Genomic DNA, 56,942 nt, shown 5'->3' on the forward strand with positions numbered 1-56,942 from the left:
GCCCGGCGCGGGGGGGGGGCGGGCGCCCGCCCCCCCCCCCCGCCCCCTGCGGGGCTGCCCCCCCCCCCCCGGGGCCGGCGCCCCCCCCCCCCCCCCCCCCGGGGCCCCCCGGCCCCCCGCCCCCCCCCCGGCACCTACGATCATCAGGGATCAGACCTCCGCCGCTCCCGGCGTGGCATACAGCCGGCTCGGGCTGTCCACGCCCGGCAGCTGGATCACTCCGCGCTCCTGCATGCCCAGGCCCAGCAGGATCTTCCCGGACACCACGTTGTCCAGATCGGTAATGCCATACAGATCCTGCAGGCCCAGCGCTCCGCGTGCATGCGCGAACACCGCACGCGCCGCCTCACCGGCATAGCCCTGCCCGGCAAATTCCGAGAGCACCGCATAGCCGATGTCCGGCCCCGGCAGGCCATCACGCCGCACCAGCCCGGCATTGCCCAGCCACGCGCCATCGGACAAGCGCTCGATGGCATACATGCCGAACCCGTTCAAGGCATAGCTGTGCAGCACGCGCAGCGCGATGTACTCCCGCGCCTGCTCCTCGCTGCGTACGTTGCGGTCACCAATGAAGCGCACGAAGCCCGGATCGTTCAACAGTGCCAACATCGGCACCGCATCGCGGTCGGGCTCGATCGCACGCAGCCGCAGGCGTTCGCTTTGGATGGGATGCATAGGTGGGCTCCGGAAGGAATACCTCGATTTTGCAACGCCAGCGCCCGCCGTGCAGCACGCTCAGGCCAAGTGGGCCACTACGATGCCCAGCCTAGCCACATGCCCCGTCACGCTGGCCGAACAGGATCGGCCAGTAGCGCACGCACAGGCGATGGACGCATGCGGCGATCAGGCAGAACCCCATGCTCATCAGCGCCAACAGCAGCGGTGCGCCCCAGCGCAATCCCGGGTGCTGGATACGAGCCTTGGAAGGCATGCCGCCGGGATATAGCACCTGTACCTGTTCGCCGACCACGTACAGTGGTGCCCCGGTAGCAAAGGACGCGGCGAACTGAATCATCTGCCCCTGTGCGGTCTGGAACCTCACCACCGGGCGATGCAGGGTGATGTCACGTGCGGGCATCCCCTCCATTTCCGACCGGGCATCCTCTGCCTGGACGGCCACCACCGTTCCGGTCACGGAAACGGCCTTGCGCGCGAAACGCTGGACGTCCACGAACAGCCAGGCGGCGGCCAGAAGGATCAGCAGGCCCACGGCAAAGAAAAACAGAAAAATACACCTGAGGAGGGTGGGCATGGTGCTGGCCGGGTTGATCGATCAGCGTGCAGGTGCCGGCGCTGATCGAATGAAGGAGATATCGACATGGTAGTAGCGCGGATTGCCCGGCATGACATGGACATCCAGTTCACGCCCACTCACCTGTGCACGGGGATCGGCCCAGAGATACGCACTGTGGAAGACATGCCATCGAGTGGTTTCAGGATCGCGCCAGGCGCAGACGATGACGAACGGATGCCTTCCCCCCGAAAATACTCCGCGATCGCGCTTGATCGCCCGGACCTTGGCTTGCACCCGTGTCCCGTGGCGAAGGAGCTGCCTGCGCCGCCATGCCCTCGCCGCCTGCGGCAGGTGCAGAATTCCCACCCCCAGCAAGAATAGGCCGCCGGTCACTCCCAGTATGACGCTCAGGCCCCAGGGTGATGAGAGCGAACGCACCAGGGCCTTGTCCGGGCGGTCCGGCAGGTACAGCACATCTACATGATCGCCCGTCATGTAGGCACGACGGCTGGTACGACCTGCGAAGAACCGCATCACTTGCCCGCTGCTGGTAGTGAAGTCCACCCAGTACAGGAACTTCACCCCTGAAGTGCGCGAACCACCGCGATCAACGCTGACGGCATCCACATGGGTGATCCTGCCATCGGCAATGACCGCCGCATCGAGGAAGCGCCTGGCCCCAACGTAGGCCAGAAGCGCTGAAACAAGCAGGACCAGGCCCAGCCCGAGGAAGGTACGGGTGAGAACAGGAGGGATGTCGTTGGACACGATGAAAGACACGGCGCGCACTTCGGGTGCGCTCACACTAGGCCTTAACCCGATGCAGGCTCAAGGCCAGAAGCGTCAATCGGACGGATTGGAATACCACTTTAGTGGCTTTTCGATCCTCAATCGAACAGCGCCTCGATCGCGGCCAACCCCGCCGTCGCGCGCTCCTTCTTCCGCGCCGCATCCGCCACCGGGTCCGCGCCATCGCGCTGGATCTCCTCGGCCGGAATCTCCTCGAAGAACCGGCTCGGCTTCAACCGCACATGCTCGCCGAACTTGCGCGTCAGCTTGCTGTAGCTCATCCACAGCTGGATCTTCGCTCGGGTGATGCCCACGTACAGCAGGCGCCGCTCTTCCTGCAGGTTGCCCTCGTCCAGGCTGACCTGGTGCGGCAACACGCCGTCCTCGCAGCCAACGATGAACACGTACGGGAATTCCAGGCCCTTGGAGGCATGCAGGGTCATCATCCGCACCTGGTTGCCGCCCTCATCCTTGTCGCTGCGCGACAACAGTGCCAGCTGGCCGGCCAGATCGGCAGCGGTGGCACCGCGCGGCCCGCCTTCAAACCACTGCGCAAGTTCCTCGATGTTGTTGGCGCGGCGCTGGTAGCTGGCCTCTTCCTTGGCCTGCTGGCGCAGCTCGCTGAGCAGGCCCGATTCCTTGGCGACCTTGCGGATCATGTCACCGGAGCTGACCTGCCGCATCTGTGCGCGCAGGTCGCGCAGGATGTCGGTGAAACGCGCCAGGCTGTTGGCAGCGCGCGGCGGCAGCTGTGACAGCGCGCCAATCGCCTCGGCCGCCTGGGCCATCGGCATGTCTTTTTCCGATGCCAGTTCGGCCAGCTTGGCCAGCGTTCCGGCACCCACGTCACGCTTGGGCGCCTGCACGGCACGCATGAATGCGGTGTCGTCGTCCGGGTTCACCAGCAGCCGCAGCCAGGCCAGCGTGTCCTTCACTTCCTGGCGCTCCAGGAACATGGTGCCGCCGGTCAGGTGATAGGGAATACGCAGCAGCTGCATCGCCTTCTCCAGCGGCCGCGACTGGAAGTTGCCGCGGAACAGGATGCAGAAGTCACTCCACGGCACGTTGCGCGACTGCGCCACGAAGGCGATCTCGGCGGCCACCTTCTCTGCCTCGTGCTCGCTGTTGCGGCATTCCCATACGCGGATGCGCTCACCGTCGGCCTGATCGCTCCACAGCTTCTTCAGGTGCTCGTGCGGGTTGTTGGCGATCAACGCATTGGCCGCGCGCAGCACGCGGTTGGAGCAGCGGTAGTTCTGCTCCAGCTTGATGATCTCCAGCGTGGGGTAGTCGCGCCCCATCTGCTGCAGGTTCTCGGGGTTGGCGCCACGCCAGGCGTAGATGGACTGGTCATCGTCACCCACGCAGGTGAAGTTGCCCTTGTCCCCGGCCAGCTGCTTGAGCAGGCGGTACTGCGCGTCGTTGGTGTCCTGGCATTCGTCCACCAGCAGGTAGCCGATGCGTTCGCGCCAGGCCAGGGCGATCTCCGGGTTCTCCTCCAGGATCTGCACCGGCAGGCGGATCAGGTCGTCGAAGTCGACCGCGTTGAACGCGGTCAGGCGCAGCTGGTAGCGCTCGTAGACGCTGGCTGCTTCCTTCTCGCGGTTGCTGCGCGCGGCAGCCATCGCCTGCTCGGGCGAGAGACCGGCATTCTTCGCCCGCGACACAAGGTTCTTCATGTCCTCGATATCGTCGGGCTTGGCGCCATGCATCAGGTCCTTGATCTGCGCGGCGGCGTCATCGGCATCGAAGATCGAGAAGCCGCGCTTCAGGCCCACCGCCGCATGCTCGATCTGCAGGAACTTCAGGCCCAGGGCGTGGAAGGTGCAGATGGTCACCTCGTCGGCGTCCTGCTCGCGCAGACGCTTGGCCACACGTTCGCGCATCTCCTTGGCCGACTTGTTGGTGAAGGTGATCGCGGCGATGCGGCGGGCCGGGTAGCGGCCGCAGCCGATCAGGTGGGCGATCTTCTCCACGATCACGCGCGTCTTGCCGCTGCCGGCACCGGCCAGCACCAGCAACGGGCCTTCGATGTGCAGGACGGCGGCGGCTTGGGGAGGATTGAGACCGTGCATGGGAGGGGGATTGTAGCGGGGCCGGGTGAGGACCACAGCCGGACAGCCGGTGGGGTTGCTGAACAGCTTCGGCCAAGCGGGGCTGCGGCGTACAATCCGTCGATGGCCAAGCTCTACTTCTACTACTCGGCGATGAACGCCGGCAAGACCACCACCCTGCTGCAGAGCGCGCACAATTACCGCGAGCGCGGCATGCGGGTGGCGATCCTGACCCCGCGCCTGGATGATCGCGCGGGCGCAGGCGTGGTGGCCTCGCGCATCGGGCTGCGCGCCGAAGGCATGGCGTTCGACCGCGACACCGACCTGCAGCGCTGGGCCGAACAGGACCTGGCATCGAACGGGCCGATGGGCTGCCTGCTGGTGGACGAAGCACAGTTCCTGACCCGCGCGCAGGTCTGGCAGCTCAGCGAAGTGGTCGACCAGCTGCGCATCCCGGTTCTGTGCTACGGGTTGCGCACCGATTTCCGCGGTGAACTGTTCGAAGGCAGTCAGTACCTGCTGGCATGGGCCGACGAGATGCAGGAGATCAAGACCATCTGCCACAGCGGCAAGAAGGCGATCATGACCGTCCGCGTGGATGAGCACGGGCATGCCGTGCAGGACGGCCCGCAGGTGGAGATCGGCGGCAACGACCGCTATGTGTCGGTGAGCCGGGCCGAGTTCAAGAAGATCACCCGCGGTGAAGGCCGCATCGAGCCGATGCAGGCGCCCCTGCCGCTGTGATCCGCCGGCTCATGCCGCTGCACGCGTGACCTCCGGCAGTTTACAGCTGCAGGCCAGTGGTCCTAGGCTGCGGCCACGTCTGCTGCCGAACAGGAAGTCCGCCATGCGTTCCACGCTTCTGCTGTTGCCGCTGCTTCTGCTGCCGCTGGGGCCGCCGGCCTTCGCCGCCGATCGTCCTCCGGTGGAGCAGGATCCCACGTTGCTGGGCGCAGGCTTCATGGACAACCACCCGGACATGATGTACCGGCAGTGGGGCGTAAACGCCCTGCACCGCAATGATGTCAAAGGCGCGATGGATAATTTCCGGCTGGCCGCACGCTACGCGGACAAGCCTGCGCAGGGATACCTGGGCGAACTGTACTGGTATGGAGTGAACCAGCCGCGCGATCCGCTCATGGCATTTGCCTGGATGGATGTGGCGGCCGAGCGCGGCTACCCCCTGTTCGTGGACCTGCGCAACGAGTACTGGGCCGCGCTGCCACTGGAGCAGCATGAGGCCGCGCGTGCGCAGGCCAACGCGCTGCGGGCCGAGTATGGCGACGAGGTTGCCCGCCCGCGCATGGCGGAAGTGCTGAGGAAGGGACGGCGCGAGATGACCGGCAGCCGTGTCGGCTCGATGTCCAACAATGTGGACATCGTATACATGGACGGCGGCATCTCCCGCACGATCAAGGCTGATCGCATGTACGATCCGAAGTACTGGGATCCCAAGCAGTACGAACGCTGGCAGGACGAAACCTGGATGAAGATCCGCCGTGGCACGGTGGAAGTGGGCGTGCCGACGCAGTCGCACGCCACCGACGCCAAGCCGTGAGTTACCGGTGCCGGCACGTGGCCGGCACCCGTCTGCTTCAGTACAGCGTCCGCTCCGGTGCACCGGCCGGCGGCGGCGTGTACTGGTACAGCCAGGTTTCGGTCAGCGGCTTGCCACCGCTGCGCAGGTACAGGCGGATGTCGATCTGTTCGGTGCTGCCCTCCGGCGGCACCAGGTCGAACATCGCGCGGTAACCGTCGATCTCGCGCAGCGGACGCGCCGATACGATCTCGACACGGCCCCGGCTGGTTTCCACCACTGCCTCGACCTCGGCCTTGTCGATCAGCTTTGCCAGTTCGCCGCCTTCGAAGTCCACGGCGAAGCGCCACGAGAAGTACTCGCGCTTCTTGCCGACCACACCGCCCAGCCCCGTGCGGCTGGCCACGCAATGCGCCAGCGGTGGCCGTGCCGGCGGCTCGGCGCCCCAGTACAGGCGGTAGCCGACCAGCAGCTCCTGTCCCGGCTGCGGCTTCTCCTTCGGATTCCAGAAGGCGACGATGTTGTCGAAGGTCTCATCGACCGTGGGGATCTCCACCAGCTGCACCGAGCCCTCGCCCCATTCGCCCTTCGGCTCGATCCACAGGCAGGGGCGCTTCTCATAGAAGACGCCGTCGTCCTGGTAGTGATCGAAGTTGCGGTCGCGCTGCAGAAGGCCGAAGCCACGCGGATTGCGGTCGACGAACATGTTGAAGCGCAGGTTGCGCGGGTTGCACAGCGGCCGCCAGATCCACTCACCGGCCCCGGTCCACATCGACAGGCCATCGGTATCGTGGATCTCCGGGCGCCAGTCCCAGTCCATGCGGCGGTCGTTCTCACCCACCTGGTACATGCTGGTGCACGGCGCGATGCCCAGGCGCTCGATCGCCTTGCGCGGATAGAGCGCACTGTCGATGTCCATCAGCAGCACATCGCCGTTGGTGATGGCGAAGCGGTAGGCGCCGGCTACGCTGGGCGAGTCCAGCAACGCATAGACGATGATGGTGTCCGAATCGGCGGCAGGCTGTTCGAGGTAATAGGCGATGAAGTCGGGAAACTCCTCCGGCCTGCCCATGCCGGTATCGATCGCCAGGCCGCGTGCGGACTGCCCGTACTGGCCTTCCTTGCCGACCGCGCGGAAATAGCTGGCGCCAAGGAACGCGGCGAAATCGCGGTCGGTATCCTTGCGGGTGTTCAGGCGGAACCCGGCGAAGCCCAGGTCCGCCGGCAGTTCGCCGTTGCGGATCCCGCTCTTGCCGTAGTTGAACGCTGCACCGTCATACGCCAGTTCCTGCGCCTGGCCGTCGACCACGTCGAACATGCGCACCGGCGAATGGAAGTACAGGCCCAGGTGGAAGAACTTGGCCTGGAACTTGCCCGGCTGGTCGGCCCACAGCGCGTGGTCCTGGCGATAGCTGATGGACTGGTACTGGTCCCAGTCCAGCGCTTCAAGCCGGCCCGGCAGCACCCGCTTGTGGCTCTGGTAGGGGGCCTGTGCCAGTGCGCGTGCCTGCCCCTTCAGGGTGGCGAAGCTGAACGGCTGCGGCTGGCCGAGGCGGCGCAGGCCGACCTGGCCGTTCCTGCTGGCGGCGCAGGCGGGCAGGGACGGCAGGCCGAAGGCTGCCAGGGCCAGGGAGGCGTTGCGGATGAAGTCGCGTCGTTGCATGCAGGCGCGTCAGGCACAGGGAAGGGTCGGCCATCATAGGCAGACAAACGTTAACGGGCAGCGGAGAGCGCAACCTCCCATTCAGCTGCCGCTGGCTGGACCGCCTCAGCGCTGGCAGTGGCTGCACCACACGCTGGCACGCTGGCCGATCATGGCGTGCTTGAGCAGGCGTCCGCAGGTCGGGCAGGGCAGCCCGTCGCGGCCATAGACCAGCAGTTCCTGCTCGAAGTAGCCGGGTGCGCCATCGGGGCTGATGAAATCACGCAGTGTGGTGCCACCGCGGGTGATCGCGTAGCCCAGCGTTTCCTTCACCGCGGTGGCCAGCCGCTGGTAGCGCTCGCGTGAGACCTTGCCGGCCTCGCGCAGCGGGCTGATGCCGGCCTTGAACAGGCTCTCGGCGGCATAGATGTTACCGACGCCCACGACCACCGCCTGGTCCATGAGGAAGGTCTTGACCGGGGCGCTGCGGCCGCGGCTGCGGGCGAACAGGTAATCGCCATGGAAGGCCTCGTCCAGCGGTTCAGGCCCCAGCCCCTGCAGCAGCGGATGGACCTGCCCGGCCGGTTGCCAGAGCAGGCTGCCGAAGCGGCGCGGATCGTTGAAGCGCAGCAGGCGCCCGTTGTCCAGGCTGATATCCACGTGGTCATGTGGCCGCAGTGGGGTATCTCCGGGCAGCACACGCAGGCTGCCGGACATGCCCAGATGCAGTACGGCGCTGCCGATGGCCGTGTCCAGCAGCAGGTACTTCGCGCGCCGGCGGATGCCTTCGATGCGCTGTCCCGGCAGCAGCTGCGCAATCTCCGGCGGAATCGGCCAGCGCAGGTCGGCGCGGCGCAGGATCACGCCGTGGACGCGGCGGTCCTGCAGATGCGGGGCCAGGCCGCGGCGGGTGGTTTCGACTTCGGGCAGTTCAGGCATGCCCCGATTCTACGCCCGCTCAACGCGGGGGCGCGGACAGCTCACGGGCGTCGAGAAACCCGTCACCGTTGGCATCCTGCTTGTGGAAGCGCTGCACGATGACCTGCCGCTGCTGCTCGCGGGTGATCGCTCTGCCCTTGCCACCGGGCAGTTCATCGGTAGTCAGCACGCCATCGCCATTGCGGTCCATGCGGTCGAAGGCATACAGCATCCACTGCCCGTACTCGGTCTCGCTGACCCGGCCGTCGCCGTCGCTGTCCATCTTCTGCAGGTAGCTGCGGGTGTCGCTGACCTGGGCCGGGCCGGCGGCCGGCAGCAGCGCGGCCAGCAGCAGCGCCCCTGCCCTCATGCGCCCACCAGCGTGTAGCCCTTCAGCCGTTCGGCATAGGCCTGCAGCGCCGCGATTCCGCTCCCCTCGGCCTCGCGGCACCACGCCTGCAGGTGTCGCAGGCGCTCGGCGGCATCGTGCCCGCGCGCCTCCAGCAGCGCAGCCAGCCGCGCGCGGTATTCGACCAGCACACGGATGCGCGGGCGTTGCGCCACCCACTCGCTGAGCTGGGCACGGTTGTCCGGCTTCAGCCAGCGCCCATCGTTGACCAGGCCGCGGCGCAGCCGCCGCGGCAGCAGCCGGCGCAGCTTGGCGCCCGCCTGGGCGGCTTCCTCGCGCAGGGCCGGCATGAAGACGTTGCGCTGGTAATCGGTCATCGCCTGGAAGCGATGCGACAGCAGTGCCTTCAGGGTCTCGGCGTCGGGCACGGCGATGTTCGGGCGCACATCCATCGCCGGTGCGACGCGCAGCACCCTGGCCAGGCGCAGGGCCTGCAGCAGGCGGATCGCGCACCAGCCGATGTCGACTTCCCAGCGCCGCATGGCAAAGCGTGCCGAACTGGGGAAGGCATGGTGGTTGTTGTGCAGTTCCTCGCCACCGATCCAGACGCCCCACGGTGTCAGGTTGGTGGAGGTGTCGGCCGATTCGTAGTTGCGGTAACCCCACCAGTGCCCCAGGCCATTGACCACGCCGGCCGCCCAGAACGGAATCCACGCCATCTGGATTGCCCACAGTGCTACGCCCGGCAGGCCGAACAGTACGCTGTTGATGGCCAGCAGCAGCACCGGGCCGAGGGTCGCATGCGGGGTATACAGGTGGCGCTCGATGGCATCGTCGGGCGTGCCGCGTCCGTACTGCTCGATATCCGCGCGCATGCCGCGTGCTTCCCGATACAGCTCCACTCCCCGCCAGAACACCGTGCCGATGCCGCGCGTGACCGGGCTGTGCGGGTCGTCCTCGGTCTCCACCTTGGCGTGGTGCTTGCGATGGATGGCCACCCACTCGCGGGTGATCATCGAGGTGGTCAGCCACAGCCAGAAGCGGAACACGTGGGCCAGTGCCGGATGGAAATCGACGCCGCGATGGGCCTGGCTGCGATGCAGGTAGAGCGTCACCGAGAAGATGGTGATCTGGGTGAAGACCAGCAGCACCGCCAGCATGGCCCACCCTCCCAGGCCGAGCACGCCACCGGTCAACAGGGATATCAGGGCATCGGACATGGAGGCTCTCCGGATCGCACGGGGATGGCAGACATCATGGCCGCTTGCGTTGCAAACTGCACCTCTGACTGCGGTGTGCCAGCACCGCTTCCGTGGCACCGTTCACAGTTGGGGACCTGAGTTGTCGAGCCTGGATCCGCGCGCCCGCGCCGTTGTCGCCGTCCCGTCCGCCGGGGAGCGGCCGCCGTTGATCGAACTGGACCGCGCCAGCGTGATGCGCGGCCAGGTGAAGGTCCTGCATGGGCTGAGCCTGCGCATCGCGCAGGGCCAGCACACCGCCCTGCTCGGCCCGAATGGCTGCGGCAAATCGACCTTCATCAAGCTGATCACCCGCGAGCTCTACCCGCTGGCGCAGGGCGACGGCGCGGTCGCGGTGAAGGTGCTGGGCCAGAACCGCTGGCAGGTGGACCGGCTGCGCTCGCAGCTGGGCATCGTCACCGGTGACCTCAGCAGCACGCTGTCCGAGATGCCGGGGCTGACCGTCGAGCAGGCCGTGCTGTCCGGTTTCTTCGCCAGCTGCGTGGTGCCGGCTTTTCGCGAGGTGACCGCCGAGATGCGTGCCCGCGCCGGCGAGACACTGGCGATGACCGGTGCGCTGGCCCTGCGCGAGCGCGCCTATGCAGAGCTCTCTGCCGGCGAGACGCGCCGGGTGCTGATCGCGCGCGCGTTGGTGAACCGGCCGCAGGCGCTGCTGCTGGACGAACCCTCCACCGGCCTGGATCTCGTCGCCCGCCAGCAGCTGATCGCAACCATGCGGGCACTGGCGCAGCAGGACATCACCCTGGTGCTGGTGACCCATCACATTGAAGAGGTCATTCCCGAGATCGAGCGGGTGGTGCTGCTGCGCGACGGCCGCGTGCTGGCCGACGGCAGTCGGGCCGCGCTGCTGTGCGACGGGCCTCTGTCGGCGGTGTTCGGCGGGCCGATCCGGGTGGTCGAACAGGACGGCCGGCTGACGGCGTACGCGGGGTGAGCAGTACGCCTGCGCAGTGCCGGCGTCGGCTTGGCGCCGCAGGCGGCGCAGGGTAGCGGGCCGGCATTCCGGCCCGCCACGTCACGCCTCAGAACCGCAACGCGACTGCGCGTGACTCGATCGGTGCCATCCGGCTCTGGTCATGCAACTGCAGCTCGCGCAGTTCGAAGGGGGCACCGAAGCCGGCCGGCAGCGCTGCCTGGTCGAACGGCAGCACCAGCTGGCCGCGACCGGGACCGTCGAACCACGCGGCGGCGTGCGCCTGCGCGACCGGACGCAGTTGGCCATCCGGGCCCGAGGCGTGCAGGGTGCCGCGCGCTTCGTAGCGCCCGGCGGCGGCGACCTGCAACGGCAGCGCCACGCGCCGGCTGGCCTGGTCCGGTGTGGCCTGCCCGACGAAGCGGGCGGTCGGCCGGGCTACGGCGAAGGCGACCTTGCCGTCGCGCAGTACGCCATCGGCCTGTGCGAACACCTGCAGTTCCCACAGCCCCTGCGTGTTGCTGGCCTCGGCGGGAATCCGTACCTGCGCGTGCAGGCTGCCGTCGGTCGTACGCAGCAACCGCTGCGGCCAGCTGCGGCCATCGGGTGCGACCAGCAAGGCTTCGCCGCCCAGTCCCCCGCGGCGCGCCTGCAGCTGGGCGGGACTGGCTCCGTCTTCAAGCAGGCGTGCCCGCAGCTGTACGCTGCCGCCGGCCAGGACCTGCGCCTGGCTGGCCTGCACCTCCAGCCGCAACGGGCTGTTGGGTTCAAGCACCTGTACGACGTAGCGGCCCTGCGCCTGCGCGCTCTGCAGGCGGTAATTTCCCGCAGCACTGCCCGTGCCGGTGCGCAGCATGCTGCTGCCTTCGCCCACGGGCATGCCGGCGTCCTGCAGCTGGCGCGCGTCGACGGCGCGGGCGACGCTGCTGCGGCCGGCCGGATCCCGGACCTGCAGTGACTGCGCCGGAACCGCGCGCGCACCGGCTGCCGGGCTCAGCTGGATCACCGCATCGGGGGCGGTCAGCGGCAGCTCCAGGCCACGTTGCAGCTGCGCGCCATCGACCTGCTGCCAGTAGCTGCGGCTGACCGAGGCGTAGGGCGTGGAGGCCTGCAGGGTCTGCGCCGGGTCCAGTGCCCAGGCAAACGCCAGGGGCGCGTGTTCGCTGTCGTCAGGCGGCAGCGGTGCGGCCACCAGCGCGGCTACCACCTGGTCGCCGGGGAGGGCGCGCAGCGGCTGCGCAGCGTGCACCGTGACGGAGGCTGTGGCCAGGGCTGCCAGCACGGCGGTGGTCAGCGGAAGGGAATTCATCGTCATCGTCGTCGTCCTCACTGGGCCAGGTCGTTGCGCAGGATGGCGCCCAGGCCGAAGCACTCGCGGCGGCTCTGGTTGTGGCTCAACGGCTCGGCGCCCTGGGTACGCGCCGTGTCGGTGAACCAGGTGCTGCCCGCTGCCTTCTGGCTGCTGCACTCCAGGAAACCGTCCGAGCACGAGGACAGCCAGTTCTGGGTGAACTCCAGGCCGACGTTGGCCGCGTAGCCGCCGCAGTAGCTGTTGCTGTCCCACACGGCCGATTCGACATCGCTGCCGACCACCGCGCGGAACGGCTTGGGCAGTGCCGGCCGACCGGCGGTGCCGTACAGGTTCTGCGCGTTGTAGGTGGCCATGCTGGCGACCTGCTGCATACGCACGGCATCGTTCTTGTAACCGAGCAGCCAGCCCAGGGAGGTTTCGAAGGTGTTGCCGTTGAGCACGGCATCGGCCAGCGGCGTACCCGCCGATGAGGGTGCCAGCGCGTTGACCTTGCGCACCGTGCGGATGATGTTCGGGTAGCGGCTGTCGTAGGTCGGGTTGGAGAGGATCCAGCGCATCACGTTGCCGCCGTTGGAATGGGTGATGACCACCAGCTGGGTGATGCCGCGGCTGTTGATGAAGCCGGTGAGCTGGTCGGCCAGGCAGCCGGCGGCTTCCGGCTTCCACATGTACTGCGTGAAATCGCAGTTGATGACCACATAGTTGCTGCTGTTCGGCAGCCCCTGGCGGACGGTGTCGATGATCGCCGGTTGCCAGTAGTCCTGGGTTGCGTTGGTCTGCGCGCCGGTGCCGTGCACGAAGGCCACGCCGACCACATCGGCGGCGGTGGCCGGCGTGACGGCCATGGTGGCGAGCAGGACCAGGACGGTACTTCCTGTTGCGGTGCTGCGCATCGCTTCTCTCCCTCTGTCAGCGGATCCCCCCGACCCGGCTGGAATGGAATGGCACGCATGCCATCGTTGCGCCGATGCTCAATGCCCCGGCGCGTGAAAGTCCGTGCGCTGCGCCCGGATTCGGGAGAATGGCGGAGCGCGATGACGCTTTTGCCCCGTTTTGATGACCATGCCGGGTCTGGCCGTATGACCGACGGCCACTGCGACGCCGGCTGCGGGCTGCGATCATGGCGTGGTGTTTCCTCTGCTGAGCCTGACCATGTCTGTGATCTTCCGCCCTGCCCGTCCCCTGCTTGGCCTGGCCATCGTGCTGGCGCTGGCCGGCTGTGCCGCGTCTGCTGCCCGGCCGACCGCCGTCGAAGCCAACGTCACCACCAAGGCCGTGGGCTATCTGGACGCGCGCGCCGTACCGGCCAGCCTGGCCTTGGTTCCGGCGCCACCCGCCGCGGGCTCGGCGGGCTTCGCCCTGGATGAACAGGTCAGCCGCGAAGCGCGTGCACTGCGCGGCAGCCCACGCTTCGCCCAGGCCACGCTGGATGCCGAACTGGGCTTTCCGGAAGGTGCCAACCAGTTTTCCTGCGCGGTCGACATCGATGTGGACGCGGTGAAGACGCCCGCGCTGTACCGCCTGCTGGAGCGCAGCCGGATCGACGCCAGCGCTGCCACCAAGGTCGCCAAGAACCACTACCAGCGCCCGCGCCCGTTCATGGTCAATGGCGAGCCGACCTGCACGCCGGATGATGAAGCGGGCCTGCGAAGCAACGGGTCCTATCCGTCCGGCCACACCTCGATCGGCTGGGCATGGGCCCTGATCCTGTCGGAGATCGCGCCGGACCGTGCCGATGCCATCCAGGCCCGCGGCCGCAACTACGGCGAGAGCCGCCTGGTGTGCAACGTGCACTGGCAGAGCGACATCCTCGAAGGCCGTTTCATGGGGGCTGCCGCCGTTGCCCGGCTGCATGACAATGCCGCGTTCCAGCGCGACCTGCTGGCGGCACGCAGCGAGATCGCCGCCGCGCGCAAGGCCGGCCTGCACTCCAGCCGCAACTGCACCGCCGAAGAGGCAGTGTTGAAGGTACGCCCGCAGAGCGCGCTGTAAGCGCTCGCGGCGCAGAGGTGGCGCCGGGCCATGCCCGGCGGACACCGAACGCAGAAGGGCCGGCATTGCGCCGGCCCTTCTGCATTGCCTCGGTACAGCGACCGCATCAGAACTTCGCGGTGAACTCCACGCCCCAGGTCCGCGGCTCGTTGAGGAAGCCGGTCAGGTTGTTGAAGTCGATCGCACCGACCACGCGGGTCTGGTTGGTGAGGTTGCGGCCGAACACCGCCACGTCGTACTGGCCGTACTCCCAGTTGTAGCCCAGGCGCAGGCCGCCTTCCAGCGAACTGCGGCTGCGGAACTCCGGCGACTCGTAGATGAAGAAGTTCACCGGGCTGCGGTAGGCCCAGTCGGTGTAGGCGTACAGCTCGCTGCCATCGGTGAGCGGGAAGCCCACGCGCAGGGTCATGTTGTGGATCCACTTCGGCGCCTGCGGCAGCGGATTGCCGTTGACCAGGGCGTAGGTGCCGCCGTTGATCACCGTGGTCGGATCGGTGATGGTGCAGCCACCGCCGCAGATCGCCACGGCCAGGTTTCCGTCCTTGATCTCGGTGTCGTTGTAGCTGCTGCCCAGGGTCAGCAGGACGTTGTCGGCCAGGTAGGCTTCCAGGTCCAGCTCCACACCCTGGCCGATGGTCTTGTCGGCGTTGAGCAGGGTGGCGGTATTGTTGCTGCCGCCGACCGCGATCAGCTGCTGGCCGTCGACGTCGTAGCGGAACACGCTGAAGCCCAGGCGGGCGCGGCGATCGAACAGGTCGGCCTTGATGCCGGCTTCGTACGAGATCACCTTCTCGGAATCGGCCTGCGACACGCCACCGAAGGCCAGACGGCCCTGGATCGACGGCGCGCGGAAGCCCTTGGCCACGCGCGCGTACGCATTGACGTTGTCGGTCAGCTTGTACACACCGCTGACATCCCAGCTGACGTCATCGACGTCGGTGTTGGCCAGGTACGGCCCGCTCACCGGGGTGCCACCCTGCACGGCCTGCAGCACGCGCGCGGTGAAGTCCTTCTTGTCCTGCGTGTAGCGCACGCCGGCGCGCAGCTTGAAGCGGTCGGTGACATCGAAGTCGCCCGATGCGAACACCGCCCACGCCTTGTTGCGCTGGCTCTGCACGGCATGGCCGGTCTGCGGATTGCCCGGCGTCAGCGAGTCGTAGTTGAAGCTGTCGATGGTGACGTCTTCATCGAAGTAGAAGACACCGGCCTGCCAGTCGAAGCGGCCCCACTCATTGGATTCCACGCGGAATTCCTGGGTCCACTGGCGGTGGTGCGGCAGGCCATCGGCCGATTCGGACGGGAACGGAATGAAGCCCGGGCCATAATTGCCGGCGCCGAGGAACGAAGCACCGTAGCCACCGTCGATATCGCCGCGGTTGAGCGATTCGGCAGTCTCGTAGCCGGTGATGGAGTGCAAGGTCACCGAGCCGAGGTTCCACTGCAGGCGCGCGCTGCCGCCCCAGGTTTCCAGGTCGGAGAAGTTCACGCCGTCGTTGGCCACCTTGTCGCGGTCGAAGTTCTCGACCAGCGCGTTGCTGCCCTTCTGGATGATGTTGGCGCGGAACAGGCGGGCGGTGCCGTTGAGCTTGCGCTTGTGCAGGTTGAACAGGGCCTCGAAATCGTCGCCCTCGTACAGGAACTGCACGCGGCCGGCGGCCTCGTCATAGCCTTCAAAACCACTGTTGGGCGCGCCGACGCGGGTGTTGTCGACCCAGTCGTCACGGCGCTGGTAGATCGCCGAAACGCGTGCCGACCAGCGGTCGGTCAGCGGGCCGCCGTAGGCGCCCTGCACGTTCCAGCTGTTGTAGCTGCCGTAGCCGACGCGGACGTAGCCATCGGCATCCTGCGACGGACGCGCCGAATCGAACTTGACCACGCCGGCCGGCGTGTTGCGGCCGAACAGGGTGCCCTGCGGCCCACGCAGCACTTCCACGTTGGCCAGGTCGAACAACGGGAAGCCCTTCAGCAGCGGGCTTTCCTGCACCACGTCGTCGTACACCAGCGAGACCGGCTGCGAGGCATTGAGGTCGAAGTCGGTGTTGCCGAGGCCGCGCATGTAGAAGCGCGGGAAGGCACGGCCATAGGACGATTCGATGTTGAGGCTGGGTACGCGCGCGGCCAGGAAGCGGATGTCGTCGCCGGCCGAGCCGAGCACATCAAGCTTCTCGCCCTGGATCGCGGTGATCGCGACCGGCACGTCCTTGGCGTTCTCGACGCGGCGCTGGGCCGTCACCTGCAGGGTATCGAGCGCGACCGGATCCTTGGCGGCGGGGGTTTCCTGGGCGGCTGCAACCAGCGGCAGCAGGGCGGAGAGAGCGGCAACGAGGGGGCGCGCGACCGGAATACGGCCGCGGGAAGTGCGGGTCGGGGACATGGCGGTAGGCTGTGTTTGGAGGGGTGGTAAAACGGCGCTACCAGATAATTGTTGCAATACAGCACCTGCGCCGCAAATGGCCGCTGTTCATGGCGCGGTCGCGGGCCACCGGGGAGGGTCGCTAGACTCGGGCTTTCCCACCCCGACCCGGCGCACCGCCATGACCCAGTGGTACTTCCATTCCTCCGCCCAGGCCGACCGCATCGGGCCGCTCGATGACGAAGCCGCGCGCCGCTACGCGCAGGCCAACCCCCGCGCGCTGGCCTGGTGCCAGGGCATGAGCGGCTGGACCGCCATCGCCGAGGTGCCCGAGCTGCAGGCGCCCGCCCCGGGCATGCCCAACACGCCGCCACCCGTGCCGGGCGGGCCTGCGCGGGGCCGGGCCGACGACATCGACTTCCGCATCGTCGGCCATGAGATGCAGTTCGTGGAGATCGAGCTGGATCCCGGCGAGAGCGCCATCGCCGAAGCCGGCGCGCTGATGTTCAAGGACGCCTCGGTGCAGATGGATACGGTGTTCGGCGACGGCACGCACAGCGGCCAGGGCGGCGGCATCATGGACAAGCTGATGTCGGCCGGCAAACGCGTGCTGACCGGCGAGAGCCTGTTCGCCACGCTCTATACGCATACCGGGCAGGGCAAGGCCAAGGTCGCTTTCGCCGCGCCCTACCCCGGCACCGTGCTGGCCATGAAACTGGACCAGCACGGCGGCCGCCTGGTCTGCCAGAAGGACAGCTTCCTGGCCGGGGCGCGCGGCGTGCAGATCGGCGTGCAGTTCCAGCGCAAGATCATGACCGGCCTGTTCGGCGGCGAAGGCTTCATCATGCAGAAGCTGGAAGGCGATGGCTGGGTGTTCATCCACGCCGGAGGCTGTGTGGTCGAGCGCGAACTGGCCGCCGGCGAGCGCCTGGACGTCGATACCGGCTGCGTGGTCGCCTACCACCCGACGGTGGACATGGACGTGCGCCGGGTCAGTGGCATCAAGAGCATGGTGTTCGGTGGCGAGGGCGTGTTCCTGGCAACCCTGACCGGACCGGGCAAGGTCTGGCTGCAATCGCTGCCGTTCTCGCGCCTGGCCGGCCGGATGTGGATGGCCGCGCCGCAGGGAGGTGGGCAGAACCGCGGCGAAGGCTCGGTGCTGGGCGGCATCGGCCGCATCCTCGACGGCGACAACCGGTTCTGATCGCCCACGGGTAGCGCCGGGCCATGCCCGGCGAGCGCAGCGGCCCCGAACTGCCCGCCAGGCCATGCCCGGCGCTACCCATGGCGGTCCATGAATAGGGCGTCGTCCTGCCCTGCCCGGCCCGCCGTGGCTTCGGTATGCTGGCGCCCTTCCCTGAATCCGGCGCCGCGAGCGCATTGCCGATGAGCCTGTTCCGTCCCCGCGTGCTGCTGTCCGTTGCCCTGCTTGGCCTGCTGGCCGGTTGCGGTGGCGATCCGGTGCGTCCGGCGCCGCCGCCGGCGCCGACCGTGGTGCCGCAGGCCAAGCCGGTGAAGATCGGCATCGCGCTGGGCGGCGGCGCGGCCAAGGGCTTTGCCCACATCGGCGTGATCAAGATGCTCGAGGCTAATGGCTTCGAGCCGGTGGTGGTGTCCGGCACCAGCGCCGGCAGTGTGGTCGGCGCGTTGTACGCCAGCGGCATGGATGCGTTCCAGATGCAGAGCCGGGCCGTCGCGCTGGATGAAGCCAGCATCCGCGACGTGCGCCTGTTCTCCGGCGGGCTGGTGCAGGGCCAGAAGCTGCAGGACTACGTCAACGAGCAGGTCGCCAACCGTCCGGCAGAGCGCCTGAAGAAGCCGTTCGCCGCCGTCGCCACCCAGCTCGAAACCGGCGAACGCGCGATCTTCGTGCGCGGCAACGTGGGCCAGGCCGTCCGTGCGTCCAGCAGCATCCCCGGCGTGTTCGAGCCGGTGAAGATCGGCGGACGCAACTACGTCGATGGCGGCGTGGTGAGCCCGGTGCCGGTCGATGCCGCGCGCCAGCTCGGTGCCGACTTCGTGATCGCCGTGGACATCTCCAGCAAGGCCAGTGGCAAGGCACCGACTGACATGCTCGGCATCGTCAACCAGTCGATCGCGATCATGGGCCAGCGCCTGGGCGAGCAGGAACTGGCCCGCGCCGACATCGTGATCCGCCCGCGCGTGCTGGATATCGGTGCGGCTGATTTCAGCCAGCGCGGGACCGCGATCCTGGAGGGAGAAAAGGCGGCGATGGCCGCGATGCCGCAGATCCGCGCGAAGATCCAGCAGCTGCAGAAGGCGCGCGCCGCTGCGCTGGCACCGCCGCCGGTAGCCGCGCCGAAGTGCGAGGAGACCTCGCGGCTGGGCAGGCTGATGGGGCGCAAGGACAAGTGCTGAGCCCTCGCCCGCGCTGAGCGGTGCTCAGGGTTCCAGCTGCGACAGTGGCAACGCCTGGAAGCCCTTCACCGTGCGCAGCACGAAGCTGGAATTGGCATCGGCCACGCCACCGGCATTGAGCAGGCGGTCCAGCAGGAAGCGCGAGAAGTGCTCGAGGTCGCGCACGTAGACGTGCAACAGGTAATCCATGTCGCCGGTGAGCGCATGGCAGGCCACCACTTCATCCCAGCCCTGCACGCTGTCCACGAAATGCGCGATGGCCGCCTGGTCGTGCTTTTCCAGTTGCACCCGCACGAACGCCTGCAGGCCCAGCCGCAGCTGCCGGGGTTCCAGGCGCGCGCCATAGCCGACGATCACACCCTCGCTCTCCAGCCGCTGCAGGCGGCGCAGGCAGGCGGAGGGGGAGAGGTTCACCCGGGCCGCGAGCTCGGCATTGGTGGCGCGACCATCCCGCTGGATTTCGGCCAGCAGGCGTATATCCGTGCGATCGAACTGGACTTCTCCGGCCATTGTTGCCCCGCAACATGGTGAGTACGCAAGGATATTGCGCCAGCAAGGTTATTCCGCGCAACTTTTGCAACCCTGTTGCGCCCGCCCTGCCCTAGCATCGTGGACATCCCTTCAAGGAGCGTCCCATGGATCCCGCCCAGCCCCGCCGCGTCGAACACCAGCAGACCGACAAGGGCTACGTGCCGGTGTACACCACCGCGCTCGTCGAGCAGCCGTGGGATACCTACAGCGCCGATGACCATGCGACGTGGAGCACGCTGTACCAGCGCCAGCGCGAACTGCTGGTCGGCCGTGCGTGCCGGGAGTTCCTGGACGCGCAGGACGAGATGGGCATGAGCGCGCACATGATTCCGCGCTTCGACCAGCTGAATGAAGTACTCGGCGCAGCCACCGGCTGGACGCTGGTGGGCGTGGAGGGGCTGCTGCCGGAGCTGGACTTCTTCGACCACCTGGCCAACCGCCGCTTCCCGGTCACGTGGTGGATCCGTCGCCCCGACCAGATCGACTACATCGCCGAGCCGGACCTGTTCCACGATCTGTTCGGCCATGTGCCGCTGCTGATGAATCCGGTGTTTGCCGATTACATGGAGGCCTACGGCCGTGGCGGTGTCAAAGCCCACGCCATCGGCCCGGAGGCGCTGCAGAACCTCACGCGCCTGTACTGGTACACGGTGGAGTTCGGCCTGATCGATACCCCGGATGGCCTGCGCATCTACGGCGCCGGTATCGTCTCGTCAAAGGGCGAATCGCTGTACTCGCTGGAATCGGCCGCGCCCAACCGCATCGGCTTCGACCTGCAGCGCATCATGCGCACGCGCTACCGCATCGATACCTTCCAGAAGACCTACTTCGTCATCGACAGCTTCGAGCAGCTGATGCAGGCGACGTCGCCGGACTTCACCCCGATCTATGCCTCGCTGGCCGAGCAGCAGCACCTGCCGGCCGGTGACGTGCAGGCCGACGACCGTGTGTTCCAGAAGGGAACCGGCGAAGGCTGGGCCGACGGCGGCGACGTGTGATGCGGCAGGGGCATCCGTAAGGCCGGCTCCACGCCCGGCTCCACGGGTCAGCGCGGGTATGCCAGCAGCAGCACCAGATCCTCGTCACCCACCTGCTGCAGTGCATGCGAACTGCCTTTGCGCGTCAGCAGGGCATCGCCTGCGCTGACGTCGTACTGCGTTCCGTCCAGCACGTAGCTGCCCTTCCCGCTGACGATGTAGTAGATCTCGTCCTTGTGCTGCGGATGCAGGCCGATGCCTGCACCCTTGTGCAGTACGCGCTTGCGCAGCACGAACGGCAGGTCCTTCTCTCCGGCGAAGAACGGATAGGCCGTGGTCGGCCCGGCGCCACCATGCGGGCCGGGCTGGCGGATGGCGATGTCATGCTCATGGACCACGCGCGAGGGCTGCGCCGGTTGCCCGCCCTGCCCCGCCGCCGCGCTCACGTCACAGTCGATGTCGCGCACGAGTGCATCTTCCAGCCCCGGCTGCAGCACCACCCACTCGCGCAGCACCAGGCAGGCGACGGCGTTGGCGCCGGCCACGCTGAAGTGGGTGCCGTCGGCCTTGCCCTGCTCGGGCACGAACAGGAAGTAGGGGCGTGCACCCCGTTCGCCCAGCGCGCGTATCCAGCGCGTGCTGCGGTCGTTGAGTTCGATCAGGGTCACGCGTTCGCGCGCGGCCAGCTGCTGCATCGCCTGTGTGTAACGCGCATGCGTATCCAGCAGCGAACCGAAGTCATACAGCAGCCGCGCCACCGGCGTGACCAGCACCGGCGTGGCGCCCTTGTCGCGCGCCACCTGCACGTAACGCATCAGCAGGCGCGGATAGTCGCTGTCCGGATCGGTATAGCGCGTGGGATCTTCGAACTTGGCGTCGTTATGGCCGAACTGGATCAGCAGCACATCGCCGCGGCGCAGCTCGCTGGCGATCGCATCCAGGCGGCCTTCATCGATGAAGCTGCGCGTGCTGCGGCCTCCCCGGGCGTGGTTGCGCACTTCGAACCGAGCCGGATCGAGGTAGCTCTGCAGGGCCTGGCCCCAGCCCGTCTGCGGCGCGCGCTCGGGACCGTACTCGGCCGCGGTGGAGTCACCGGCGATGAACACCCGCACCGGCGCCGCCTGCGCGGTGGTGCACGACAGCAGCAACAACAGCAACAGCCTTCGCATCGCGGCACTCCTGTAGAGCCGAGCCATGCTCGGCTGTTTTTCGATCAGAGCGCGACAGCCGAGCATGGACTCGGCTCTACAGACCGGTGTGCCTCAGCGCGCCAACCAGCCACCATCGACCGGCAGCACGGCGCCGTTGATGTAATCCGATGCGCTGGATGCCAGGAACACCGCCGCGCCGGCCAGGTCCTCCGGCGTGCCCCAACGGCCGGCCGGAATGCGATCCAGGATCGCCTTGTTGCGGTCGGCGTCGGCACGTAGGGCCGCCGTGTTGTCCGTGGCCATGTAGCCCGGCGCGATCGCGTTGATGTTGACGCCCTTGCCGGCCCATTCGTTGGCCAGCAGGCGGGTGATGCCGGCGATGCCACTCTTGCTGGCGGTGTACGACGGCACCCGGATGCCGCCCTGGAACGACAGCATCGAGGCGATGTTGATGATCTTGCCGCTGCCCTGGGCGATGAAATGACGGCCCGCCGCCTGCGAGATGAAGAACGCCGACTTGATGTTGACGTTCATCACGTCATCCCAGTCCTGTTCGCTGAACTCCACCGCGTCGGCGCGGCGGATCAGGCCGGCATTGTTGACCAGGATATCCAGGCCACCCAGTCCCTCGATGGTTTCGCGCACCACGCGCTCGACCGGCTCGATGCTGATCAGGTTGGCTTCCACCGCCAGGCAGCGTCGGCCGAGCGCGGTGATCTTCTCGATGGTTTCGGTGGGCGGCGCGATGCCGGCCACGGCGACATCGGCGCCGGCGGTGGCCAGCGCAACCGCGATACCTTGGCCCAGACCGGTATTACCACCGGTTACCAGAGCGACTTTGCCTTCCAGGCTGAAGGGATTGGCCATTGCGTGTGCGTTCCTTGGTAGAGGTGTGCGTGATGCAGGCGAACGGCCACCGGCACGCGTGCGCGGCGGCCAGGCAGGATTTACTTGAGCTGGCAGATGTCCAGCACGTGCATGTCGGTGTAATCCAGGTTCTCGCCGCCCATCGCCCAGATGAAGGCGTAGTTGCTGGTACCGGCACCCATGTGGATCGACCACGGCGGCGATACCACGGCTTCGTTGTTCTGGATGACGATGTGGCGCTGCGCGTCCGGTTCACCCATGAAGTGGTACACGCGGTCGTTGTCGCCCAGGTCGAAGTAGAAATAGACCTCGCTGCGGCGGTCATGCAGGTGCGGCGGCATGGTGTTCCACACGCTGCCGGGCTTGAGCACGGTCAGGCCCAGCAGCAGCTGCGAGGACTGGCAGGTGGCCGGCACGATGTACTGGTAGATGGTGCGCTCGTTGCTGGTCTCCAGCGCGCCGCGGTCCAGCGCTACCGCGTCCTTGATCGACAGCTGCTTGGTTTCAAAGCGCGCATGGGCCGGGGTCGAGGCCAGGTAGAACTGAGCGGGGTTGGCGGCGTCCTGCGAGGCGAACACGACGTCCTTGCTGCCCATCGCCACGTACAGGCCATCCTTCGGGCCCAGCGTGTAGACGGTGCCGTCGACGGTGACCGTACCGGTACCGCTGCCGACGTTGATCACGCCCAGCTCGCGACGCTCCAGGAACGGATGGCCGGCGGCCGACGCCGGTTCGGTCTGCACCGGCAGCGCCAGCGGCGCATCCAGGGGCGCCGCGCCACCGAGTACGAAGCGCTCGTAGTGGGTGTACTTCAGCGTCACCTGGCCGGGGTTGAACAGGCCGTCGAGCAGGTACAGCTCGCGCAGCTGGTCGTTGCTGGCGCCCTTGATGGCGTCGGGATGGGTGGCGTAGTGGGTCTTGCAGTACATGGCATCTCCAGAGCAGGGGGCGGGCCGATCATTCGGCCCCGGCACGGTTCAGGGGGATTCTAGCGACGTTGGTAACCGGTGTCATTTTGCGCCGCACGATAGCGCTCAACGGTCGCGGCAAGGTGAGGCGGCTTCAACGGAGTCGCAGGCAGGCCTGCGGGCTACCGGACTGATCCCCGCCGGATCAGTCCTCCGGCGGCTGGCAGGAGTCGCGCACGATCAGGTGCGGGCGCACGCTGGCGATCTGCAGCGCCGGCTGGCCGTCGGGCTGGATCAGCATCGCCGCAGCGGTGCGGCCGGTATCGCGGGTATGGCGCCGTACCGAGGTCAGCGACGGCCAAAGGCGCGAGGCCAGCGGGCTGTCGTCGTAGCCGATGATGGACAGCTGGCGCGGGATGTTGATGCCTGCACGCAGCGCCACCTTGTAGATGCCCGCCGCCATTTCATCGTTCCCGGTGAAGATCGCGGTCGGCCGGCGCTTGCCCAGCAGCAGCTTCTCGGCGGCGGCCACACCCGATTCAAAGGTGTAGCCCGCCTCGATGATGCGGTCCTTGGGCAGCTCGATGCCACGCTGCGACAGCGCATCGATGAAGCCGGCGGTACGCTCGTGCGCCGAACGATAGGCACTGGGCCCGGTCACCAGGGCGATGTCGCGGTGGCCCAGCGAGAGCAGGTAGTCGGCCGCTTCGGCGGCGCCGTCACGATCGTGGGTGACCACCATCTGCGAACTCTCGTCCAGCGGCAGTGCGGCCACGCGGGTGAAGCGGCAGCCGATCTCATCCAGCATGTCCGCCAGCGCCTGGTCTTCGGAGGCGCGCGGCACCAGGATCACCCCGTGCAGCTTCTGCTGCTGCACGAAGCGGCGCACGCCGTCGATGTAGCCCGGGCTGCGGCTGTCGCAGGGGTGCACGACCAGCTCGAAGCTGGAACCGCGCAACGCGTCGAGTGCACCGTACTGCATGTCCACGATGTACTGGGCGGTGGGGTTGTCGTAGACCATGCCGATCAGGAAGGATCGACGGAAGGCCAGGCCGCGCGCCAGCGGATCGGGCGTATAGCCCACCTCGCGCATCAGCGCCTCGACCTTGTCGCGCGTGTCCTTGCGCACCAGCGGTGAGTTGTTGATGATCCTTGAAACCGTTTTCTTGGACACTCCGGACAGTCGCGCGATGTCGTTGATCGTGGCTGCCTTGCCTTTGGCCAATGCCGGCGTGGCGGCATCATTCTTGTTGCGCACTGACATGTAATGGACCAGGTAAGTCGGGGGATTTCCGGCCGCGCACTCAGTCCAGCGCGCGGTAGCGGAAGCTGCGGAAGGTCACCGCACCGTCACCGGCAGCGTACAGCGCCGGCTTCAGGGCGAGAAACTTACCAGCCACATTGTGATGGTAACCCGAGGTTTCCATCTGAACCGGGTACTTCTGCCAGGTCCGGCCGTCCCTGCTGGTATGGAAGGTGACGATATGGCGGTTGTTGGTGACGCGCAGCCAGAGCCGCCCGCCGCGGTCGCTGGGCGCAAGGCGGGCAGGGCGTTCCTCGCCGTAACGGTGCATGATGAACTGCTCGCCGTTGCTGCCCACGCCCACATAGAGGCGGTCGCTGTAGAACAGCAGCGCGCCGCCGACTGCGCCTGGCGCTACCTCCAGCTCCACCTCGAACTGGTAGGCCGGATCGCCGGCGATGGTGGTCAGCGGAGACGCATCGCGCGGCGCACTGCCCTTGCCCTGCATCACCAGCCCATCGCCGCTGAAGCGCAGGCGCTGGTATTCGTCACTGCCCGGGTTGAAGAACGCCCACTGTGGCCCGAGCCTGCCGCCGCGGAAATCATCCGAAAGCGCCATGCCGTGCGGTGCCAGGGCGCTTCCGGAAGGCTTGCGCAGCGGTTGGCCGAGGTCACCGCCCCTGGCAACGAACCAGCCATCGTCCGTCCACTCGATCGGGTCCAGCAGGGTCTGCCGGCCCAGGGTCCAGAAGCCGTTCTCATACCCGTGATACATCATCCACCAGCGACCGTCGGTGCCTTCGACCACCGTCGCGTGGCCTCGTGACCACCACGGCTCGGACGCCGACTGCGTGCGCGTGATCGGATTGTTCGGTGCGTTCTGCCAGGGCCCATGGATGGAACGCGAGCGCGCAGTGATCACCATGTGCCCGGTGGGTGGGCCGGCGGTGCCTCCCACGGCGGTGGTCATGTAGTACCAGCCCTCGCGGAAGTGGATCTTCGGTCCTTCCTGCGCATAGGCCTCCACATCCCAGCTCTGCGGATAGCGCCAGCCGTCGTAGACATGCTTCGGTGTGCCGACCACGCTCAGCCCGTCATCGGCCAGCTGCACATAGTCGCCTCCGCTGAGGAACAGGTAGCGCTTGCCGTCCTCGCCCACCGCATGGCCGGGGTCGATGTAGCCGCCCAGGCCGATGTCGATCGGATCGCTCCACGGCCCGCGGATGTCATCGGCCCACACCACGAAGTTGCTGCGGTGTTCGCCGGTCCGGGCCGGGAAGTAGATGAAGTAGCGACCCTGGTGCTTGACGATGTCCGGTGCCCAGATCGCACCCACGTTGCGGGTGATGGCATGACCCAGCGGCTGCCAGTTGACCAGGTCCCGCGAATGCCAGATCGGCAGGCCGGGATAGGCGTCGAAGGAGGACAGGGTCAGGTAGTAGTCCTGTCCGTCCTTCAGTACCGACGGATCGGGGCGGTCGCCGGCCAGCACCGGGTTCAGGTAGGTGCCGTCGCCGAGATCGGCCTGGCGCTGGTTCTCCAGCCCACGTGCCCAGGTTGGTGAGGCCGGGCCGGAGGCCAGCGCCGGAAGCGCGGCCAGAAGCAGGCTGGCCAGGGCCACGGCAGGGATGCGGCGAAGCGGACGGTGCATGGCAGCGGTCTCCGGCTCAGCTGCGCAGCGTGGCCGGCAGCCACAGCGACAGGGCAGGGAAGAAGGTGACCACCAGCAGCACGCCCAGCGCAGCGAACCAGAACGGCCAGATGGTACGCATGCTCTGGCCCACGCTGATCTTGCCGATGGCGGTACCGATGAACAGCACCGAGCCCACCGGCGGTGTCACCAGGCCCAGGCCGCCGGTCAGCACCAGCACCAGCCCGAAGTGGATCGGATCGATGCCGTACGCGCGCGCCACCGGCAGGAAGATCGGCGTGCAGATCAGGATCATCGGTGCCAGGTCCATGAAGGTTCCCAGCAGCAACAGCATCACCACGATCATCAGCAGCACCATGAACTGGCTGTGCGCGAAGGACTGCAGGAAATCCACCGCCGCCGCCGGCACCTGCAGGTAGGCCAGCAGCCAGCCGAATACCGCAGCGGTGGCGATCACGAACAGGATCACGCCGGTGCTGCGTGCGGCGTGGACGACCGTGGCGAAGAACTCGCGCCAGCGCAGTTGCCGGTACAGCACCGTGGTCACCAGCAGTGCGTACACCACGGCGATCGCCGCGCTTTCCACCGCAGTGAAGATGCCAGCGCGGATGCCGACGAAGATCAGCGCGACCAGACCGAGGCCGGGCAGGGCGGAGATCATCCGCAGCATCACCGCACGCCAGCCCGGGAACACCTCCACGCCATAGCCGCGGCGGCGCGCGACGACGTAGCCGGTGATCATCAATGCCAGCGTCATCAGCAATGCCGGAACGATGCCGGCCGCGAACAGATCGGCGATCGAGAGGCCGCCACCGGCTGCGGCCGAGAACAGGATCAGGTTGTGCGAGGGCGGAACCAGCAGCGCGACCAGGGCGGCGGTGATGCTGACATTGACGGCGAAATCGCGGTCATAGCCGCGCTTGACCATCTGCGGAATCATCGTGCCACCCACCGCCGAGACATCCGCGATGGCCGAGCCGGAGACGCCGCCGAAGAACAGCGAAGACAGGATCGAAACCTGGCCCAGGCCACCACGCAAGCGCCCCACCAGCGAGGACGCCAGCGCGATCAGGCGCTCGGAGATGCCGCCGCGCATCATGATCTCGCCAGCGAAGATGAACAGTGGAATGGCGATCAGCGATGCAGACCCGGTACCTGCCGAAATCTGCTGGACCAGAACGATGGACGGGATGTCCAGGTAGAGCAGGGTGGCAAGGGCGGCCGCAGCCAGCGCGTAGGCCACCGGCACGCCCAGCAGCAGGAACACTGCGAACACCGAGAACAGAATGGCGATACCCATGGATCAACGATCTCCTTCAGCGTCATCGGCGGCAGCGTCTGCCGGCGTGGACTGCGTGGCCTTCCACGCACGGTTCAGCGCGAACACCACCATCAGCACGCCGCCCAGCGCCAGCGGCAGGTAGTTGATGCTCTGCGGAAGCTCGGCACCGGCGGTCTTGATGTCCAGGCCGTCGAGAAGAAGCTCGGCCGACCACACTGCGATGAACGCGCCCAGCACGGCCACCACCAGTTGCACCAGCACGTCCACAGCGCGGCGCAGCGCCGGCGCCATGTAGGCATGCAGCAGGAAGAAGCCGAAGTGGCGGTTGGTGTGCACGCCACAGGCCGCGCCCAGGCTCATCGCGGTGCTGAGCAGCAGCAGGGTCACCGGTTCGGTCCAGCTTGGGGAATCGTTGATCACATAGCGCGCGAAGACCTGCCAGCCCTGCACCACCACCAGCCCCAGCAGGGCCGCCACGGCGGTGTAGATGGCAATGTCGGCGATGCGGTCCAGCAGGCGCTGCCCGGGGCCGGGTGGGGAGAACGTCGTCGTTTCGGTCATGGCTGTGTCCTCAGGCTGCACCGCGGATGCGATCGACCAGCGCGGCGATTTCCGCGTGCTGCAGGTACTGCTGCAGCAGGGGCTGCGCGGCGGCGCGGAACGCCGGCATGTCGACCTCGTTGGCCTTCACGCCGTACGCCAGCACCGCGCGTCGTGCCGCATCCTCGGAGGCATCCCACTGGTCGCGCATCACCTTCACCGACGCACGTGCGGTCTCCAGCAGCAGCTGGCGGTCATCCGGCTGCAGCCGCTCGAAACTGGCGCGTGACATCAGCAGCACGTCCGGTGCATAGGAGTGATCGCTCTGCGACCAGTAGTGCGCAGCCTCGAAGTGACGGCTGGAGTGGAAGCTGCGCATGTTGTTCTCGGCACCGTCGATCATGTGCGTCTCCATGCCGGAGAACGTATCGCCCAGCGACATCGGCGTCGGGTTGGCGCCGAGCAGCCGCATCAGCTGGATGAAGATGTCCGATGATGCGACGCGCAGCTTCAGCCCGTGCAGGTCACCGGGCTGCGTGATCGGATGCCGGGTGTTGTAGAAGCAGCGCGCACCGGAATCGTAGATGGCCAGGCCGACCAGGTCGCGGCGTTCGAAGCCGCGCAGCACGGCATCGGCCACGCCGCCATCAAGCGCTGCCCGCTGATGCGCCACCGATTCGAACACGTAGGGCAGGCACAGCGCCTGGGTCAGCGGAAACGCGTTGTTCAGCGCGCCCGCATAGACACGGGTGATGTCGATGGCGCCGAAGCGGGCCATGTCGATCGCTTCGGACTCGCGGCCGAGCTGGCCCGAGTGGTACTGGCGCAGACGCAGGCGTCCCTGGGTCTCACGCTGCAGGGTCTCGCCGATCCACTTCACCGCCGTCACGGTGGGGTAATCGGCCACGTGCACATCGGTCGCCGTCAGCAGTTGGCCGCCGGCTGCGTCAGGGCCCGGCCCGCGGCCACAGGCGGCGAGCAGGGGAGTGGCAAGTGCAGTGGCGCCACCGGCCAGGAAATGTCGTCGTGTGATCATCTGCGCCCTCCCGCGCGTGTTCACTGGTTCGTGCCGCGGCTTACCCGGCCGGCACGGCCCTGCAGGCAATCTCGCCGAAGCCGGCGAAGCGCACCAGCGCCGTTTGTCCTGCCTGGATGTCGTGGATGCCGGTCGCATTGCCGGTGGCGATCAGGTCGCCACGCCGCAGGGGCCGGCCGCGAAGCGCGGAACGGGACAACGCGAACGCGTACGCTGCGCGCAGGCCACCGGGCAGGCGGCTCGCGCCGCCGACCCCGACCACTTCACCCTCGATCAGGGTCTCGGCGCGCAACGCCGACTCATCGAGGGACGTCCAGTTGCCGATCTCCGGCCCCAGCACGAGGCCGTTGTTGTTGCCGAAGTCGGATACCACCACGCGCGGGCCCAGCTCGTTGATCGTTGCCAGCGGGCTGCTGGCAACCTCGACACCGAGGTACAGGCGGGCCGGCAACGCTTCAGCCTGTTCCGGCGACCAGTGCAGCTGGTCGGCGGGGGCATCCTCCAGCAGTTCCAGCACGTACTCGGCCTCGATCGCGGCGAAACCACCGACGAACACCGGGACATCCGTTGTTCCACCGGTAGCATTTTTGAGCTGAGGCTTGAAGATCGGGCCCAGCAGCCGTTCGTCCCCGGACGCATCGCGGCGTTCGGCAGCGATGTAGCCGACCTTCCAGCCGACCACCGGCTGGTTCCAGCGGGCGATGGCCAGGTCCTGGACCAGGTAGGCCGCGACCAGGTCCGCCGGGATGTCGCCCGGGAACGCCTTCAGTGCCTGGCCCGCAAGGCGTGCGGTGGTGAAGGCCTGGGCAATCGCGGCCGCATCGGCCGGCGGCGTGTGCCCATGTGTGCCGTGTTCGTTGCTCAAGAACGTCTCCCTCTGGCGTTGTTGCGCTGCCTATCGACAGCGTCTGCAGGACGTGTATATGGTAAACCGGTGTCATCACGCAAGCGGCAGCGCATCACGCCGTCTTTGCCGACGCCGCCAGCGCCCTGTCCTGTCCTGTTGGAGCCCCGTCAGTCATGCGTCTGCCCATCGTGTTGCTGTGCCTGTCCCTGCTGCTGCCGGCGGCACCCGCCTGCGCGGTCGACACGTCGTTGCGCGAAGGCGAGCGTGTGGCCCAGGCGTTGCCCGGCGAGCAGCTGCCGTTGTGGCCGGCAGGCACAGTGCCGGGCGAAACCGGCCCCGCACGTCCGACGCGGGTGGTCGAGCGCAGTGCGGACCCTGCACGCCCGGACCGCTACGCCGACCAGATCGACGCGCCCTCTCTGCAGGTGTACACACCCGCCCGGCCGAACGGCCGGGCCCTGCTGGTGATCCCCGGCGGCGGCTACCAGCGGGTGGTGATCGACAAGGAGGGCAGCGCGCTGGTTCCGTTCTGGGTGGACGGCGCCGGCTACACCCTGTTCGTCCTGCGCTACCGCCTGCCGCAGCCGGGGCGCGACCGCCAGGCCGCGCTCGCGGACGCGCAGCGCGCGCTGCGGGTGGTGCGCGACCAGGCGCGACGGCGCGGACTGGACGCGAACGACGTGGCGGTGATGGGCTTCTCGGCGGGCGGCCACGTCGCGGCGCGGCTGGCCACCGGCTTCGACATCGCCGTCCATCCCGCACGGGATGACCTCGACCGGCTGAGCGCCCGCCCGAGCCGTGCCGTGCTGGTCTACCCGGTGATCGACATGGGCGCGCATGCGCACAGCGGCTCGCGTGCCCGCCTGCTGGGCGAGCATCCGGGTACCTCGCTGCAGGCAGACTATTCGATGCAGCAGCGGGTACGTGGCGACATGCCGCCGACGCTGCTGGTCCACGCCGCCGACGACGCCGTGGTGTCGGTGCGCAACAGTGAACTCATGGCGCAGGCACTGGCGGGTGCGGGTGTCGAGCACGAACTGCACGTCTTCGCCCATGGCGGCCACGGCTTTGGCATGGACATCCCCGCGCGGTCGACGCTGGCACTCTGGCCGCTGCTCGCGCAACGCTGGCTGGGCCCTGCGGAGGACGCGCGATGAACGATGCGCCGGCCGACCTGCAGCGCCGGCGGTTCCTGCGTGACAGCGCCCGCTGGGCCCTGGCCACCGCGTCCGCTACGGCTGCCTTCACTGCATTGCCAACGCTGGCCAGCGTGCCGGGTGCCCGCGACGACCGCCTGCCATTGGCCCGGGTTCGTGGCGGGCGTGTGCGTGGCCAGCGCGAGCACGGGGTACTGGTGTTCCGTGGGCTTCGCTATGGTGCCGACACCGCTCAACACCGCTTCCAGCCGCCGCGGCATGAAGCTGCCTGGCGCGGCATCGCCAATGCACTGGAGTACGGTCCGGCGGCACCGCAGGGCGGCAGCGAAGGGCCCGGCAGCGAGGACTGCCTGTTCCTCAATGTGTGGACACCCGCGCTCGGCGACGGTGGACGCAGGCCGGTGCTGGTGTACGTGCACGGCGGTGGATTCAACAACGGGTCCGGCAGTGATCCGCTGTACGACGGCGCTGCGCTGTGCCGCCGCGGCGATGTGGTAGTGGTCACCCTCAATCATCGCCTCAACACGTTCGGCTATCTCTACCTGGGGGCGTTGGGCGATCCGCGCTACGCCGCCTCGGGCAACGTCGGCCAGCTCGACCTGGTACAGGCGCTGCAGTGGGTGCGGCAGCACGCGGCGGTCTTCGGTGGCGACGCGGCGAACGTCACGGTGTTCGGGCAGTCCGGCGGGGGCGCCAAGATCGCCACGCTGATGGCGATGCCTGCGGCCCGAGGGCTGTTCCACCGCGCGTGGACGATGAGTGGCCAGCAGGTCACCGCTGCCGGACCGCGCGCGGCCGCGCAGCGCGCTGCGATCGCGATGCAGGCCGTTGCTGCACATGATGTGCAGGCCCTGCTCGACCTGCCGGTCGACGTATTGCTGGAAGCCACCCGTGCGCGTGATCCCTCGCGCGTGGAAAGCACGTCGCTGTACTTCGGCCCGGTGCTGGACGATGTGGTGCTGCCAGTGCATCCGTTCTGGCCACAGGCGCCGCAGCAGTCGGCGGCGATTCCGATGGTGATCGGCAACACCCGCGACGAGACCCGCGCGTTCCTCGGCAACGATCCCGCCAACTTCGCCCTGACCTGGGAAACACTGCCGGCACAGCTCGAACGACAGCAGTTCGTCGATCTGCGGCCGGAGACCGTGATCGCCGAGTATCGCCGCCTGTATCCGCACTACACGCCGTCCGAAGTGTTTTTTGCTGCAACCACGGCTGGCCGCAGCTGGCGCGGAGCGGTGGAGGAACTGGAAGCGCGGGCGCGCCAGCCCGCGGGCGCAGCACCGACCTGGGCGTACCAGCTGGATTGGGGGTCGCCGGTGGAGGAGGGGCGCCTGCGTGCTTTCCATACGCTGGACATCCCGCTGGTCTTCGACAACGCAGGGCTGCCGGGCGCGCGCACCGGGGGGGGCGATGATGCGCGTGCGCTCGCGGCGACCATGAGCGAGGCCTTGATCGCCTTCGCCCGCAGCGGCGACCCCAATCACGCCGGATTGTCGCAATGGGCCCCTTATACGCTGCCGCAACGGCGGACAATGCTGTTCGATCGCACCAGTCGCGCGGTTGACGATCCGCGCGCAGGCGAGCGCGCGCTCTACGGAAAAGTGCCTTTCGTGCAGCGCGGCACGCAGTGATGACACCGCAGCACAAACATTCTGTTAACTCCGCTCGGCTAGAGTCGGGTCATGGGAGACACGTTCACGCCACTGCCGTTCGCCGGCCGGGAGCGCCTGCTTGCCGCCATTGATGGTGCGGTAGCGCTGGCGGATCCGCACGCGATCACCGAGGGCCTGCAGCGCGTGCTGCGTGATGCCATCACCGATCCTTCGATACAGCTGCCGCCGTGTGTACGGCGACCGGTGCGTGGTCACTACGCACGTCGTGAACTGCACCGCAGCCGGACCCTGGGGTACAGCGTCATCGCCATGTGCTGGGGCCCGGGGCAGGGTACGCCGCTGCACGATCACGATGCGATGTGGTGCGTGGAAGGCGTCTGGCAGGGCGAACTGCTGGTCACGCCGTATGCGCTGCTGGAGCGGAAGGGCACTCGCCACCGCTTTGCCGCGCAGCCGACACTGTACGGCCAGCGCGGCAGCGCCGGCAGCCTGATTCCCCCGCACGAATACCACACGCTGCGCAATGCCAGCGATGCCGATGTGGCCGTGTCGCTGCACGTCTACCAGGGCGTGATGGAGCGCAGCGCGGTGTTCGAGCCGCTGGGCGATGACTGGTACCAGCGACGGGTGAAGCGGATGGAGACCGACGCGGCATAGGCCGCGCCGGCCGTCGCGTTCAGCGCGGCACGTCCACGACGTTGTTGAGCAGGGTCACTTCCTCGCCACCGTCAGCGAGGGCCACGCGCACGCGCAGGCCACCCTGATGACCGGCGGGGATCATCAGTGTCACGTGGGTGGTCTTCGGTTCCAGGTCATCGGGTGCCGCCATCGCGGGCACATCGGTACGCGCGATCTCACGGCCCGTGGTGTCTTCCAGGATCGCCACGCCCGCGCCGGTGGCCACGTGGCCCAGGCTGTGCACGGTCACCCGCACACGCTGGCCGTCCACCTGCACATCACCGCGGCCGACGCCCAGGTCGGCGCGTGTTTCCACCGGGCTGCCGGCGACGACGCGCTCGAACTCGAACAGTTCCGTGCGCCCGGGACGGAACTGCATCGGCACCGCGCTGCTGGTTTCCAGCCGCACCGTGCGCTCCGTCGGCGTGCCATCGATGCGTCCATCTCCATCGGCATCCACGCCGGCACGGATGCGCCACGTGCCGCTGGCAACGTTCCAGCCGGTCATGTCGGCACTGATGGTGCGGTTACCCAGATTGTGGCTGGTGATGGTGAAGCGCTCGCGCGAGGGCGCATGCACCAGCAGTGCAACCTGTTCGGCGGCACCGTCGCGATCGAAGCGCCAGCTGACCGTATGCCCGGGCCAGCTCTGGTTGCGCTTGAGCGCGATGCCCCCCAGCCGGGCGCGCTGCAGGAACTCGCTGGGTGCTTCCACGCGATCGGACCACCAGTGGCCCTCGGTGTTCATGTAGGCCCGCAGCACCTTGGCCTGCAGTCCTTCGGCATGCAGTGCATCGATGTACTTCAGGTCACCACTGGCCTGCCAGGCCATCAGGCTGGCGAAACCGGTCTTTCCGGCGTCGGCTTCGGCAGTCAGCTGCGGATACCAGTCCTGCTGGCGTCCCAGCACCTCGACGATGTTCTCGCCGAGATTGGCCAGCGCGCCCGGTCCCCCGCGTGCCACGCGATAGTCCAGCGCCTGCAGGTACTTCGCATCGCCGGTCCAGCGCCAGGCGGCCCAGAAGGTATGCAGCGTGTCGCCGCCGCCGGAACCGTCGTTGAGTTCACCGCCGCGGGTGGCGCCGGTGGCCCAGTGGATCTCGTTGGGCAGGGTGAAGCGTCCTTTCGCGTCCGTGCCGGCATGGGCGAGATAGCTGTCGGCCAGGCCGGTCACCAGCCGGCGCCCGGTCGGATCGGCGTTGTACTGGCCCAGCAGGAACGCGGGGTGCAGCACCGGGAACGAATAAGGCTTCTGCCATTGCCAGTTCGGTTCGCGGTAGATCCTGTTGCCGCCGAACCAGTTGCTGGAGAACAGCAGGTGTCCCTGCGGATTGGGCAGGATGATCCGCTCGTCGAATGCCTTGACCGTCTCCATCAGCCGTTCCAGCGTCAGCGGATCGCCCCAGTTGAGGTACAGCATCGCGCTGTTGGTGTTGATGCCCTCTTCGTAGGCATGCAGCTCATCGGTTTCGATGGTGCTCAGGCCGTTGCTGAACATGCCATTGCGATACACCGCATCGGACAGGGCGGTGAGCGAGGCATTGAGGCGGTCCGGCTGCACGCCCATCAGCGCCAGGCCCGGCCACTGCTGGGTGAGATCGGAATCATCGGAGATGCCGCCGCCGAAGTCGCCGTAGGGCACCTGGCGATGGTCGATCCACCAGTCGACGAAGCGACGCACCTGTGCGAGGTCCTGCACCTGGTGGAAGGCCCAGGCCGGCACACCGGCGGGCACCACCGGTGCGGAGTAGGGCGGCCGGCCCTGGCTGTTGTAGCTGATGTAGTTCCAGTACTGCCGCCCCAGTGCGTGGTCCGGATCGACCCGCAGCAGGTCGCTCAGATCGGCGTAGACGCGCGCATACAGGCGCTGCCGCTTGGAGGTGGTGTGCTCCTCCACCAGGAATCCCCAGTTGTCGCGCACCTGGTTGAAGCGGTCGGCCACGTGCTCCTTCAGCGCTTCGGCGCGCAGCTTGAACACCAGCCGGATCTGCGCGCCATCGAGCACCCGGGCATCGAAGCCGGGGGCGGCCGAGGCGATGCTCAACCACAGGCTGTCAGGGGTGAGGATGCGGTCGCGCAGGTCCAGCCACAGGGTGCGCTTCTGTCCCGGCTGCACCGAGACCGACACGTCGATCATGTCGCGCGCCGGCCAGATCGGGTCCTTGATGCGGATGTTGAGCGGAATCAGGCCTTCATGCGTGGCCGCCAGATCCAGCGCGGGAAGATCGATGGCAACGCCGTCCAGGCCGTCGTGCATGTTCTCCCAGCTGTAGGCCCAGCTGCGGATCAGCGGCTGGTCGGGCGGCGCATCGCCTACCCCGGAAGGAATGAGCACGTGCACGATCGGGCGCGGCTGCGCGGGCAGGGTACCGGCATCGCGGCGGCGTGAGCCGGCCCCCTTGGGCAGCGCCATCACCGTGCTGCGTTCGGCCTCGGGATAGCGACCGTCGATGTAGCGGCGCAGGGCATCCAGATTGGTGTAGTCAGGCAGCGCCTGGCTGTCGATCGTGTAGGTCTGCTTGACCGTGCCGTCCGGCTCGCTGCCCTCGCTCACGGCGTAGGCCCAGATTTCCTGGATCGGCGTTTCCTGCTCGACGTTGCTGAAGCGCAGCACGCCGCCGCTGAGGGATGGTATCGGATCGACGCTGCGCACCACGCCGCGCGGGCGGGTGAACAGGGTACGGGTGGCGTGCGCGGCGTCGCTGCCATGTGCCAGCGTGCCGAAGGCCGCGCCGCGGATCTCGATGCGGTTGACCGTCTCGCCGTCCGGCAGCGTCAGGTCCAGGTGCTTTCCACCCTCCACGTAGGTGTTCCAGTCCGGCAGCTGGAAGTAGTCGTTGCGTCCGGGCAGCCGCGAGCGGTTGTAGACGCCGGGCCATGTGGTCTCGGCGATGCCGTCGGTGGCCTTCCACATCCACGCCTTCAGGTCGCGGGTGTCGGCGAATTCGACCTTGCGGATGCGGGTGGTCGGCGCGGTCAGCGCCGGTGGTGCGGTGCCGTCCCAGCCGAAGCGATGGCGCCAGGCACGCAGGCCTGCCTCGGGAACCTCGGCGGTGGTGGGCGTGACCCCACGGGCCAGCGCCGCCACGGCCGGTGCATCCAGCATGCGGTCATAGATGCGGATGTGCTGGAAATCGCTGCCGCGCAGGAAGTTGTAACGGCTCTGTACCTGGTACGGTGCCATCACCCGACCGGCCAGGCCGAGCTGGTCCAGCGCGGCATCGTAGTCGCCGGTGGTCTGCGCGCGGGCCACTTCGCGTCCGTCGATGAACAGGCGTACACCCTGGTCCTCGTCCCAGGCGAAGGCCAGGTGCAGCCACTGGTCCGCGCGTGGCGGCGTGTCCATGCGGAACGAGACGCGGGTGCGGGCAAGATTGGCATCGGTGACGAACGCATCGAAACCGTGGCCGTTCCAGTCGATGCGCAGCCACGCCATGTCCCAGCTGCTGTGATCGGCATAGCCGACGCGGAAGATCACGAACGGGGCTTCGCCCACCGCGTACCGCGCACGCCAATCGAAGGCCAGGGTGCCGCGCTGGGCCAGGATGTTGCCCGGCGCATCCCACGCCAGGACGCCATCGTCCTGCCATTGGATGGCCTTGCCGCGTACACCGTCATCGACCACCGCCACCCTGTCGCGGAAGTTCGGTATCGCCTCGCCGTGCGCCACGGTGGCCTGCAGGCCCTGGTTGGCGTCGACGTGGAACAGCAGGGTTGGGCCATCGGCAGCTGTCGCAGGGCCAGCAGCCAGGGCCACTGCCAGCAGCAGGCAGCGGGACAGGGTCGAGCGATGCGGCATCAGATGTTTCCTTTCAACGGGCGACAGCCGGCGTAGGGCCGCCGGACCGTAGCAAGGCCACGCCGCCACGGCACCTTGCGGCGCAGCAGCGGTCGTGGCGAACGGCAATGCACCGGTCGGCGCATCGCCGGCGCTGCTCAGAACTTGTAGCGCACGCCGAGCAGGAACTGACGGCCGGTCTCGGTGTACTGCAACGGCAGGCGGCCGGTCGCGGGCGAATACACCCACTCATCGGACGCTTCGTTGGTCAGGTTCACCCCTTCCAGGCTCAGTTCCAGCTGGTCACTGATCCGGTAACGGATCGACGCATCGATGACCGTGGTACCGGTCATGCCGTGGTAACCGTCCAGATTGAAGCCGGTTTCCTGGCCCGGCACCTGGGTCAGGTAGTCGTCGCGGTTGGTGGCCGAGATGCGCCCGGAGAAGGTGGTGCCTTCGTAGAACAGGGTCGCGTTCCACGAGGTGTTGGACAGGCCCAGCAGATCGTTCTTCATCACCGGCTGACCGGCCGAGTTGATGTACTGGATCTTCGAATCCACCCAGGTGTAGTTCAGCTGCAGACCGAGGTTGGCCCACTTGCCCGGCAGGAAGGTGAAGGGCTGGGTGTAGTTGGCTTCCGCGCCGAACAGCTCGCCACCCGGGGTGTTGACCGGACGGGTGAAGGTGAACTCATCGGTCGGCGATGCGCCGGTGCCGATCAGCAGTTCGGCAGGCAGGCCGCTGTCGGTGTACGGCCGATTCTCGCGCAGCGTCTGTACGGAGGTTTCGATGTCCTTGTAGAACAGGCCAAGGCCGGCCATGGCGCCTTCGGCGAAGTACCACTCGAAACTCAGATCGACATTGGTCGCGCGGGTCGGATCCAGGTTGGGGTTGCCGCTGGAGATGGTGCGTGCGCCACCGGCCACGGCCACAGTGGCACCTGGCGTCAGGCTGCCCAGGCCGGGTCGGGTCATCACCTTGGCCGCACCCAGGCGGATCAGGAAATCGGGGGTGACTTCGGCAACCAGGTTGAACGAGGGCAGGGTGTCGTCGTAGGTGCGGGTGGCGGTGGTGGACGTGGTGCCACTGGCCAGCGTCGACAGCCCGGTGGAGGACTGCTTGGTGCGCACATAGCGTACGCCGACGTTGCCGGACAGCGGCAGCGAGCCGATCTCGGTGGAGAACTCACCCATCAGGTAGGCACCGCGATCCTTCTCTTCCACGCTGCGCACGTTGTTGGCGCGCGGTGCGACCGCGTAGATGCCGCTGTTGCTGTAGATGTCGAACTGATCGGCGACGGCGTCCAGATCCGGCACCACCCAGTTCGAGGGATTGCCGCTGATGCCCTTCAGGCCGGCCTGCGTGGTCATGTCCACCGGAACGATCCTGCTGCCATCGGCGAAGGTGGGCACGGCCAGCTCGCTGCCACGGCGCAGTTCGGTGGTCTTGAACGTGTAATCCTTGGCCAGCACGCCACCCTTGAGGCGGAAGCCGGGGCTGATGTTCCAGTTGAAGTCGATCTGGCCGGTATCGAAATCATTGTCCACGTACTGCGGTCGCAGGCGGATCTCCGCCAGTTCCCAGCCGTTGGGATCGGTGGGATCGATGCCGTAGTTGAGGATCGGCGAGCGGTTGTTGCCCCGGTAGTCGTAGCTGTAGCCGTCGACGTCGTACTTGTCCATGATGATGGTGGTCTGCACCGGGTTCTCATGCCGGGACCGCGAGACCCCCAGCTTGCCGGACAGGGTGAAGTCGTCGCTGAAGCGGTGCTGGCCGTTGAGGCTGATCTGCTTGAACTCGGTGCTCCACTCGTCGTGGCGGTTCTCGCTGCGGATGTCGACGTTGTCGAACTCGCCGTAGACCAGCGCGTTGTTCTCGATGACGCCGTTCCTGACGATCATCGACGGCTTGCCGGCCAGGCGTGGCTGGCTGGTGTTGGCACCGCGGCTGAAGGAAATCGCCTCGATGTAGTGCTCGTCGCGGGTGGCATCGATTTTCGAGTACAGCGCGTCCAGCGAGATCTCGGTCGCGTCGCTGGGCTTCCACTGCAGCGTACCGGTCACGCCCAGGCGCTTCTGCTCATGTTCCATCTGCACGTAGCGCGGGAAGCGCGGGTGGTAGACGTCGGCACTGCGCGCGGCGGTGAACGGGGACGAGGCACTGAAGTTGCCGTTGCTCGGGCCGTTGGCCCAGCGGCCCGTGTTGGAGCCCTCCTCCAGCGCCTGGCGCTCGGAGTAGGCCACCGACAGCAGGGCGCCGAACGTACCGTCGGCGAAGATGTTCGACACCAGCGCGGCCATGCGGGGGTCGGCCTTCTCCGCCATCGCGTTGTAGCCGGCCTGGCCGCTGGCGGCGAAGGTGAAGCCGTCATAGTCGAACGGCCTCGCCGTGCGCAGATCGACGGTGGCGCCCAGCGAGCCTTCTTCGACATCGGCCGAAGCGGTCTTGCGCACCACCAGCTGCGAGAACAGGTCGGAGGCGAAGACATTGAAGTCGAAGCCACGGCCGCGGTTGGTACCACCGCTCTGGTCACCGGCGCCGACGGTGGTCAGCGCCTCCATGCCGTTGATGCGCACGCGGGTGAAATCCGGGCCGAGGCCGCGCACCGAGATGTTGCGGCCCTCGCCGGCCTCGCGGGTGATGACCACACCCGGGATGCGCTGCAACGACTCGGCCAGGTTCAGATCCGGGAACTTGCCGATGTCCTCGGCGACGATGGCGTCGACCACGCCGGCCTCGCCACGCTTGATGTCCAGCGCCTTCTCCACGCTGGCGCGGTAGCCGGTGACGGTGACCGTATCCAGGTCCGTGGCGCCGGCGGCGCTGCTCTGCTGCTGGGCGGTCGCATTGGCCGCCAGGGCCAGTCCGACGGCCATAGCGAGCAAGGTAACCGGTGTCTTTTTTTGGTGGTTCCGAGACTGCATGCCTTTCCCCTCTCCCAAAGGTCTGGTGCTGCGGCTGTTTCAGCGTGATGACACCGCTGGTCAGAGCGGACGTTAGCAGCACGTCCCGGATCCGGCATCTTGCACCGCAACAGATCTGAAATGTCTCCAAGAGGCTTGCAGGACAATGCTTCCGTCAGTTCCTACGGGTGCGTGGGGCGCATCGGAAGGCTAGAATGACACCGATGGCCAAACGCCGCGCCGACGCGTGGTACACATTCACGCCGTGCAGTTTCACATGCTGGCGGCAAGCGGGGAGGAGTGGAGATGGGGCGTATCGTATGTTTCGGGGAACTGCTGCTGCGGCTCGGCGCGCCCGGTCGCGAGCTGCTGCTGCAGTCACCGCAGCTGCAGGTGCACGTGGGCGGGGCGGAAGCAAACGTGGGTGTCTCGCTGTCCCGATTCGGACATGACGTGGCCATGGTCAGCACGGTGCCCGGCAATGCCCTGGGGGCGCACGCACTGGGTGAACTGCGCCGCCATGGCGTCGATACGCGGGCGGTGCGCGAGGTGGCGGACGGTCGCATGGGCCTGTACTTCCTCACCACCGGCGCGGTGCAACGTGCCAGCGAGGTGGTGTACGACCGGGCCGATTCGGCCTTCGCGCGCAGCACTGCAGCCGATCATGACTGGCCGGCGCTGCTGCAGGGCGCGGACTGGCTGCACCTGTCCGGCGTCAGCCCTGCGCTGGGGCCGCAGGTGGCCGAGGCGACGCTGGCGGCGGCATGCGCCGCGCGTGCCAGTGGCGTGCGCGTTTCCTTCGACGGCAATTTCCGGCCCACGCTGTGGCAGCGCTGGGGCGGCGACGCGCAGGCGATCCTGCATGCCCTGTTCGACCAGGCTGACATTGTGTTCGCCGACTACCGCGATATCGAAGTGATCCTGGGCCAGCGCTTTACCCAGGCCGGCGCCGTGGAGCGCGTGGACGCTGCCGCAGCGGCGGCATTCGCCGCGTTCCCGCGGCTGCAATGGCTGGCATGCACGCAACGGCAGGCGCTGAGCGTGGACCATCATGCGCTGGGCGCCCTGCTGCTGGGCCGTGAGGGCGTGCGTGCGCAGGCGCCCGTGCGGCAGCTGACCGGCATCATCGATCGCATCGGCGGCGGCGATGCCTTCGCGGCAGGCATCCTGCATGGCATCCTGTCAGGCTTCGATGCCGACGCCACCGTGCGTTTCGGCCTGGCTGCCGGCGGACTGAAGCATTCCATCCCCGGCGATTTCAATCCTGTCAGCGAAGCTGACGTGCTGGCCCAGATGGGCGAGGAGCGATTCGATGTCCGGCGCTGATCCGCGCGTTCGCGCGGTACTGAAACTGGCACCGGTGATTCCGGTGTTCACCCCCGATGATGTCGACGATGCCGTGCAGGTGGCGCAGGCGCTGTTCCGGGGCGGTCTGCCGGTGATCGAGGTCACCCTGCGCACACCCCGTGCGATGGATGCCATCCGGGCAATGGTCGAGGCCGTACCCGACGCGGTGGTGGGGGCCGGAACGGTGCTGACGCCTTCGCAGATGGAGGCGGCCAGGGCCGCAGGTGCGCGCTTCGCGGTGTCGCCGGGCGCAACGCCGACGCTGTACGCGGCCGCGCGCGATGCCGACCTGCCGTATCTGCCGGGCGTGGCCACGGGGTCCGAGCTGATCCTTGGCCTCGAGCATGGCCTGGATACCTTCAAGTTCTTCCCCGCGGTGCAGGCCGGCGGCGCGGCACTGCTGGCGGCCTGGCACGGCCCCTTCGCCGACGTGCGCTTCTGCCCGACCGGTGGCATCAGCGCCCAGACCGCGGCGCAGTTCCTGCACCTGCCGAACGTGCTGTGCGTGGGCGGTTCATGGCTGACCACGGCGGCCTTGCTGCAGACCCGCGACTGGGGCGCGATCGAACGCCTGGCACGCGAGGCGTCCGTGCTGGCGGGCTGAACCGGCAGGCAATCTTCCAGGATTTGATCGGGATCAAAGCGCCGGCCTCGTGCCGGCGTCACTCTGTCTGCAAGCGCACGACGGAGGAAAACCCATGAACAGAACCATGAAGGCCGCTGTCGTTCGCGAGTTCGGCAGCCCACTGGTCATCGAGGAAGTTCCGGTACCACGCCCGGGGGCGGGCGAGGTGCTGGTCAGGATCGAAGCCTGCGGTGTCTGCCACACCGACCTGCACGCCGCCGAGGGCGACTGGCCGGTGAAACCGGACCCGCCGTTCATCCCCGGCCACGAGGGCGTGGGGCACATCGTGGCCGTGGGCGGCGGGGTCGGGCATGTCAAGGAAGGCGACAGGGTCGGCATCCCCTGGTTGTACTCGGCGTGTGGCCATTGCGAACACTGCCTGGGCGGCTGGGAAACGCTGTGCGAGACGCAGCGCAACACCGGCTACTCGGTCAACGGCGGCTTCGCCGAGTTCGCACTGGCCGATGCCAACTATGTCGGCCTGCTTCCGAAGGAGGTGGGCTTCGTCGAGATCGCGCCGGTGCTGTGCGCCGGCGTGACGGTCTACAAGGGCCTGAAGGTGACGGACACGAAGCCCGGTGACTGGGTGGCGATCTCCGGCATCGGTGGCCTGGGCCACATGGCGGTGCAGTACGCGCGTGCGATGGGCCTGAACGTGGCTGCCATCGACGTGGAGGACAGCAAGCTGGCGCTCGCGCGGCGGCTGGGCGCGCAGGTCACGGTCAACGCGCGCACGACCGATCCGGCAGCATTCCTGAAGAAGGAGATCGGTGGCGCACACGGGGCGCTGGTCACCGCGGTATCGCCCAAGGCCTTCGAGCAGGCGCTGGGCATGGTCCGGCGGGGCGGCACGGTCTCGCTCAACGGACTGCCACCGGGCAACTTCCCACTGGACATCTTCGGCATGGTCCTCAATGGCGTGACGGTGCGCGGTTCGATCGTCGGCACGCGGCTGGATCTGCAGGAGTCGCTGCAGTTCGCCGCCGAGGGCAAGGTCGCGGCCACGGTCAGCACCGACCGCCTGGAAAACATCAACGAGGTGTTTGCCCGCATGCGCGCGGGCACCATCGACGGGCGCGTGGTACTGGACATGGCCGCCTGACACCCGTGCATGGCCGCCGCGGCCCGGCACCCTCTCCCACGGGTGCGGCGGTCATGCCGATCGATGCGCGCCCGGCGTAGCTGCGCAGGTGGTCAGCGCTGCGACCCAGCGCGCCGGGCGGCAGCCGTCGCCCAGCGCGCCGCCACCACCGGAGCCGTGATGCACACCGCCTGGTCGGTCACCGTGGTCACCGCGCGTTCCAGCAGCTGGATGTCTGCCTCGTGCTGGCGTGCCACGTGCGGGTCCTCGAAGAAGATGGCGCGCTGGCAACGGCCCTCCAGCACGCGGTCGGCGATCTGCGCATCGCCGCCCATCGGTCCGCTCTGGTAGCGCGTCACCCAGGGCGTGTCGCTGGGCCAGCCGCGGCTCCATGCCAGCTCGTTGAGGCGCTGACCGGTGGTCCCGGTCGCCACCCGCTCGCCGAAGCGTGCCAGCACGTCGAAGTGCTCGTCGGCGAAGGCGAGCATCGCCGGCTTCATCGCATCATGCGCGATCAGTGCCAGGGTCTGGGTACCGAAGGCATGCAGATCGTCGGCACCGGCGTCGGCCTGCAGGCCGGCGTGCACGCGCTCCACCTCGATCCAGTCGCGTGCGGTGGCGACCGTGGAAATGAAAGGTTTGCCGTGGATCACGCACTGCCGCTTGAGCGCGGTCGCTTCGGGAAACACCGAGGACGGATCGACCGGATCGATCAGATAGATGGCACCGTCGAGCGTGCGCTGCGGGCCCATGCCGACCACCTCGGCGACCAGCTTCATCAGCCCGCCCTCGCGGCCGTAGGGATAGCGATGGAGGCCGGCATAGCCGTCGAGGAAGCCGTGGCGCCCGATCGCATCATGGGTGCGGCCGACAGCGTGCAGCGTTATGCCCAGTTCGCGCAGGCCCGGTTCGCAGGCACGCAGCCAGCGGAACAGGGCGGCGCGCGCATCCTGGTGGTGGAGCCGGTTGGCGGCCAGGCCGATACGCATCGAACGCTCCGTGGGCTGGTAGAAGCGGCAGTTTATGTCGCGAATGGCCAATTCTGCGCGCTTTGCAACTTTCCTCATTGTTGCTGTGCGGTGCGTCGCTAGCGTGGCAGGCAGAGCGGTACCGCTGCGCGGCCGTCGTCTCCGCCTGCGATTCGAGGATGCCCATCGTGAATGCCGCCGGCCCTGCGGCCGCATCCATTGCACGCTCCTGCCCGTGGCTGCGATCCCGCATCGTGCTGCCTGCCCTGTTGCTGTGGCCCATGATCGCGCGGGCCGACGGGTGCGACATGCCCCTGGTCGTGGCCTGGCCCAGTGACCGCCCGCCACTGTCCTTCAGCGCGCAGGGCCAGCCCGGCGGCCTGGTTGCCGACTACCTGCGGCGGCTGGGCGAGCAGATCGCGCTGCGTCCACATCCGCTTCCCGGCGCGGCCGGCGCGGCCGGGGCGCTGCCGGCCGGTACCCAGGCCGTGCTGGGATGGCCGCGCGAGCAGGTGCCCGACGGCTGGGTCGTGAGCAGGCCCTACCTGCAGCTGTCACAGGTGATCGTGCGCCGTCGCAACGACACGCCACTGCAGGGACTGGGCGGTCTGCGCGGCCGCCGCGTCGCCAGCCTCGACACGGTGCCACTGGCGGCCCACCTGCGTGAGCAGGCGCCGGGCGCATGGCTGCTGCAGGTCGACGCGCTCGATCATGCGCTGCAGCTGCTGGCCATCGGCCAGGTCGACGCGGTAGTTGCCACGCTGGCCGAAGTGGAAGCCGCATTGCGCAGGCCCGGCAGCGATGCCCTGGTGATCGCCGCGCCGGCCGGCTTCGATGATGCCTGGGTGCTGGCGGCTGCGCCGGCCTGTGCGGCCACCGTCGCCGCCTTCGACACCGTGCTGCACGAACTGGACGACGCGCAGCGGGCCGCGCTCCGCGCGGCGTGGGCGCCCAGCGGAGCACGCGCGCCGCCCGCACGGTCGCCGCTGCGCTGGCTGGTGCCGGTGCTGCTGGTCGCGCTGGCGCTGATCCTGGTGTATGCCTTCGGCTACTGGAGGCTGCATCGCGAAAGCAGCCAGCGCCGCGCGCTGGAACAGCGACTGCAGGAAGTGACCGCCAACCTGCCTGCGGTGGTCTACCGGGCGCGCCGCAGCGGCGAGGGCGACTACAGCCTGCCGCTGGTCGCCGGCGACGTGCAGTCGCTGTTCGGCATGAGTCTGGACAGCGTGCGGCTGGACCATCGCCGGCTCATGGCGGCGGTGCATGTCGACGATCGCAAGCCGGTGCTGGATCATCTGGAAGCCGCAGCGCGGGCCCGTGCGCCGATCGACATCACCTTCCGCACGCTGGGTCCCCATGGCTGGCGCTGGATCCGTTCGCATGGCAGGCCGTTGCCGGGCGAGAGCGACGACATCGAGTGGAGTGGCTACTGGATGGACGTCAGCCAGGCGCAGGCACGCACCCGTGCCCTGGCCGGGGCACGCCATCAGGCCGAAGAGACTGCAGCGGCGAAGACGCACTTCCTGGCCACCATGAGCCACCAGATCCGCACACCGATGAGCACGCTGCTGGGCATGCTCGAATGCCTGGCGGACAGCCCCCTGGACCCGTGCCAGCGGCAGGTCCTGTCCACCGTCGATGTGGCCGCGCAGATGCTGCGGCAGATTCTCGATGATGTGCTCGACAGTCATCGGTTGCAGGCGCTGCCGTTGCAGCTGCGTGCCACCGACATGGGTGCGCTGGCCACGGCCGTGCAGCAGCTGCTGGCACCGATGGCGGCCAGCCGTGCGTTGCACCTGCGGTGCGTGCTTGATCCTGCGCTGCAGCGGTGGCTGCTGGCCGATGGCCTGCGCGTGCGCCAGGTCCTGTTCAACCTGGTGGGCAACGCACTGAAGTTCACCCTGCACGGAGGTGTGGAACTGCGGCTGCGGGTGCTGCGGACGCAGGCGGCAGGACAATGCCTGCGCCTGCAGGTGAGCGACAGTGGCGTAGGCATCAGTCCCGAGCGGCAGCAGGCCGTGTTCGCCGATTACATCCAGGCCGAGCCGTCGACGGGGCGCCGGTTCGGCGGCAGCGGCCTGGGCCTGGCCATCTGCCGGGACCTGGTGGCCTCGATGGGCGGCGAGCTGCAGCTGCAAAGCTCGCCGGGCAAGGGCACGCGCATCTGGTTCGACCTGGAGTTCGCCAGCTGCCTGGCGCCACTGGAGGCGGTGCCGGCCACGGCCGAGGTGGTCGCGCGACTGCCTGCGGCACGGGTGCTGGTGGCCGAGGACCACCCGACCAACCTGCAACTGCTGGTGCAGCGGCTGCGCGAGCTTGGCCTGCAGGTGCACGCCACCGCCGATGGCCTGCAGGCGCTGGCGGCATGGCGGGCGCAGGGCTTCGATGTTGTCGTTACCGATTGCCACATGCCCGGCATGGACGGGTTCGCGCTGGCGCGTGCGATCCGCGAAGACCCCTGTCCTTCGCGTGCACGGGTGCCGATCATCGCGCTGACGGCCAGCGTGCTGGAGAGCACGCGCGAGGCCTGTCGTGCCGCCGGCATCGACCGGTTCCTGGCCAAGCCGGTCGATACCCAGGGGTTGCGCGCGACGCTGGCCGACGTACTGCCGGCAATGGAACCCGGCTCAGCTGGACAGTAGACGGACGATGCTGGCAGCGGCGTCGCGGCCTTCAGCCACAGCGGTTACCACCAGGTCGGCGCCGCGTACCGCATCACCGCCGGCGAACAGGCGCGGATGCGCGGTCTGGAAGGGCAGCCGGTCCTTGCCGCCGGCAACGATGCGACCGTTCGCCTGGCCCTGCACGCCGTGTTCGGCCAGCCAGGCCGGAACGCTCGGCGCGAAACCGAAGGCGATGATGACCACGTCCGCCTCCAGCAGCGACTCGCTGCCCTCGATCGGCACCGCGTTGCGGCGTCCCTGGGCGTCGGCCTCACCCAACCGGGTTTCAACCACGGTCACGCCGATCGCTTCGTCGTCGGCGCCGGCTTCGATGGACAGCGGCTGCCGGTTGAACAGGAAGCGCACGCCTTCCTCGCGCGCATTGGCGACTTCACGCGCGCTGCCGGGCATGTTGGCCTCGTCGCGACGGTACGCGCAGGTGACCTTGGCTGCGCCGAGCCGCACCGCGCTGCGCACGCAGTCCATGCCGGTGTCGCCGCCGCCGAGCACGACCACGCGCTTGCCGTTGAGGTCGGGCAGGGCGATCTGGTCCTCCCAGCCGGCGATCGGTCGACCCTGCGGGTCATCGCCGCCGACGATGCGGCTGTTCTGCACCAGGAACGGCAGGGCCGGCAGCACCCCCTTCAGGTCCTGGCCCGGCAGGCCGCCGTCGGTGTAGCGGTAGGCCCCGGTGCCGACGAACACCGCGTCGTGGCTGTCCAGCAACTGCTGCACGCTGATGTCGCGGCCGATCTCCACGCCCAGGCGGAACTGCACGCCCATCCCTTCGAGCACCTCGCGGCGACGATGGATGACGTCCTTGTCCAGCTTGAAGCTGGGGATGCCGAACTGCAGCAGGCCGCCGATCTGCTCGTAGCGGTCGTACACCACGGCGGTGATGCCGGCCCGGGCCAGGCGATCGGCACAGGCCAGACCCGCCGGACCGGCACCGATCACCGCCACGCTGTGGCCGGTGGGCTGCACGGCACCCAGGTCCGGACGCCAGCCACTGGCGAGTGCGGTATCGACGATGTACTTCTCCACCGCACCGATGGTCACCGCACCGAATTCCTCCAGGGTGCAGCTGCCTTCGCACAGGCGATCCTGCGGGCAGACCCGGCCGCACACTTCCGGCAGCGGGTTGGTGCTGTGGCACAGCGTGGCGGCCTCGTGGATGCGGTTCTCCTGCACCAGCTGCAGCCACTGTGGAATGGCGTTGTGTACCGGGCATTTCCAGCTGCAGTAAGGGTTGCCGCAGTCCAGGCAGCGCCCGGCCTGGTACTGCGCATCCTCCTTGCCGAACTTTCCGTACAGCTCGCCCCAGTCGCCGGAGGTGCGCAGTTCAACCGGAATGCGCTGCGGCATGGTGCGGGGCAGATCGAGGAACTGGAAGGCGTGCTTGCGGCTCATGGCGGGCTCTGTGATTTCGATGGCCGGCCAGAGGCCGGCACTACTGCGGTGAGGGAGCAGGCGCGCGCCGGTTGCGGGCGACGCGCCGGAGGCGCTTACGCCGCGCGTCGAAGGGTCTCGGTCAGCGATTCGATGCTGGCGGCCTTCGGTTTGACCAGCCAGAACTTGCCGATGTAATCGCGGAACTCGTCCAGGATCTGCTGCGCCCAGATGCTGCCGGTCAGTTCGCGATGGCGGCCGATCAGGCGGTGCAGGTGCTGGCGGTAGTTCTCGAAGCCTTCGGCGGATACGCGATGGATGTCGATCAGCTCGTGGTTGTAACGGTCCACGAAGTCGCGGTCCACATCCAGCACGTAGGCCAGCCCCCCGGTGAAGCCGGCACCGAAGTTCAGGCCGACCTTGCCCAGCACCAGCACCACGCCGTCGGTCATGTACTCGCAGCAATGATCGCCGGCGCCTTCCACGACCGCGAGCGCACCGGAATTGCGGACCGCGAAGCGCTCGCCGGCACGTCCGGCGGCGAAAAGCTCGCCACCGGTGGCGCCATACAGGCAGGTGTTGCCGATGATCGCAGTGCTGCGCGCCTCGAACCGCGCGCCGCGCGGCGGACGTACCACCAGGCGGCCGCCGGCCATGCCTTTGCCGACGTAGTCGTTGGCTTCGCCCTCCACTTCCAGATGCAGGCCGCCGACATTGAAGGCGCCGAAGCTCTGTCCGGCGCTGCCACGGAAGCGCAGCTCCAGGGGGGCGTCGGCCATGCCCTGGTTGCCGTGCGCGCGTGCCACCGCGCCGGCCAGGCGGGTGCCGATGCTGCGGTCGGTGTTGTGGATCAGGAAGCGATGTTCGCCCCCCCTGCGCTGTTCGATCGCGTCCGCCAGCAGGCCATCCATCTGCGTGGCCAGGCTGTCCGGCGATTCGTACAGCCGCTGCGCCGCGCAGTGGCTGCCTTCGTAGCGCGCATCTGCCAGCAGGCGCGACAGGTCCACGCGCACGCCGTCGCGCGGTGCGGCCTCGATCTGCCGCAGCAGGTCGGTGCGGCCGACGATCTCCTCCAGCGAACGCGCGCCCAGGTACGACAGCCAGCCACGCACTTCCTCGGCCAGCAGGCGGAAGAAATTCTCCACGCGCTCGGGCTGGCCGGTGAAGTGGTTCTCGCGCAGGCGTTCGTCCTGGGTGGCCACGCCGGTGGCGCAGTTGTTGAGGTGGCAGATGCGCAGGTACTTGCAGCCCAGCACGATCATCGGCGCGGTGCCGAAGCCGAAGCTGTCCGCACCCAGCAGCGCGGCCTTGACCACGTCCAGGCCGGTCTTCAGGCCACCATCGGTCTGCAGCAGGGTGCGCCCGCGCAGGTCGTTGGCCAGCAGCGCCTGGTGCGCTTCGGCCACGCCCAGCTCCCACGGCACACCGGCGTAGCGGATCGAGCTGACCGGCGAGGCACCGGTGCCGCCGTCGTGGCCGGAGATGGTGATCAGGTCCGCGCCGGCCTTGACCACGCCGGCGGCGATGGTGCCGACGCCGGCATGGCTGACCAGCTTCACCGATACCAGCGCGGTCGGGTTGACCTGCTTGAGATCGTAGATGAGCTGCGCCAGGTCCTCGATGGAATAGATGTCGTGGTGCGGTGGCGGCGAGATCAGGCCGATGCCCGGCCGCGCGTAGCGCAGGCGGGCGATCAGCTCGTTGACCTTGTGCCCCGGCAGCTGGCCGCCTTCGCCGGGCTTGGCGCCCTGCGCGACCTTGATCTGCAGCACCTCGGCATTGACCAGATACTCGGCGGTGACACCGAAGCGACCCGACGCCACCTGCTTGATCTTGCTGCGCCGTGGGGTGCCGTAGCGGGCCGGGTCTTCGCCACCTTCGCCGGAATTGCTGCGGCCGCCGAGGCGGTTCATCGCGATGGCCAGCGCCTCATGTGCTTCCGGCGACAGCGCGCCGAGGCTGATCGCAGCGGTATCGAAGCGCGGGAACAGTTCGCTGGCCGGCGCCACCTCGTCCAGCGGCGTGGGTGCCGGCGCCGGCACCAGCTGAAGCAGGTCACGCAACGCCGATGGCGGCCGGGCATGCACGGCATCGCAGTACTGCTGCCAGGCGCGGGCATCACCACTGCGCGCCGCGCGCTGCAGGGTGGTGACCACGTCGGGGTTGTACATGTGGTACTCGCCGCCGTGCACGTACTTCAGCAGGCCGCCGACATCGACATCCTGCTGTGCATCCCAGGCCTGCGCGCACAGTTCGCGCGCATCGGCATCCAGCCGCGCGAAGCCGGCGCCGCCGATGCGCGAGGCGGTGTCGGGGAAGCACAGCGCGACCACTTCCGGCTCCAGGCCGATGATCTCGAACAGCTGCGCGCCGCGGTAGCTGGCCACGGTACAGATGCCCATCTTCGAGATGATTTTCGACAGGCCCTTGTAGACGCCCTTGCGGTAGCGGCGGCCGATCTGCGACTGCTCACCGCCCTTGCTGAGCTTGAGGATGCCGCGCCGGCCGAGGTCGAACAGGGTCTGGTAGGCAAGATACGGGTACACCGCGGTGGCCCCGAAGCCGAGCAGGCAGGCCATATGGTGCGGGTCGCGCGCGGTGCCGGTCTCGACGATCAGGTTGACGTCGCAGCGCAGCCCCAGCCGCGAGAGGTGATGATGCACCGCACTGGTGGCCAGCAAGGCGTGCACCATCGGTCGCCCGGCCACCGGATAGCGGTCGGACAGCAGCAGCATCACCATGCCTTCGCGTGCGGCGCGTTCGGCCTCCGCACAGATGCGCTCGATGCCGTTGCGCAGCCCTTCTTCCTCGCTGTAGGACAGGTCGAGCAGGCGGTTGGCCTGCAGGTACTGGTCCATCTTCAGCAGCTGGCGCAGCTTGCGTTGGCTGAGTACCGGCGAGTTGAGGATGACGTGGTTCACCGTCTCCGGGCCGGCATGGAAGATGTTGGTCTCCTTGCCGAGCTGGGTGGACAGGGACATGGCGCAGTCTTCGCGCAGCGGATCGATCGGCGGATTGGTGACCTGCGCGAATGCCTGCCGGAAGTAGTCGTACAGCGGCCGGCTGCGCTGGCTCAGTACCGCCATCGGCGTGTCATCGCCCATCGAGCCGGTGGCTTCCTGCTCGGTCTCGGCCAGCGGCCGCAGCACCTGCTCCACCTCCTCGCTGCTGAGCTGGTACAGCTTGTGGTAACTGCGCAGGGTGCCCTCGTCGAAGGGCTCCTCCACCAGCGAAGGATCGATCAGTTCGGTCTGCAGGTAGGTCACGCCCTGCTGCAGCCACTGCTTGTACGGTGCGCGGCCGCGGTTGATGCGGTCCACCGCGTCCGAATCGAGCAGGTCGCCGCGCTTGAGGTCGATGGCCACCATTTCACCGGGGCCGAGCTTGCCCTTGCGTACCACGCGCTCGGTCGGCACTTCCCACACGCCCGCTTCGGAGGCGACCAGGAAGTGGCGGTCGGCGGTCAGCATCCAGCGCGCCGGGCGCAGGCCGTTGCGGTCCAGCGTACACACCGCATAGCGGCTGTCGCAGGCGACGATGCCGGCCGGGCCGTCCCAGGGCTCGCTGTTGAGGCCATGGAACTCGTAGAACGCGGCCAGATCCGGATCCTTGAACTCCAGCGACTGCGTCGCCGGTGGCACCAGGATGCGCAGCGCCTGGATCAATTCCATGCCGCCGGCGACCATCAGTTCCAGCATGTTGTCCAGGCTCTGCGAGTCCGAGCCATGCATGGAGATCACCGGATCGAACTCGGCGATGTCGAAGCGCGGTGTCTTCCACACCTTGCTGCGCGCCTGCGCCCAGCGACGGTTGCCCTCGATGGTGTTGATCTCGCCGTTGTGCGCGAGCAGGCGGAACGGATGCGCCAGCGGCCAGCGCGGCAGCGTGTTGGTGGAGAAGCGCTGGTGGAACACGATCGCGCTGGAGGCCAGCTCGCGCCGCTGCAGGTCCGGATAGAAGCGGCTGAGCTTGTCCGGCAGGACCATGCCCTTGTAGCTGATCGCATCCGGGGTGAGCGTGGTGACGTAGAAATCGCCATGGTCGCGCAGCTGCTGCTCGCTGCGACGGCGTGCGAGGTACAGCGCCAGGGCGAAGCCGGTGCCGTCCTGGCCGACACCGGCATCGACGAACACCTGCTCGATGCGCGGCAGCGTATCGCGCGCGAGCTGGCCGCAGACACTGTCGTCGATGGGAACCTCGCGCCAGCCCGCCACGCGGCAGCCCACCGCTTCAAGCTGCACCTGCAGCTGCGTCCGGCAGGCCTGCGCGGCGTCGGGGTCGTGCGGAAGGAACACCAGGCCCGCCGCGAAGCGGGTGGCCACGGTGATGCCCGCTTCGCCGGCCAGCAGTTTCAGGAATGCATCGGGGCGACGCAGCAGCAGCCCGCAGCCATCACCGGTGAGCCCGTCAGCGGCTACGCCACCACGATGGGTCATCCGCGAAAGCGCGGCGATGGCGGTATCCACCAGCAGGCGCGACGGCTGGTCGTCGAGCTGCGCGACCATGCCGAATCCACAGGCATCGCGCTCGGAGCGCGGGTCGTAAAGCCCTTGGCGGTTGCGGGGGGCCATCTCTACCTCGATGCGGAATGAAATGAGCGGGGACACTCAAGCCCGCCCAATCCCTGGAGCGCATCGTGAGGCCACCGGATGCCTCGAATAAAGCACAGGTTGCTGCAACGCCGCAATACACGGTTGCAGGTGCAACGGAAAGCGCCGGCGGTGATCCGCCGGCGCGGGCCGGGATCAGCCGCAGCGGACGCCGCTGACCACGTCCTTGGCGTCCACTTCGATGTTCAGCCGGTCGCCCAGGAACTCCATCGTGGTCGCGTCATTGGGGTGCAGCACGCGCACCTGCTGAGCACCGGCATCTTCCTGGGCCTGCTTGCCCAGCGCATCGGTGTAGGCCTGGCCGACCAGGCTCTGTACCTGGCTGGCGTCGCAGGTGCCCACCGGCGGTGCCTCGGTGGCCTTGCCGGCTTCATCGGCCGGTGCCTTGGCGGCTTCGGCGGCCTGCTGGGCGTGGGCCGTGGCCGAATCCTGTTCATCCAGCGCCGGCGCCTGGCAGGCGGACAAGGCCAGCACGGCCGGCAGCAGCAGGGCGGAGAGCGAACGGGCGCGAATCGGGAACGACATCATGACTCCGGAAGGGACTGTGAAAGCCGGAGCATAGCCGCGAACCCATCCTCACGTGTTTGTCTTGCGTTATTGACGCGGCCGCGTCATGTCGATCGCCACACTGCTGGCATGCCCACGTCCCCCACACCCGAGCGCGCGGCGGCGCGCGCGGCCGGCCTGCGCTACGTTGATGACACCCAACCGGGCTTCACCCGGCTGCGTGCAGGCAAAGGCTTCCGTTACCGTGATGCTGACGGCCACGCAGTGCGCGATGCGGCCACGCTGCAGCGTATCCGCGCATTGGCCATTCCCCCGGCTTACACCGCGGTATGGATCTGTGCGTATGCCAACGGCCACCTGCAGGCGACCGGCCGCGATGCGCGTGGCCGCAAGCAGTACCGTTATCACGCCGACTGGGCGAAGGTGCGCGATGCCGGCAAGTTCGATCGGATCATTGCGTTCGGCGAGGCACTGCCCACGCTGCGGCGGCGGCTGGCACGCGACCTGCGGCAGTCCGGATTTCCGCGGACCAAGGTGCTGGCCGTGGTGGTGGCGCTGCTGGCCGATACGCTGGTACGGATCGGCAATGAGACCTATGCCCGCGAGAACCGCTCGTTCGGGCTGACCACCCTGCGCAACCGCCACCTCGAGCTGCTTCGCGGCGGGCGGGTACGCATGCGGTTCCGGGGCAAGTCCGGCCAACTGCAGGAGGTGACGGTGGGCGACCGCCGCCTGGGCCAGATGGTGCGACGGTTGCAGCAGCTGCCGGGGCAGTCGTTGTTCCAGTACCGCGACGATGATGGCCAGGTGCAGCCGGTCGATTCCGGCGCAGTGAACGAGTACCTGCGCGACGTGATGGGTGAGGACTTCACCGCCAAGGATTTCCGTACCTGGGGCGGCACGGTGGCGGCGGTGCAGGCACTGGCTGCCACCGCGCTGCCCGAGCCTGCCAGCCAGCGCGCACTGGCCGCAGCACAGCGCGAGGTGGTCTGCCAGGTTGCCGCGCGTCTGGGCAACACCCCTGCGGTGTGCCGCAGGGCATACATCGATCCCTGTGTGTTCGCCGGCTGGGAGCGTGGCGAACTCACCGCGCTGGCGGGCCTGCGCGGCCCGCGGCAGTGGGAACAGGCCACGTTGCGTGTACTGCGGCGGGCACGCCGGCTCAGCCGCAGTAGATCGCCGTGATGTTGTTGGTGCGTCCCTTCTCGATGGTCAGGCGATCACCGCCTTCGCTGGCGGGCGGAACACGCGGACCGTCGTGGCGCAGCACCTGCACGTGCAGGCTGTCGCTGTCCACGCGTGCACGTTCAACGGTGGCCGCCGATGCTGCCAGACCGACGGCGCCGCGCACCATGTCGCTGTGGCACTGGCCGGAAATCACGCCGTCGATCGGTTGAACCTGTGCGATTGGCGTGCTGCTGCATGCGGCGACGGCAAAGGTCAGTGCGGCTACGCTGAATGCGCGGATCATGATCCTGCTCCATGGTGATGAGGACGCCAGCGTGCCGCGCGCGGCGTGGTGGCGGCATGAACGGCGTGCACATGCGGGACACGGTGCATTCACCGTAGCCGACAGCGGCGATGGCCACACTGCTTGTACTGGCACGCCACGGAGATATGACATGGCCACCTGTGATGTATGCGGCAACGACTACGACAAGAGTTTCACCCTGCAGCAGGGCGGGCGCAGCGGCACGTTCGACTCGTTCGAATGCGCGATCCACGCCTTCGCGCCACGCTGTGCGCACTGCAACTGCACCGTGATCGGCCACGGCGTCGAAGGCAACGGGCAGATCTTCTGCTGTGCGCACTGCGCTGGCCATGCCGGCGTGCAGGGCGTTGCCGATCGCGCCTGAGCCCACCCCATTCCCCACACCTGAAGGAGACCGCATGGCTACGAGCAAGAAGGTTCCCGCCCGCCGCAAGGCGTCGCCCAAAGTACGCAAGGGTACGAAGGCAGCTGCCGAGGGCAGCGCCGCAGCAGCGGCCGAACGCCCCCGCGTGGTGAAGACGGCAACCCGCAAGGCCGCCGCCGGTGATCCACGTGCCGCCCGGGTTGCGGCCCGCCAGCGACGCCTGCAGGACCAGGAAAAGGCCAAGGATGCGCGTGCGGCGAAGAAGGCGACCAGGAAGAAGGCAACCCAGGCGGGCACGCGACGCCAGCCGGAGACCCTGCCTGCCCAGCACCTGGCCAAGCCGGGACATGAGCACGAACTGGACCTGGCCCCGCGCTTCCTGGCACCGGACTACGTCGGCAGCGGCAAGCTGCAGGGCATGCGCGCGATCGTCACCGGCGGCGATTCCGGGATCGGACGCGCCGTCGCTGTCCTGTTCGCGCGCGAGGGGGCGGACGTGGCGGTGCTGCACCTTGATGAGGCCGAGGATGCCGAGATCACCCGCCAGCATGTGGAGAGCGAGGGCGGACGCTGCGTGGTGATTGCGGGCGACGTGCGCGATCCGCGTTTCTGCAACAAGGCGGTGAAGCAGGTCGCCAAGGCCTTCGGGGGCGTCGACATCCTGGTCAACAACGCCGCGTTCCAGCTGCACTGCGAACGCCTGGAGGACCTGGAGGACGAGCATCTGCAGGAGACGCTGCAGACCAATATCGGCGGCTACGTGCAGATGGCACGGGCCGTGCTGCCACACCTGGGCGAGGGCGCCAGCATCATCAACACGGGTTCGGAAACCGGCCTCTTCGGCAGCAAGGCGCTGATCGACTATTCGGCGACCAAGGGAGCGATCCACGCTTTCACCAAAGCCTTGGCCAGCCAGCTGCTGCCGCGTGGCATCCGGGTCAACTGCGTGGCCCCCGGCCCGGTGTGGACGCCGCTCAATCCTGCGGACAAGCAGGCCCCCGACGTGGCCGAGTTCGGCAAGGACAGTGACATGGGGCGCCCGGCACAGCCGGAGGAGCTGTCTCCGGCCTATGTATTCCTGGCGTCACCGGCCTGCGCCAGCTACATCAGCGGGGTGATCCTGCCGGTGATGGGCGGCCCGCGGGGCTGACCGGGGGCGCATACAGATCGGCGATGCGCGGAATGAAGCGCTGCGGGTTGGCACCGACCAGGTTGGTGAGCACCACCACGGCGATGCCGCGGTCAGGGTAGACGACGAAGGCCGAGCGCGCGCCACCGATGCCGGCGACCTGGCGGTCCGGCGCACCCTGCAGTACCGGCCAGCCGGCAGACCACGGGCCTGCCCTGCCATCGGCCAGCGGCTCGGCGGTCCACATCCGTGTGCGCCCATCCTCGCGCAGCAGTCGCCCGTCCAGCAGTGCGACCAGCCAGCGCGCGGTGTCATCGGCGGTGGTAAGGATGCCGCCGCCGGACCACAGGCTGGGCGGCACGTCGTAGAACCAGTGCGACAGCCGTGGCGGAGTATCGGCGGCTTCGGTCGCGCGCGGGGCCAGGCTGTACATCGTGGCGGCGTCGGGGATCAGGTCGTAACTGTCGCCGAAGGTGGTGCGTGCCATGCCAGCGGCGCCGAACTGCTGGCTGGCCAGGAAGCGGTCGTAGGGCATGCCCGACTGCCGCGCGATGATCCGCGCCAGGAGCAGATAGTTGGTCTGGTTGTAGGCGAAACGCTGGCCAGGTGCCGCCTCCATCGGCTGTGCGGTCACGGCCTGCCAGGCCTGTGCCTCGGTGCCTCCGCCCAGCAGACCGCGCTCGTCAAGGATGTCCGGCAGGCCGGAGGTGTGGGCCAGCAGCTGACGTACGCGCACGGTCTGCCAGGCGGCCGGAAGTGCATCCAGATAGCGCGATAGCGGTGCATCCAGATCCAGCCGGCCCTGCTGTGCCAGCTGTGCGGCGGCGACGCCGGTAAAGGCCTTGGTGGCGGAGTTCAACGGGAATCGCGT

Annotated in this window: 46 protein-coding genes (1 of these 46 running past the window's edge); 17 read left to right on the forward strand and 29 right to left on the reverse strand. The window is 68.0% G+C overall.

Annotated elements, in window-relative coordinates:
• Positions 1–150 precede the first annotated feature (150 nt).
• The 4 genes from ACVOMM_RS07625 to ACVOMM_RS07640 form a co-directional block, all read right to left on the reverse strand.
• On the reverse strand, positions 151–675 hold the full coding sequence (locus ACVOMM_RS07625) for a GNAT family N-acetyltransferase (RefSeq protein ID WP_065174089.1): 525 nt from the start codon (positions 673–675) through the stop codon (positions 151–153).
• A 91-nt stretch (positions 676–766) separates the two neighbouring features.
• Positions 767–1,252 carry a DUF3592 domain-containing protein gene (locus tag ACVOMM_RS07630; RefSeq protein WP_481526085.1) on the reverse strand — a complete coding sequence of 162 codons (486 nt, stop codon included), beginning with the start codon at positions 1,250–1,252 and terminating at the stop codon, positions 767–769.
• A 21-nt stretch (positions 1,253–1,273) separates the two neighbouring features.
• Positions 1,274–2,014, reverse strand: a complete 741-nt coding sequence (locus ACVOMM_RS07635) for a DUF3592 domain-containing protein (RefSeq protein ID WP_481526086.1) — start codon at positions 2,012–2,014, stop codon at positions 1,274–1,276.
• 107 nt (positions 2,015–2,121) lie between these two features.
• The gene (locus ACVOMM_RS07640) at positions 2,122–4,098 is read right to left on the reverse strand and encodes a UvrD-helicase domain-containing protein (protein WP_279942082.1); all 1,977 of its coding nucleotides are present in this window, start codon (positions 4,096–4,098) and stop codon (positions 2,122–2,124) included.
• Between the two features lie 102 nt (positions 4,099–4,200).
• Here ACVOMM_RS07640 and ACVOMM_RS07645 point away from each other — a divergent pair, with 102 nt between their 5' ends.
• Together ACVOMM_RS07645 and ACVOMM_RS07650 are read left to right on the forward strand one after the other, a co-directional pair.
• A complete protein-coding gene (locus tag ACVOMM_RS07645; protein WP_053516051.1) occupies positions 4,201–4,821 on the forward strand; it encodes a thymidine kinase in 621 nt (206 codons plus the stop codon).
• A 103-nt stretch (positions 4,822–4,924) separates the two neighbouring features.
• Positions 4,925–5,635: a sel1 repeat family protein gene (locus tag ACVOMM_RS07650; RefSeq protein ID WP_180876190.1), complete on the forward strand. Its 711-nt coding sequence runs from the start codon at positions 4,925–4,927 to the stop codon at positions 5,633–5,635.
• Positions 5,636–5,672: 37 nt separating this feature from the next.
• Here the strand turns inward: ACVOMM_RS07650 and ACVOMM_RS07655 are convergent, their stop codons facing one another.
• The 4 genes from ACVOMM_RS07655 to ACVOMM_RS07670 all read right to left on the reverse strand — a co-directional run bounded on the left by ACVOMM_RS07655 (position 5,673) and on the right by ACVOMM_RS07670 (position 9,743).
• A complete protein-coding gene (locus tag ACVOMM_RS07655) occupies positions 5,673–7,277 on the reverse strand; it encodes an OpgD/OpgG family glucan biosynthesis protein (protein ID WP_053516049.1) in 1,605 nt (534 codons plus the stop codon).
• Between the two features lie 105 nt (positions 7,278–7,382).
• Positions 7,383–8,195 (reverse strand): bifunctional DNA-formamidopyrimidine glycosylase/DNA-(apurinic or apyrimidinic site) lyase, encoded by an 813-nt coding sequence (gene mutM, locus ACVOMM_RS07660; RefSeq protein WP_065174093.1) that lies wholly within the window; start codon positions 8,193–8,195, stop codon positions 7,383–7,385.
• Positions 8,196–8,214: 19 nt separating this feature from the next.
• Complete coding sequence (locus ACVOMM_RS07665) at positions 8,215–8,544, reverse strand: EF-hand domain-containing protein (RefSeq protein ID WP_481526087.1); 330 nt, start codon at positions 8,542–8,544, stop codon at positions 8,215–8,217.
• Positions 8,541–9,743, reverse strand: coding sequence for a DesA family fatty acid desaturase (locus tag ACVOMM_RS07670; RefSeq protein ID WP_053516042.1), 1,203 nt, complete (start codon positions 9,741–9,743; stop codon positions 8,541–8,543). Before ACVOMM_RS07670 ends, ACVOMM_RS07665 begins: the two co-directional genes overlap by 4 nt.
• Before the next feature lie 130 nt (positions 9,744–9,873).
• Here ACVOMM_RS07670 and ACVOMM_RS07675 point away from each other — a divergent pair, with 130 nt between their 5' ends.
• Entirely contained in the window at positions 9,874–10,716 is an 843-nt protein-coding gene (locus ACVOMM_RS07675; protein WP_481526105.1) for an ABC transporter ATP-binding protein, read from the forward strand.
• Positions 10,717–10,804: 88 nt separating this feature from the next.
• Here ACVOMM_RS07675 and ACVOMM_RS07680 read toward each other — a convergent pair whose 3' ends face one another.
• Both ACVOMM_RS07680 and ACVOMM_RS07685 read right to left on the reverse strand, forming a co-directional pair.
• Complete coding sequence (locus ACVOMM_RS07680) at positions 10,805–12,010, reverse strand: DUF4785 domain-containing protein (protein WP_481526088.1); 1,206 nt, start codon at positions 12,008–12,010, stop codon at positions 10,805–10,807.
• A gap of 11 nt (positions 12,011–12,021) precedes the next feature.
• Positions 12,022–12,900, reverse strand: coding sequence for a hypothetical protein (locus ACVOMM_RS07685; RefSeq protein WP_065182116.1), 879 nt, complete (start codon positions 12,898–12,900; stop codon positions 12,022–12,024).
• A gap of 259 nt (positions 12,901–13,159) precedes the next feature.
• On the opposite strand from ACVOMM_RS07685, the gene ACVOMM_RS07690 reads away from it, so the two are divergent.
• Positions 13,160–13,999: an acid phosphatase gene (locus ACVOMM_RS07690; protein WP_065182115.1), complete on the forward strand. Its 840-nt coding sequence runs from the start codon at positions 13,160–13,162 to the stop codon at positions 13,997–13,999.
• A 106-nt stretch (positions 14,000–14,105) separates the two neighbouring features.
• Here the strand turns inward: ACVOMM_RS07690 and ACVOMM_RS07695 are convergent, their stop codons facing one another.
• Positions 14,106–16,373 carry a TonB-dependent receptor gene (locus tag ACVOMM_RS07695; protein WP_193395692.1) on the reverse strand — a complete coding sequence of 756 codons (2,268 nt, stop codon included), beginning with the start codon at positions 16,371–16,373 and terminating at the stop codon, positions 14,106–14,108.
• A gap of 160 nt (positions 16,374–16,533) precedes the next feature.
• On the opposite strand from ACVOMM_RS07695, the gene ACVOMM_RS07700 reads away from it, so the two are divergent.
• Complete coding sequence (locus tag ACVOMM_RS07700; protein WP_053516031.1) at positions 16,534–17,556, forward strand: TIGR00266 family protein; 1,023 nt, start codon at positions 16,534–16,536, stop codon at positions 17,554–17,556.
• Between the two features lie 182 nt (positions 17,557–17,738).
• Entirely contained in the window at positions 17,739–18,731 is a 993-nt protein-coding gene (locus ACVOMM_RS07705) for a patatin-like phospholipase family protein (RefSeq protein ID WP_065174096.1), read from the forward strand.
• A 24-nt stretch (positions 18,732–18,755) separates the two neighbouring features.
• Here ACVOMM_RS07705 and ACVOMM_RS07710 read toward each other — a convergent pair whose 3' ends face one another.
• Positions 18,756–19,241: an Lrp/AsnC family transcriptional regulator gene (locus tag ACVOMM_RS07710; protein WP_053516027.1), complete on the reverse strand. Its 486-nt coding sequence runs from the start codon at positions 19,239–19,241 to the stop codon at positions 18,756–18,758.
• Between the two features lie 125 nt (positions 19,242–19,366).
• Between ACVOMM_RS07710 and phhA the strand changes: the two genes are divergently transcribed.
• On the forward strand, positions 19,367–20,260 hold the full coding sequence (phhA, locus tag ACVOMM_RS07715) for a phenylalanine 4-monooxygenase (protein ID WP_053516024.1): 894 nt from the start codon (positions 19,367–19,369) through the stop codon (positions 20,258–20,260).
• Positions 20,261–20,307: 47 nt separating this feature from the next.
• Here the strand turns inward: phhA and ACVOMM_RS07720 are convergent, their stop codons facing one another.
• The 9 genes from ACVOMM_RS07720 to ACVOMM_RS07760 all read right to left on the reverse strand — a co-directional run bounded on the left by ACVOMM_RS07720 (position 20,308) and on the right by ACVOMM_RS07760 (position 29,782).
• A complete protein-coding gene (locus ACVOMM_RS07720; protein ID WP_481526089.1) occupies positions 20,308–21,408 on the reverse strand; it encodes a GDSL-type esterase/lipase family protein in 1,101 nt (366 codons plus the stop codon).
• 93 nt (positions 21,409–21,501) lie between these two features.
• Positions 21,502–22,257 carry a 2-dehydro-3-deoxy-D-gluconate 5-dehydrogenase KduD gene (gene kduD, locus ACVOMM_RS07725; RefSeq protein ID WP_053516021.1) on the reverse strand — a complete coding sequence of 252 codons (756 nt, stop codon included), beginning with the start codon at positions 22,255–22,257 and terminating at the stop codon, positions 21,502–21,504.
• Positions 22,258–22,337: 80 nt separating this feature from the next.
• Positions 22,338–23,186 carry a 5-dehydro-4-deoxy-D-glucuronate isomerase gene (kduI, locus tag ACVOMM_RS07730; RefSeq protein ID WP_053516019.1) on the reverse strand — a complete coding sequence of 283 codons (849 nt, stop codon included), beginning with the start codon at positions 23,184–23,186 and terminating at the stop codon, positions 22,338–22,340.
• 184 nt (positions 23,187–23,370) lie between these two features.
• Positions 23,371–24,429, reverse strand: a complete 1,059-nt coding sequence (locus ACVOMM_RS07735) for a LacI family DNA-binding transcriptional regulator (protein WP_053516017.1) — start codon at positions 24,427–24,429, stop codon at positions 23,371–23,373.
• Positions 24,430–24,469: 40 nt separating this feature from the next.
• Positions 24,470–26,059, reverse strand: a complete 1,590-nt coding sequence (locus tag ACVOMM_RS07740; RefSeq protein WP_258012832.1) for a family 43 glycosylhydrolase — start codon at positions 26,057–26,059, stop codon at positions 24,470–24,472.
• A 16-nt stretch (positions 26,060–26,075) separates the two neighbouring features.
• The gene (locus ACVOMM_RS07745; RefSeq protein WP_053516013.1) at positions 26,076–27,359 is read right to left on the reverse strand and encodes a TRAP transporter large permease; all 1,284 of its coding nucleotides are present in this window, start codon (positions 27,357–27,359) and stop codon (positions 26,076–26,078) included.
• A gap of 3 nt (positions 27,360–27,362) precedes the next feature.
• Complete coding sequence (locus tag ACVOMM_RS07750) at positions 27,363–27,902, reverse strand: TRAP transporter small permease (protein ID WP_164151498.1); 540 nt, start codon at positions 27,900–27,902, stop codon at positions 27,363–27,365.
• A 10-nt stretch (positions 27,903–27,912) separates the two neighbouring features.
• Positions 27,913–28,917, reverse strand: a complete 1,005-nt coding sequence (locus ACVOMM_RS07755) for a TRAP transporter substrate-binding protein (protein WP_065182105.1) — start codon at positions 28,915–28,917, stop codon at positions 27,913–27,915.
• A gap of 40 nt (positions 28,918–28,957) precedes the next feature.
• A complete protein-coding gene (locus ACVOMM_RS07760; protein WP_180876176.1) occupies positions 28,958–29,782 on the reverse strand; it encodes a 2-keto-4-pentenoate hydratase in 825 nt (274 codons plus the stop codon).
• Positions 29,783–29,937: 155 nt separating this feature from the next.
• On the opposite strand from ACVOMM_RS07760, the gene ACVOMM_RS07765 reads away from it, so the two are divergent.
• From ACVOMM_RS07765 to ACVOMM_RS07775, 3 genes are read left to right on the forward strand one after another with little or no spacing between them, the layout of a single operon-like run.
• A complete protein-coding gene (locus ACVOMM_RS07765) occupies positions 29,938–30,921 on the forward strand; it encodes an alpha/beta hydrolase (RefSeq protein ID WP_481526090.1) in 984 nt (327 codons plus the stop codon).
• Entirely contained in the window at positions 30,918–32,555 is a 1,638-nt protein-coding gene (locus ACVOMM_RS07770; RefSeq protein WP_180876174.1) for a carboxylesterase/lipase family protein, read from the forward strand. Before ACVOMM_RS07765 ends, ACVOMM_RS07770 begins: the two co-directional genes overlap by 4 nt.
• 51 nt (positions 32,556–32,606) lie before the next feature.
• Positions 32,607–33,194 carry a cysteine dioxygenase family protein gene (locus ACVOMM_RS07775; protein WP_053516003.1) on the forward strand — a complete coding sequence of 196 codons (588 nt, stop codon included), beginning with the start codon at positions 32,607–32,609 and terminating at the stop codon, positions 33,192–33,194.
• Between the two features lie 19 nt (positions 33,195–33,213).
• On the opposite strand, the gene ACVOMM_RS07780 is transcribed toward ACVOMM_RS07775, so the two are convergent.
• Both ACVOMM_RS07780 and ACVOMM_RS07785 read right to left on the reverse strand, forming a co-directional pair.
• Positions 33,214–37,014, reverse strand: a complete 3,801-nt coding sequence (locus ACVOMM_RS07780; RefSeq protein WP_481526091.1) for a LamG-like jellyroll fold domain-containing protein — start codon at positions 37,012–37,014, stop codon at positions 33,214–33,216.
• Positions 37,015–37,151: 137 nt separating this feature from the next.
• On the reverse strand, positions 37,152–39,917 hold the full coding sequence (locus ACVOMM_RS07785; protein WP_065182101.1) for a TonB-dependent receptor: 2,766 nt from the start codon (positions 39,915–39,917) through the stop codon (positions 37,152–37,154).
• Positions 39,918–40,202: 285 nt separating this feature from the next.
• Here ACVOMM_RS07785 and ACVOMM_RS07790 point away from each other — a divergent pair, with 285 nt between their 5' ends.
• The 3 genes from ACVOMM_RS07790 (at position 40,203) to adhP (ending at position 42,970) form a co-directional block, all read left to right on the forward strand.
• Entirely contained in the window at positions 40,203–41,222 is a 1,020-nt protein-coding gene (locus ACVOMM_RS07790; protein ID WP_053515997.1) for a sugar kinase, read from the forward strand.
• A complete protein-coding gene (gene eda / locus ACVOMM_RS07795) occupies positions 41,209–41,847 on the forward strand; it encodes a bifunctional 4-hydroxy-2-oxoglutarate aldolase/2-dehydro-3-deoxy-phosphogluconate aldolase (protein ID WP_164151510.1) in 639 nt (212 codons plus the stop codon). The genes ACVOMM_RS07790 and eda overlap by 14 nt, the downstream gene beginning before the upstream one ends.
• A gap of 94 nt (positions 41,848–41,941) precedes the next feature.
• A complete protein-coding gene (gene adhP, locus ACVOMM_RS07800) occupies positions 41,942–42,970 on the forward strand; it encodes an alcohol dehydrogenase AdhP (protein WP_053515992.1) in 1,029 nt (342 codons plus the stop codon).
• Between the two features lie 92 nt (positions 42,971–43,062).
• Here the strand turns inward: adhP and ACVOMM_RS07805 are convergent, their stop codons facing one another.
• A complete protein-coding gene (locus ACVOMM_RS07805; protein WP_065174107.1) occupies positions 43,063–43,938 on the reverse strand; it encodes a methylglyoxal synthase in 876 nt (291 codons plus the stop codon).
• Positions 43,939–44,225: 287 nt separating this feature from the next.
• Between ACVOMM_RS07805 and ACVOMM_RS07810 the strand changes: the two genes are divergently transcribed.
• Positions 44,226–46,559: an ATP-binding protein gene (locus tag ACVOMM_RS07810; protein ID WP_481526092.1), complete on the forward strand. Its 2,334-nt coding sequence runs from the start codon at positions 44,226–44,228 to the stop codon at positions 46,557–46,559.
• On the opposite strand, the gene ACVOMM_RS07815 is transcribed toward ACVOMM_RS07810, so the two are convergent.
• The 3 genes from ACVOMM_RS07815 to ACVOMM_RS07825 form a co-directional block, all read right to left on the reverse strand.
• Positions 46,545–47,990, reverse strand: a complete 1,446-nt coding sequence (locus tag ACVOMM_RS07815) for an FAD-dependent oxidoreductase (RefSeq protein ID WP_180876164.1) — start codon at positions 47,988–47,990, stop codon at positions 46,545–46,547. The genes ACVOMM_RS07810 and ACVOMM_RS07815 overlap by 15 nt on opposite strands.
• Before the next feature lie 95 nt (positions 47,991–48,085).
• The gene (gene gltB, locus ACVOMM_RS07820; protein ID WP_481526093.1) at positions 48,086–52,540 is read right to left on the reverse strand and encodes a glutamate synthase large subunit; all 4,455 of its coding nucleotides are present in this window, start codon (positions 52,538–52,540) and stop codon (positions 48,086–48,088) included.
• A 174-nt stretch (positions 52,541–52,714) separates the two neighbouring features.
• Entirely contained in the window at positions 52,715–53,104 is a 390-nt protein-coding gene (locus ACVOMM_RS07825; protein WP_053515984.1) for an I78 family peptidase inhibitor, read from the reverse strand.
• 111 nt (positions 53,105–53,215) lie between these two features.
• On the opposite strand from ACVOMM_RS07825, the gene ACVOMM_RS07830 reads away from it, so the two are divergent.
• A complete protein-coding gene (locus ACVOMM_RS07830) occupies positions 53,216–54,271 on the forward strand; it encodes a DNA topoisomerase IB (RefSeq protein ID WP_481526094.1) in 1,056 nt (351 codons plus the stop codon).
• On the opposite strand, the gene ACVOMM_RS07835 is transcribed toward ACVOMM_RS07830, so the two are convergent.
• A complete protein-coding gene (locus tag ACVOMM_RS07835) occupies positions 54,249–54,557 on the reverse strand; it encodes a hypothetical protein (protein WP_128987665.1) in 309 nt (102 codons plus the stop codon). The genes ACVOMM_RS07830 and ACVOMM_RS07835 overlap by 23 nt on opposite strands.
• A gap of 151 nt (positions 54,558–54,708) precedes the next feature.
• On the opposite strand from ACVOMM_RS07835, the gene ACVOMM_RS07840 reads away from it, so the two are divergent.
• Positions 54,709–54,942 carry a hypothetical protein gene (locus tag ACVOMM_RS07840; RefSeq protein ID WP_053516095.1) on the forward strand — a complete coding sequence of 78 codons (234 nt, stop codon included), beginning with the start codon at positions 54,709–54,711 and terminating at the stop codon, positions 54,940–54,942.
• Between the two features lie 34 nt (positions 54,943–54,976).
• A complete protein-coding gene (locus tag ACVOMM_RS07845; RefSeq protein ID WP_065182097.1) occupies positions 54,977–56,092 on the forward strand; it encodes an SDR family oxidoreductase in 1,116 nt (371 codons plus the stop codon).
• Here the strand turns inward: ACVOMM_RS07845 and ACVOMM_RS07850 are convergent.
• Positions 56,049–56,942, reverse strand: the 3' portion of a protein-coding gene (locus tag ACVOMM_RS07850; protein WP_481526106.1) for a serine hydrolase domain-containing protein. Its footprint extends 204 nt past the window's final position; only the last 894 of its 1,098 coding nucleotides appear in the window; its start codon lies off the right edge, out of view; it ends in the stop codon at positions 56,049–56,051. The genes ACVOMM_RS07845 and ACVOMM_RS07850 overlap by 44 nt on opposite strands.

The organism is Stenotrophomonas sp. STEN009, assembly GCF_056760395.1.

Excerpts from the sequence above, each read along its gene's own strand:
- ACVOMM_RS07625 (WP_065174089.1), bottom strand. The coding sequence starts at position 675 with ATGCATCCCATCCAAAGCGAACGCCTGCGGCTGCGTGCGATCGAGCCC.
- ACVOMM_RS07630 (WP_481526085.1), bottom strand. The coding sequence starts at position 1,252 with ATGCCCACCCTCCTCAGGTGTATTTTTCTGTTTTTCTTTGCCGTGGGC.
- ACVOMM_RS07640 (WP_279942082.1), bottom strand. The coding sequence starts at position 4,098 with ATGCACGGTCTCAATCCTCCCCAAGCCGCCGCCGTCCTGCACATCGAA.
- ACVOMM_RS07645 (WP_053516051.1), top strand. The coding sequence starts at position 4,201 with ATGGCCAAGCTCTACTTCTACTACTCGGCGATGAACGCCGGCAAGACC.
- ACVOMM_RS07650 (WP_180876190.1), top strand. The coding sequence starts at position 4,925 with ATGCGTTCCACGCTTCTGCTGTTGCCGCTGCTTCTGCTGCCGCTGGGG.
- ACVOMM_RS07655 (WP_053516049.1), bottom strand. The coding sequence starts at position 7,277 with ATGCAACGACGCGACTTCATCCGCAACGCCTCCCTGGCCCTGGCAGCC.
- mutM (WP_065174093.1), bottom strand. The coding sequence starts at position 8,195 with ATGCCTGAACTGCCCGAAGTCGAAACCACCCGCCGCGGCCTGGCCCCG.
- ACVOMM_RS07665 (WP_481526087.1), bottom strand. The coding sequence starts at position 8,544 with ATGAGGGCAGGGGCGCTGCTGCTGGCCGCGCTGCTGCCGGCCGCCGGC.
- ACVOMM_RS07670 (WP_053516042.1), bottom strand. The coding sequence starts at position 9,743 with ATGTCCGATGCCCTGATATCCCTGTTGACCGGTGGCGTGCTCGGCCTG.
- ACVOMM_RS07680 (WP_481526088.1), bottom strand. The coding sequence starts at position 12,010 with ATGACGATGAATTCCCTTCCGCTGACCACCGCCGTGCTGGCAGCCCTG.
- ACVOMM_RS07685 (WP_065182116.1), bottom strand. The coding sequence starts at position 12,900 with ATGCGCAGCACCGCAACAGGAAGTACCGTCCTGGTCCTGCTCGCCACC.
- ACVOMM_RS07690 (WP_065182115.1), top strand. The coding sequence starts at position 13,160 with ATGTCTGTGATCTTCCGCCCTGCCCGTCCCCTGCTTGGCCTGGCCATC.
- ACVOMM_RS07695 (WP_193395692.1), bottom strand. The coding sequence starts at position 16,373 with ATGTCCCCGACCCGCACTTCCCGCGGCCGTATTCCGGTCGCGCGCCCC.
- ACVOMM_RS07700 (WP_053516031.1), top strand. The coding sequence starts at position 16,534 with ATGACCCAGTGGTACTTCCATTCCTCCGCCCAGGCCGACCGCATCGGG.
- ACVOMM_RS07705 (WP_065174096.1), top strand. The coding sequence starts at position 17,739 with ATGAGCCTGTTCCGTCCCCGCGTGCTGCTGTCCGTTGCCCTGCTTGGC.
- ACVOMM_RS07710 (WP_053516027.1), bottom strand. The coding sequence starts at position 19,241 with ATGGCCGGAGAAGTCCAGTTCGATCGCACGGATATACGCCTGCTGGCC.
- phhA (WP_053516024.1), top strand. The coding sequence starts at position 19,367 with ATGGATCCCGCCCAGCCCCGCCGCGTCGAACACCAGCAGACCGACAAG.
- ACVOMM_RS07720 (WP_481526089.1), bottom strand. The coding sequence starts at position 21,408 with ATGCGAAGGCTGTTGCTGTTGTTGCTGCTGTCGTGCACCACCGCGCAG.
- kduD (WP_053516021.1), bottom strand. The coding sequence starts at position 22,257 with ATGGCCAATCCCTTCAGCCTGGAAGGCAAAGTCGCTCTGGTAACCGGT.
- kduI (WP_053516019.1), bottom strand. The coding sequence starts at position 23,186 with ATGTACTGCAAGACCCACTACGCCACCCATCCCGACGCCATCAAGGGC.
- ACVOMM_RS07735 (WP_053516017.1), bottom strand. The coding sequence starts at position 24,429 with ATGTCAGTGCGCAACAAGAATGATGCCGCCACGCCGGCATTGGCCAAA.
- ACVOMM_RS07740 (WP_258012832.1), bottom strand. The coding sequence starts at position 26,059 with ATGCACCGTCCGCTTCGCCGCATCCCTGCCGTGGCCCTGGCCAGCCTG.
- ACVOMM_RS07745 (WP_053516013.1), bottom strand. The coding sequence starts at position 27,359 with ATGGGTATCGCCATTCTGTTCTCGGTGTTCGCAGTGTTCCTGCTGCTG.
- ACVOMM_RS07750 (WP_164151498.1), bottom strand. The coding sequence starts at position 27,902 with ATGACCGAAACGACGACGTTCTCCCCACCCGGCCCCGGGCAGCGCCTG.
- ACVOMM_RS07755 (WP_065182105.1), bottom strand. The coding sequence starts at position 28,917 with ATGATCACACGACGACATTTCCTGGCCGGTGGCGCCACTGCACTTGCC.
- ACVOMM_RS07765 (WP_481526090.1), top strand. The coding sequence starts at position 29,938 with ATGCGTCTGCCCATCGTGTTGCTGTGCCTGTCCCTGCTGCTGCCGGCG.
- ACVOMM_RS07770 (WP_180876174.1), top strand. The coding sequence starts at position 30,918 with ATGAACGATGCGCCGGCCGACCTGCAGCGCCGGCGGTTCCTGCGTGAC.
- ACVOMM_RS07775 (WP_053516003.1), top strand. The coding sequence starts at position 32,607 with ATGGGAGACACGTTCACGCCACTGCCGTTCGCCGGCCGGGAGCGCCTG.
- ACVOMM_RS07780 (WP_481526091.1), bottom strand. The coding sequence starts at position 37,014 with ATGCCGCATCGCTCGACCCTGTCCCGCTGCCTGCTGCTGGCAGTGGCC.
- ACVOMM_RS07785 (WP_065182101.1), bottom strand. The coding sequence starts at position 39,917 with ATGCAGTCTCGGAACCACCAAAAAAAGACACCGGTTACCTTGCTCGCT.
- ACVOMM_RS07790 (WP_053515997.1), top strand. The coding sequence starts at position 40,203 with ATGGGGCGTATCGTATGTTTCGGGGAACTGCTGCTGCGGCTCGGCGCG.
- eda (WP_164151510.1), top strand. The coding sequence starts at position 41,209 with ATGTCCGGCGCTGATCCGCGCGTTCGCGCGGTACTGAAACTGGCACCG.
- adhP (WP_053515992.1), top strand. The coding sequence starts at position 41,942 with ATGAACAGAACCATGAAGGCCGCTGTCGTTCGCGAGTTCGGCAGCCCA.
- ACVOMM_RS07805 (WP_065174107.1), bottom strand. The coding sequence starts at position 43,938 with ATGCGTATCGGCCTGGCCGCCAACCGGCTCCACCACCAGGATGCGCGC.
- ACVOMM_RS07810 (WP_481526092.1), top strand. The coding sequence starts at position 44,226 with ATGCCCCTGGTCGTGGCCTGGCCCAGTGACCGCCCGCCACTGTCCTTC.
- ACVOMM_RS07815 (WP_180876164.1), bottom strand. The coding sequence starts at position 47,990 with ATGAGCCGCAAGCACGCCTTCCAGTTCCTCGATCTGCCCCGCACCATG.
- gltB (WP_481526093.1), bottom strand. The coding sequence starts at position 52,540 with ATGGCCCCCCGCAACCGCCAAGGGCTTTACGACCCGCGCTCCGAGCGC.
- ACVOMM_RS07825 (WP_053515984.1), bottom strand. The coding sequence starts at position 53,104 with ATGTCGTTCCCGATTCGCGCCCGTTCGCTCTCCGCCCTGCTGCTGCCG.
- ACVOMM_RS07830 (WP_481526094.1), top strand. The coding sequence starts at position 53,216 with ATGCCCACGTCCCCCACACCCGAGCGCGCGGCGGCGCGCGCGGCCGGC.
- ACVOMM_RS07835 (WP_128987665.1), bottom strand. The coding sequence starts at position 54,557 with ATGATCCGCGCATTCAGCGTAGCCGCACTGACCTTTGCCGTCGCCGCA.
- ACVOMM_RS07840 (WP_053516095.1), top strand. The coding sequence starts at position 54,709 with ATGGCCACCTGTGATGTATGCGGCAACGACTACGACAAGAGTTTCACC.
- ACVOMM_RS07845 (WP_065182097.1), top strand. The coding sequence starts at position 54,977 with ATGGCTACGAGCAAGAAGGTTCCCGCCCGCCGCAAGGCGTCGCCCAAA.